This is a genomic window from Rhodococcus sp. BP22, from assembly GCF_014281965.1.
In the GTDB taxonomy this organism is placed as follows: Bacteria; Actinomycetota; Actinomycetes; order Mycobacteriales; family Mycobacteriaceae; genus Rhodococcoides.
The window spans coordinates 115,122-171,587 of the sequence record NZ_JACFTB010000009.1 but is presented as its reverse complement, the minus strand read 5'-3'; the positions used below and the strand labels follow the sequence as shown (position 1 = coordinate 171,587).

The window sequence follows — 56,466 nt, the reverse complement described above, 5'->3', positions numbered from 1 at the left end:
CCGAGAGTGAGAAGCAGCGTCGCACTGTGATGCGTCTGCTACTCGGGAACCAAATCGTCCTCCTTGTCACCGACATCGTCTTCTACGGTGGACTGATCGGCACCGCCAGCGCTGTCGCGGTGCATCTCGGGGCAAGCGGGGAGCTGACCGCCGGTCGCACGATGACGCTGGTCTTGCTCGCGCTCCTGCTCACCGCACCGATCGACTACATCGGTCAGTTCTTCTACATCGGTATGGCCGGGGCCGCGGCCCAGCGTGAGGCGGTCGCCCTCATCGGAGAGACACGCCCTCTGGTCCCGACGACCGGCCCGGTGCCGAAGGCGGTGGCGGGGAAACGCGCCGCGTGTGCTTTGCGCGAGGTGGACTTCACCTATCCGGGGCGTCCACAGTTGTTGTCAGGGAAGACATTCGAGGTAGCTGCCGGGGAGACTGTCGTTCTCACCGGTCCGTCCGGGGGCGGGAAGTCCACCCTGCTGGCACTTCTGTCCGGGGATCTGCAACCGGACACCGGCACAGTCGAATTCGACGGTGCGCCGGCCGACCCACGCGTGTTCGTCGCAGCCGTGCACCAGAACACCTATCTGTTCAGTGGATCCGTCGCCGACAACCTGCGCCTCGCCGCACCCGAGGCGACGGACACCGCACTCTGGGAGGTACTCGAACATGCACATCTCGACGTCGAGATCCGTTCCCTGCCCAACGGTCTCGACACCGAGGTAGGGGAGTTCGGTGCGAGTTTGTCCGGAGGGCAGGCCCAACGGCTCTCGCTCGCCCGTGCCCTGTTGCGCAGCGCGCCGGTGCTGGTCTTGGACGAGGTGACCAGCCACATCGATGCCAAGTCCGAAGCCTTGATCGCGGAGACCCTCGCCTCGATGGCCGGGCACACGACCCTGGTGATCGCGACCCATTCCGCGGGCTTACTTGCTCTCGCGGACCGCACCATCGAGATCGGAGTGAGTGCATGAGCACTGCCACCGCCCGCGTCGCCGGGCACACCACCATGACCGGTTGGCTGCTGGCGTTCGGACGCCCCGTGCGGTGGCCGCTCGCGATCTCCGTGCTGTGCCGCATCGTCGAACTCGCCGCGGGCATTGCCCTTCTCGGATTCGCGGCGCACGCAGTTGTCACCGCGGCCACCACCGGTGTCGGCGCACCCTGGAAGGTCTTCGGGGTACTTCTTGCCCTCGCCGCGATCAAAGGGCTGTTCCAATACCTCGAGCACTACACCGGCCACTGGGTGGCCTTCCGGGCGTTGGCGATGCTGCGGGTGTTCTTCTACGAGCGTTTGGCTGGGCTGGCCCCTGCGGTGACGGTGCGGCACCGCACCGGCGACCTGCTCGCACGCGTGACCCGCGACATCGATCGCCTCGAGGTGTTCTTCGCCCACTCCGTCGTCCCCGCCGTCGCGGCGGTGATCGTGCCGGCCGGCGTGCTCGTCTACCTCGGTGTGGGGGTCGACCCGGCGATCACCCTCGTCGCCGCACCGTTTCTGCTGTTACTCGGCGCCGTGATTCCCTTCGTCGGCCGACGCACTGCGCAGCGGGCCGAGGGGCAGACGGTGCGGATCGGCGGAACGGTGTCGGCGCACCTGGCCGACACCGTTGGCGGGTTGCGCGAGATCACCGCGTACGACGCCGGGGAGGGGCGGCGCGAGAACATGACCCGACTCGACGCCGCGTCCGCTGCACAGCACCGGATCGTCGCCAGGTGGGCGTCGATCCGCGCCGGCGCGACGCGCGCGGCGCAGGCCGGCGTACTGATCGCGATCGTCGGAGCCGGGATGGTCATCGACCTGGACGCGGTCTCGATCGCCGTCGCGGTGGCCGTCGCCGTCGCGACGTTCCCGGCACTCGAGGCAGTCAACGGCTTCGCTGCCCTCCTGGGGAGTACCCGCACGTCCCTCGAACGCGTGCGCGCAATCGCGGAGGAGGAGCCCGCGGCCCCGGAACCAGCCCCGGGCGAGGTGTGGATCCCGGCTGACAACGCACCCGAGATCCGTCTCCAGGGAGTCGATTTCACCTACCCGTCCGATATTTCCCGGCCTGCGGTGCTGACCGGGATCGACCTGACGATCCCGGCCGGGCGCATCCTAGCGCTCGTCGGTTCGACAGGCAGCGGCAAATCCACGATCGGCGCGTTGGTCGCCCGGATCTGGGACCCCACCGCCGGGACCGTGGCATGGGACGGAGTGGATATACGGAGCATCCCGTCGGCCGAGCTGCGCCGCCGCGTCACGGTAGTCGACCAGCAACCCTTCCTGATTCACGGCACCATCGCCGACAACCTGTGCCTGGCCGATCCGGATGCGACCGACGATCAGATGTGGCATGCGCTGCATGTGGCAGATCTCGCCGATACCGTCCGGGAGCTGCCCGGCGGCATGCATACCCGCGTCGGTGAGCGCGGCGCCGAACTGTCCGGCGGTCAGCGTCAGCGCCTCGCGCTCGCCCGCGCCCTGATGCACGGAGGGCGTCTCATCGTGATCGACGAGGGCACGAGCGAACTCGACGCGGCCACCGAGCGTCGTGTCCTGGGCCGACTCGCGGACACGCTTGGCGACCGCACCGTTCTGTGGATCACGCACCGCCGGGCGACGCTCGGGATGTGCGATGCGGTCGTCGAGATCAAGGAAGGGGAGTTATCCGTATGCGGATTCTCGGTGCAGCCAACACTTGAGTTCAGCGAATAGCCCACGAATGCAACGGCGCTCGGGAAGATACAGGTACTGATTCGGTGGTGCCACCTTGTAGTGTCGGCAAGACTCGAAGCACAACGAATTATCCTGTTGGTGAATCTATTTCAGATGCCGGTACAGCGTTGTCCTTCCGACGCCGAGGATTTCGTCGATGTCGATCAGTTGCATTCCGTTCTCCCGCATCCGTTTCGCTTGTTTGATCAGTGCGACAGCTCGACGGCGATCTACACCCACGTCAGTGACGACATTATGAACACAGCACTGCGCCGAGCCCTATCGCCCGCCTTAGAGCCACACACAACAGAGGAAAGGAACCCGTGATAGCCGCGAAACTGGACTACCACTGGCACCTGCGCCACGTCATGGCCGGCCGGGGCATGTTCTCGACCACAGAAATGATCGAGCCGCTGGCCCGGCGCGGGATTCGGCTGTCCTCCTCTCAGGTGTACCGGCTCGTCGTGGACCGGCCGGAACGGTTGAGCCTGAAAGTCCTCATGGCCCTGCTCGATGTGCTCGACTGCGCGATGACCGACCTCATCGAGCCGATCGAGTCCGCCGGTGTTGCGACGACCAGTTGAATGCGCCTTGCGATCCGCGGTCGTTGTGATGGATGAGCCCGGACAGGTCGGTTATTCCTTCTCGGCGGCGGGTCCAGATTGTTTCGCTCGACGAGAACCAGCGTGTGGAATTCGAGGTTGGCCAGGGCCAGAAGGGCCCCAGGCCACCAATGTGCGCACTGTCTAATCGTGCAGGCTTTCCTCCGCGAGGACGAGATCGCTCGCGCTGTCCGCGGCCGCGCGGCGGTGCGGTATCCGGCCTATGTTGAACGTTCCTCGTACCACCGTCTAGGGGTGTCTGAGCAAGCCCCCCGGTGCCATTGGTAGCGGTGACGGCCTCGGATGTTGTTGTAGCGGTGCGAACATCCCGGATCTGTCCCGAGCTGCGGGTACGAGCCGAGCACGAGAATGTGGTTGTTGCTCGGTCGCATTGTCATCAGTGTGAACCTGGGCCGCCGGCGTTCGACGCTGTGTGAGCGGTGTCTGCTGACAGGCCGATCCTCGCCAGCGCTCTCGCGCAGACCGCCCAAAGAGGCGACGGTTTTACGGGTCCGGTGCTGCGGTGACTCACCGCGAGCGGATGGACAGTAGCGCCGGAGTTGCGGTGCCCGGATCACGCCTGAAAGGTTGCGCATCTGTCGTTGCCGCAGCGACCAGGACTCTCTGGCACTGCAACGGACGAGGCATACAACTATGAACTCTACCTGCGGGATGAGCGATTCTCCCGCAGGTGACGGATGCCCCTGATCTTATTCGGATCGGGGCATGGCATTTCTCGGCGGTGGCGGCGTACTCCTCACTCCCCGGCCGGATCACGGACGAAGGCCGCGCGATCGGTGTCCTCGACTCGAGGCGGCCCCTAGTTCCGTAAGTCGGTCGACGTCGGGACTTGTGGAACAGCGCGCCGACGGCGATCGCGTCGTGTTCAGATGCCAAGCCCAAGATCAAATTTCGTTTACAGCAGCCTTGTGCCATTCTGTAATTGACACTCGAATCGTCAAGAAAGGTTCCAGACTGATGGCGCAGACCACTCGCGATCGCCACTACTCCCATTCCGAGTCGATCCACATCGACGCCGCCCCACAGCAGGTATGGGATGTGGTGACCCGGATCGAACGAACAGGTGAGTGGAGTCCAATCTGCCGCGCTGCATGGTGGAAGGCGCCGGCGAACGGCCCCGAGGTCGGCGCCTGGTTCTATGGTCGGAACGAGGCAAACGGCCAGATCTGGGAGACAGAGTCCCTAGTAGTCGCGGCTGAGGAACCGGCCGAGTTCTCCTGGCTTGTTATGGGTAACGCAGTCCGCTGGAGTTATACCCTGATGCCCGAGGGGAATGGCACATCGCTCACCGAGTCCTGGGCGGTCCAGCCCGAGGGCTTCAAGGTATTCGACAAGATGTTCGGGGAGGACGCCGAACATCAACTCGAAGTGCGACGTGACGCGGCCCTGTCCGGGATTCCCACAACCCTGAAAGCTGTCAAGCGGATCGTCGAAGAAGCTGGAGCTTCTGAGCTGATCCGATCCTGAAGTCATGCACATGACAGGTGGAGCGCCGCGACTCTTTGCCTGGAGCTCGGCGTCATGCAGTCGATGGGATCGGTCGGTACGAACGCGGACAATGCCCTGGCCGAGTCGTTCAATGCGGGCGGTATCAACAACATCGTGTCGAGCGGTGAGCCTAAGGCTGACGTCGTTGTCACCACAGGAGGCGCCGGCTCAAATGCAGCGACGGACAGTGCAACTGCGGACGCTGTCGCAGCCTCCATCGCTGCCAAGGGGCCGGATCTCATCTTCACCCAGCTCGATCAGGTTGACGTCGCCCGGACCCAGCGGTGGAACGAATGCACCTGCTTACGCCGAGTCCATCGCATCCGTCGACGTGGAGGTCGGCAAGATCATCGACGCCGTCGACGAGCGAGCGGCCAAGACCGGCGAGAAGTGGACAGTAGTGGTAACTGCCGATCAGGGTCACACGCCGATCGGTGGCCATGATGGCCAAAGCGATGCGGAGGCAACGACGTTCGTGATCGCTCGTGGCGCCGGCTACGCAGCAGGTCAGTCCACGGCCGACTACATGATCGCCGACATTACTCCGACGGTCCTGCAGAGTCTCAACGTTGCACTGCCTGCTGGACGGGACGGCAAGCCGCTGGCCAAGGAGGCTCCTGGTTTCGTCGGCTCGATCGACTTGGGATTCTTCGGCTCCTGATTGCGATAGGCCCTGGTGGGCATCGACGTCTGAAAGTTCCACCTCCGCTGTGTATCTCTCGCACCTGTCGACGGCGGCCTGGGCTAGCGATCTTTGCAACCCCGAATGGCATCGGTGGATCGAGGTGGGTAGGCCGGTGGCCTGTTAGCAATATTCGACGCGCCCAACATTGCCGCCGAAGAACTCGAACGCGCTGGAGCGTGAGCCACGAGACCGAGACCGAGGTAACAGGTGGGGTCGCATTCGTTTGGATGCGCCCCCAACCACACTCTCGTCGTTCAGCTCTACGCGAGCGTCGCCGCGTGCACGGACCAGATCACGAGCTGCCTCCTGTTCGACCGAAAGAGCAGTAACCTGCACGATCTCGTCTCAAAAGTCGGGCAAGGTGCAGTGCGTCACGAGCGTCGGTCTTGATCCGATCTCCCGCCGGTCGCTGTAACTTCGACGGCGCCACCACCACACCCCCCACGCCCGCTTGATTCAGGGCTCGGCACAAACCGAATCCGGTCGGGCCGGCCTGATAAATCACCGTCACCGGCCCCGACAGTGATCGCAACCAGCCGAGGATCTCACCGTGATCCGGTGGATAGGCGGATAGCAAAGGCTGTCGGCGATATCGAAGCAGCGGTCGTCAGTCCGGCAGCTCATTGAGTTGGGTTGTGCGGGATCGGTGTCCGCAGCGAAGGCAAGATCCTCGCCCCGGCCGCCGCGTTCGACAGGTTCCGCTCGGCCGCCGCGTTCGCCAGCTATACCGGTGGCCCATCGAGGTGTCCTCCGGTGACGTTGTCCGTCAAAGGCTCTCGCGGGCGGAGACCGGCAGCTGAATTACGTTCTGTCCACCATGGACATCACCCAAGTCGGTCGAGATACGCCCGGACGCGCCTATTACCAACGGAAACGAGCCGCCGGGGAGACAGAGTTGGCGGCGCCCCCGGAGGACACTCCGGGGGCGGCTCTATCGTCCTGCGCGGCCGGCTGGCACCCCGCACGCCGCCACTTTGGACAAGTCACTTCCCGAACCCGTCACATTCCTCTCTACAACCGGGCCAGAGGTCCGTCTTGACACAGAGAGACGCCGTCTAGTCGACGAGCACGGTGTCCTCGGTTGCAGCGCCCTTGCGATTGACTGAGGTGGCCAGAGGCTTCTCTACGACGAAGCACAGGATTACAGCAGCGATGAGCGCCAGCGGTGTCATGTACAGGAAGATGGGCATCAGCGCGTCGTTGTAGGACGAGACGATCGGCAGTCGGACGTCGTCGGGAAGCTGCGAGACCGCTGCGGGCGTCAGTGAGTGGGTGTCGGTGCCGCCGCCGGGGGCCGCGGGCATCCGGTCCAGCAGAAATGACGCGAGCCGAGAGGTGAACAAGCTGCCGACGACCGCGGTGCCGAGGGTGGCGCCGATCTGGCGGAAGTAGTTGTTCGACGCAGTCGCGGTGCCGACCTGCTCGATGGGGAACGAGTTCTGCACGATCAGCACCAGCAGTTGCATCATTGTGCCGAGCCCGATGCCCATCACCGCAAGGTAGGAGCAGATGACCCAGACCGTAGTGTCCACGGTGACGGTCGAGATCAGGAACAGGCCCAGAGCCACGATCAGGGATCCAGCGATTGGGAGCTTCTTGTACTTGCCCGTGCGGGACACATATTGTCCGGCCACGACGGAGGTTACGAGCATCCCGGCCATCATCGGGATCATGAGCAGTCCGGCGACGGTGGCGCTGTGGCCGGTGACCATCTGCAGGTAGGTGGGCATGTAGGCGATGGCACCGAACATCGCGACACCGGTCAGCAGGCCCGCGCCGGTGGTGAGGTTGAAGTTGCGGTCCTCGAACAGGTGCAGCGGGATGATGGGCTCCTCAGCGCGGCGCTCGATGAGGACGAACACGGCGCCGGCGATGATGGCGGTTGCGGCCAGCGCGAGGATAGTGGGCGAAGTCCAGTCGTACTTCGAGCCACCCCAGGTGGCGAACAGGACGATCGCGGTGGTCGCGATAGTTAGCAGTGCCATACCGGCGGTGTCGATACGGGCTTTGACATGCTCGCGCCTGGGTAGGTGCAGGAAGGCGGCGGCGGCGATCAGTGCCAGCCCGCCAACGGGCACGTTGATCCAGAACACCCAGCGCCAACCGGGACCCTCGGTGAACCAGCCGCCGAGCAGCGGGCCGGCGACGGAGGAGACTGCGAAGACGCCGCCCATGATGCCCATGTACTTACCGCGCTCGCGGGCCGGGATCACGTCCGCGATGGTTGCCTGCGAGAGGATCATCAGCCCGCCGCCGCCGATGCCCTGGATGACGCGAGCGATGATCAGCCACGTCATGTCCGGGGCCAACGCGCCGACGACGGACCCGCCGACGAAGATGCTGATGGCGATGAGCAGCAATGACTTCCGGCCGAAGAGGTCGCCGAGCTTGCCATAGATGGGCATCATGATCGTCGACGCGAGAATGAAGGCGGTGATCACCCACAGCATCTGGTCGATGCCGTGCAGCTCTCCGACGATGGTCGGCAGCGCGGTGCTGAGCACCGTCTGGTTCAGCGACGCGAGCAGCATGGTGAGCATGAGGCCGCCGAAGAGCAGTTTGACGCCGCGGGCCGCCTGCTTGTCTTGCGCGGGGGTGACTTCGTCGAGGTTGGGTGTATTGGTCATGGTTGGGGCCTCGTGGCTTCCTGGAAGAGCGTGCTGACTTGGTGCATGATCGCCGCCTCGGCTATCGGGTCCGGTGCGTTGAGCAGTTTGGGGATCGCTGTGCGCATGACTGCGCTGGCGGAGAGCACGATGAGCTGGGCGGCATCCGCGACATCGGGGCGCGCGTGCCACCGGCTTTGTTGCGCCAACCGTGTCGAGACCAGGTCCTGCACTAGGTGCCGGACATCATCGATGTGGTCGACTCCGCGGTGGACAAGGCCTGGGTGGCGGCGCATCAGGGTTCGGCGCTGCTCTGGGCCGATGCCCGCAGTCGTTTCCCGGAGCACGGACAAGAGCAGGAATGCGACTTTCTCAACGGCGTCGTCCTCGGTCTCGAAAACGAAGCTCGCGGCGACTTCCTCGCTGATGACCGGTGGGCGCTGACCCAAGATCGCGTCCTCTTTCGACGAGAAATAGTTAAAGAAGGTGCGCGGGGAGACGTTTGCCTGCTCGGCGATCATGTCCACCGACACGTCGACGATGTGCTCGTGGGACATTGCGAGGCCAGCGGCGGCCTCGTGAATCGACTGCCATGTCTGGGCCCGCTTGCGTTCGCGCAGCGACGGCACGGCCGCAGCAGGTGCGACTTCGATAGTCGGCGTCGACTTTTCACTCATGGATAATTACATTAACGCAATTATGCAGTGCTGCACTAATTGTAACGAAGAGAACTTGATCACATGCGGACCTGGGAGTGGCAGCGTCGGCGCGATGTCTTTATGTCGCCTATTCAGACCGGTTTCTGCTGATCGAGTCCCGAATATCGATTGCATACGGGAAGGCTGTCGCTGTTCGTGCCGCCCAACGTGACAGCGCCTTCCCTTGTCTCTCAGTGAACCCGAGCGCCTTGTTGCCCCGTCCATGCCTCCCGATCGAGGGTCGGTATGCGAGGCGGATCCACGTACATGAGGAGGCCCGGAGTGCCGAAGATTTCGCGGAGCGGGCGGATGCCATCCTGAACAAGAACGTCGACGCCGGCGCTTGTGTGTGGAGATGCAACAAGAGGTCTCGTGCGAGGCACGAACATGCGCGTGGTCCGGCCGAGATGTCCGAGCCGACAGACGGGCGTTGCACGCACATGCTGATTCCAGCGGAAGACTCAACGGGTATCCGCGGCCGGCTGGCGGGCGAAAAATGTCGGGCAAGGTGCGGTCAGGGGCTGATTCGCGCAAAATTTCAGGCTCCCGCATCGGGCGACCACGGTCGATGGTCGCGTCAGAAAAGTGTGTCTTGCCCTTTTCCTGGATCGGTCTTTGCGCGGATCAACGCTTTCTCGTCGTACCCGAAGCGGAGCGCAATGCGGATCGCGACCGAGCGGTCGTAACGCGGACGCCCGCTGCCGTCGAGGAGAGTACGGGCGGACAGCCGGCCCAGCGCGACCGCAAAGCGGACGTTCTCCGAATACGTCGAACGCACCAGATGACCGGAGCCGACGCGCACGCACGTGTGAAGATGCGCAAGCAGCTCTGACCCCCAACCATCGGCGAGCACGACCGTGAGTAGCCGCAGTCGCTGCCCGCGCGTCCATCGCCATCCGCCAACGCAGCGGACGCGAAGTCCCTCAGTGGACCCGCGACGCCGCAGCAGGACGACCGACCACACCACCGCCTGAACAGTCCCGCTCGCAGGAAAGCCCCCAGGATTGGAATCCTGGGGGCTCTCGATGTGCTGCGTCTCGGCGTCTACCTCAGCTCGAAGGTCATCGATCCGATCTCGTCCTGACCCAGGAATGTAGAGGCGACCAACTTCACGGGGGTTGTAGTGTCGGACAACTCGTACGCGATCGCGTTAGGGACAGTGCCCCCCTGCTTGATCTTGTTCGTCTGCGAATCGAGGAACGCATCGTCCGGCAGTGACCCGACACCAAGCTTGTTCTCCGCGTTGGGATCGTTGTCCTGGTACGCCTCGAAGAGAAACATCCACGCCGTGGTGGGATCGGTCTCTTTCCCGGAAACATTCGTCGTGTCGTACCGAAATGCGATGACGGGCTTCTTGCCGTACTCGTTGCCCTCCTCGCCCACTTGAATCGTCTTCACATCGGTAATCGCGATCACGACGTCCTTCGTCGTGAGGACGCTGTCCACGAACGACGCCTCGGCAGGAGCCGCGGCCGGCGCGTCGACTGTGACTGTCGAGTTCTCGTCGGCTGCGGCAGGCGATCCTGCCGAGCTGCAGCCGACGAGAGCGATTGCCGCGATGCCGACGGTCGCGACGGAGACAGAAAGCTTGCTTATGCGGTGCATATGGTGTCCCTTGGTGAATGTCGAGCGATGATCAAGAAACCGATGCTAGGGATTAGCACGGCGTGCGTCCCACCATCAGGTGCAGCGGGATTCTAGTCACCGACCTCACGCCCGAATCACGCTGCGCTTCGATCCGCACTGCTGTCCCCTGATGGCGACAGTGTCACCGAGTGCGTTCCACGACGCAGGTGTCGACGGCTTGGACGTCAGGATCACCGGCGGAGATACCGAGTTTCGAGCTGGCCTTCGGCCAGGTCGTGGTGTTCCTGGCTCCTCCGGTAGAGGCGTACACAGCCCCGTCCGAGATCACCCAGACATCCGATCGGTTCTCGACACGACCTGCGGCGTCAACAGTGGTTCCGCCGACATAGGTGTACTCGCCTGCATCGATGACCGTGCCGTTTGTCAGTGTCAGACCCGATTCGGAGAAGCCTGCCGTGACCTGGTCCACTAGCGACTGATTCGCCGGGGCACACCGTGGATTGGACGCGTACGTCGCAGGAGCCGCGGCCGGCGCCGGAGTGGTCGTGGTCGGCTGAACAGCCGTGGTGGTGGCCGGCGCGTTCGTCGTTGTGGCCAACGGGGCGGGCGTCGTTACCTTCGGTGCAGCCGAGCTCGAGGTCGGCTGCGGCGCGGCAGCATCGGAGTCATCGGAAGACTCCTCGTCACCGAACACGGCACCGATCACCCCGAGCACAACGAACGCGGCGACGATGCCCCGACGATCTTGACCGCGCTGGGTACGCCGGTGCGGCCGGGCTCGTCTGTTGCCGCGACCTCCGCAGGGTCCGCAGGTATGTTCTCCGCTGCTGTGGGCCCCGCTGCTGTGGGCTCGGCTGCGCTCTGGGTGTGCTCGGTCCACTGGGTTCCGTCCCAATATCTGAGCAGTCCAGGCTCACTCGGGTCCGGGTGCCATCCGGGCGGGGGTGTGTGTGGGGGGGGGGGACTGACGCCCTGGCCCGCTATCTCCTCAGGAGGCACCATGCGCAACGATCCACCCAGCGGGAACGCCCACACCGAGGTGCTTGGTCTAATCGGCGAACTCTGCACCCCGGAGGACACTGGCGCGATCCTCCTTCTCGACGCAGAACAGGCACCGTCGACCATCCAGCGACTCCGTGATGAATCCGCGATTCTCGGTCTCGAAATCGGGAGCGAGTGCGCGTACCCGAGGTTCCGGTTCGACTCTGACGCTCATCAGGTTCTACCTGCGGTTCGTTATGCGAATCAGACCCTGACCTCGTTGACCTGCAGCATCAAAGGTCGTCGGTAAGGGCCGGTACGGTTCGCGTTGACAACGGGATAGGGGAGGCAGCGATGACTGAATACAGCTGGGCGCGGGTGCTCGAGGAGATGCCGGAGTACCTGTTCAACTTCAGCGAGGAGGACGAACCGCGCGACGAAAACCAAAACGGTATTCGGCTGCACGACGCCGCGACCGGTTACGAGGTCTTGTTTTACATCGACTGCGACGAGCCGCAGATCAAGGTTCCCGTCCCTGCCGAGCCCGATGTCCGGGACCGGTTGGTATCGGTGCTTCGATCGCATCGAAGGTCATCGGTGACGACCATTTACTCGGCGGGCTCGCGCACCCGAACCGTATCCGAACTGGCCCGGTGGAACCCTGAGCCGTTGTGGGTCACCCAGGCTGAGGAAGCCACCGAAGAATGGTCAGCCGAAGAGTTGGCGCGGCCTGCCGACCACCGAGCATACGAACGAGTCGTCCGGCGTCCGGAAACAGCGCTGCAATGGGAGACCTATTGGCCGGACGACCACGCCGAACGCTTGAAGATCGCTGCTGCGGTGATCGAGGTTCTGCGTGATGGGCTGGGCGCGACACCGGCGCGGCTGCGCTACAGCACGTTCGACGATGCAGGACCCGTGAAAGCTCTCTATGGAATAGCGCGCCGACTGACCTCGATTGCCCCGGATCGTCCGAGTGACCGGGGTGCCGTCGACAGATGTGTCGATTGGCTCGATTTCGTCGAACGTTTCCAATGGGTTCTCACCACCCTGCCCAAGGGTGGGCTCGTGACGCTCTCAGCGCCAGGTGCCGATCGCGACGAATGCTTCGTCCAGTTTATGAACCACAACTTCGCCATCGTCAATTCATTGGTCATGTGGGAGTCGGCAGGGCTGACACGGGACGAGTTCCATCAGAGGATGACACGGCTGGGCTGGAAGTGGGAACCTGAGCAGGCCAACGGCGTTGAGGTTCCGGGATGGACCGGACCGCGGGTGCGTCATTGGCGAAATGTCTCGTTGGGCGATGTGGCACAGCGGACGGCCGCCACGTTCCGGGATGTTCTCGGTGTCGCCGGTCCGAGCGAAATCACCGTTTCCTCCTGGGAAGCCGAAGCGCTGCCCTATCTCGAGGTCGAGTTGGGGCTTGCCCGCAACGATTCAATGACGGACTGATCTCGAAACCGCACGCCGTAGAACTCAATGACCGGGCCGTGCCACGCCCAACCCCACAGAACCCGCACTCTGCCTTAACGGCAGGTGCGGGTTCTTGCTTTTTCGCCGGCCGCAGTGATGGCTGCTGGGCCACCTCTGAAGCGCTCGCCACCATCGCCGCCGATACCTCGATCTGGCGGATTCACAGTGTCGGCCGTTCACGATCCCAACGCGGCCGACATTTAGCATCGAGTACGTGCCTTCCCACGAAATGCTCGACTCCCGTTACGGTTCGATCAGGCTCCAACGGAACGACGGCGGGCGCAGCTTCGTTACCAGCAGACGACTATCAGTGCAATCGCGCGCAGCGCCGAAGTCAATGCCCCGGTAATCTATCGCCGTTGGCCGACTCGGGCGGCGCTCCTCGAGGAAGCAGTTCACGGTCCGGGCAATCACGAGTTTCCTGAACCGACGAATGACTTGCGCATGGATCTCGTCACCTGGATACGCATTTTTCTTGCCCGCGCAGCGGGTCCCGCGGCGCACGTCGGCATCCCTGGACTCCTCGCTGACGTCTCCACGGAAGAAGATCGGGAACGGCTTGTCGGCATTGCGAGACGGTTCGGGACGTGTTCGCCGCGCGCCTACAGTTGGCTGAGCATCGCGGTGAGAATCTCGGGCGGGTCGACCCGTGGATTCTGTTCGAGATCCTAGTCGGCGCAACGTCGATTCGCGGTCTGCTCCACGGCAGCGCCGACGGTGAGGCGTTCGTCGAGTCGTTAGGCAATGCCTTGTACGTTCTGGCTCGTCACAGCACTGAGATTGCCGCCGAGTAGAAGGAAGAAGACCTGTGAAGATGGACATCCAACTCGACGGTCGCCCAGAGGGCGCGGCGCGGCGTGCACGCGAACTCGTCGAACACGGAGTAGACGGGCTGTTCACTTTCGAAGGTGCACATGATGTATTCCTGCCGTTGGTCGCGGCGGCGGCCACGGTCGAGACCGACTTGATGACGAATGTCGCTATCGCGTTGCCCCGCAGTCCATTGCATCTCGCGCATACCGCTTACGATCTGCAGGCCCTCAGTGGTGGCCGGTTTCGGTTGGGGCTGGGCTCGCAGATCCGTCCGCACATCGAGAAGCGGTACGGGGCGCGCTGGTCTCGCCCGGCGGCCCGCATGCGTGAAACGGTCCTGGCGATCAGGGCGATTTTCGATGCGTGGGAGGGCTATTCGCGCCTGCAGTTCGAAGGGGAGTTTACTTCGCACACGCTGATGCCCCCGACGTTCGATCCAGGGCCCAATCCTTTTGGACCACCGCCGATCTGCTTAGGTGCACTCGGCCCGATCATGACCCGCACGGCGGCCGAGGTGGCAGATGGCTTGCTGGTGATGCCGTTCAACAGCGTTCGGCACTTTCGGGAGCGGACAGTACCGGCAGTGGAGGAGGGGCTCGCACGCAGTGGACGCACCGCTGGGGATCTAGCGATCTACCCGCAAGTGATCGTGGGGGTCGGCCGCACCCCGGAGGAGCTCGAAGCAGCAGCACGGGGCGTGCGAGGTCTGCTTGCCTTCTATGGTTCGACCCCTGCGTACCGGCCTGTCCTCGAAGTGGAGGGGTGGTTGGACCTCCAGCCGAAGCTCAACGCATTTTCCAAACAAGGGGATTTCGCTGCGATGACCGATCTGATCGACGACACAATGCTCACAACCCTCGCGGTGCACGGAACGCCCGAACAGTGCGCAGCCGAAATCGTCACGCGGTTCGGGGATCACGCGGATCGTGTGTGCTGCTATTTCCCCGGTTACGAGGTCGAGGGGCAGCACATCGCGGAATTGGCTGCGGCGATGAAGGTGCTGGCGCCATGAGCGATGTTCTGGTCGAAATCGCCGACAAAATCGCACTTCTGACCCTCAATAGGCCGGAGCGGCGCAATGCCTTCTCGGGCGCGATGGGGCGGATGTTGGGCGACTACTACCGCGAACTCGACGCGGACGACGACGTCCGGGTCATCGTGCTCACCGGTACCCCGCCCGCGTTCTGCGCCGGCGCAGACCTGAGCGCAGGCAGGGAAACGTTCGCCGCGCCCCTCGGCGACGACTTCACCGCGTCCCCGGTTGATCCGCCCGCTTTCGATCTTCGAAAGCCGGTGATCGCCGCTATGAACGGTCACGCGATCGGAATCGGATTCACCATCGCCATGCAAGCAGACATCCGAATCGTTGCCGACGAGGCCAAGTACGCGATCCCACAGGTGCGGCGCGGGGTGGTTCCTGACGCGATGTCGCATTGGACCGTGCCCCGAGCCGTGGGCATGGCCGCGGCAGCTGAAATTCTGCTGACCGGGCGAGCCTTCGATGGCCGCGAAGCGGTGCGATCGGGTCTTGCGAGCCGAAGCCTGCCGGCCGAGGAGGTGCTGCCCGCCGCGTTGGAGGTGGCTCGCGACATTGCGACCAATGTGGCACCGATGTCAGCGGCGCTGAGCAAGCGGTTGCTCTGGGACACGGCCCGGTATGGATTTACGCCGCAGCAGGTCGCCGCATACGAGACCGAACTGCACCACCGCGTCATGGGTACAGCCGACGCGAGTGAAGGAGTGCGCGCATTTCTCGAACATCGCGATCCTGAATGGGTGGCCGGTGTTAGTTCGGATTGGAAGGATTTGCCCTGGAACTAAATGGATTTCGGTCGAAACCTGATCGAGTCGGTTCAGGCACCGTCGTCCGCTGGCAAGTTGCTGACGGTCCTCGGTCCCGCGTTGGATGGACTCGACGTTCGGGTGACTACCGAGGTGCGGTTGTTTCCATCACCGAACGGTGTTTCTTTGCGGAACTGAGTTGAGAGATGATCAGAGAGCGCTCGTATTCCGTTGCTGGCGCTGCTATTCGAGGTAGAAGGACGAATGTCCGCCTCGACAGAAGGAGGAGTGAAGATGGGTATGAATACTGTGAGCGCTAGGCCGAGTGTCGGCGTTCATGTGGTGACGGGTGCTACGGCGGGCCTAGGTCTCGAGACCGCGGCTAGGCTCGCTGAGCAGGGCCTCCACGTCGTGATCGCCGGTAGAGGTTCCGAGCGACTCGCCGCGGCACGGGCCTCGATTCTGGAGCGTTGTCCGGGAGCTTCACTGGACGTAATCGCCGTGGATCTCGCGTCGCTGGACAGTGTCCGAGCGGCAGCCGCACAGCTGCGGGAGCGGTACACCTCGATCGAGGTTCTGGTCAACAACGCGGGGGTGATGTACACCCCGCTGGAGCGAACCGCGGAGGGATTCGAACTTCAGTTCGGAGTGAATTGTCTGGGCCACTTCGAGTGGACCAAACTGTTGATGCCGCTCCTGCTTGCGGACGATGGAGCTCGCGTGGTCAACGTGTCCAGCCACGCACATCGGGCGAACGGTATCGACCTGGCCGATCCCAACTGGGAGCGGCGCCCATACGACAAGTTCGTGGCCTATGCGGCTGCAAAGACAGCCAACATCTTGTTCACCGTGGGTCTCGAGCAACGATTCGCAGGTCGTGGGGTGCATGCATTTGCCGTGCATCCGGGAACTGTGAACACCTCGCTTGGTCGCTACATGAGCAGAGACGATATGCGTCATCTCAAGCGTCTCGTGGCTTCGCGCGCCGGTGTCGAAAGCGGAGCGACTCCGCCGCCGATCGTTTACGCCAGTGTGCGTGACGGTGCACGGACATCGGTGTGGGCGGCCACGACCGCAGATCTTCTTGACCGAGGGGGGTTGTATCTTGCCGATTGTGCCGTTGTGCAGGCGGCGGCGCATGCTACCGACCCAATTGCTGCTGACGCGCTTTGGGCGATGTCCGAGCAGTTGTGTGGTCCATGGGGTGCACAGTGAAGCGGGGATGCCTGAGGTTACCCGAGGAGCACGTGGCTCTGCAGGACTCGATCAATGCGTTTGTGGAGCGGTGGTCGCCAACTGACGTTCTGCCGACGATCGTGGCATCAGGGATGCGCAGTGTCGCCGTCAACGCTCCAGTCGACGCGAGTCGGTGTCTGCGGTCACTGACTCCTTGACGAGATTCGGTGAGGTCGCCTTATCTCAGCACGCTGAAACTCGTTGTCCCGGAGACAGATCCGACCGCAGTTACCGATGAAGACCGAGTCGGAGGCAGAAGATCACGCAGTTTTGAGCGGAATGATCTGTTCGAGTGTGTGGGTCAGTTGGGTACGTTGGGTCTCGATGTCGTACCGGTTTTGGAGGTTGAGCCAGAAGCGTTCGGTGGTGCTGAAGTAGCGGGCGAGGCGTAGTGCGGTGTCGGGGGATATGCGTCTGGTTCCGTGGACTATTTCGTTGATTCGTCTCGGGGGTACGGCGATGGCAACGGCAAGTTTGTGTTGGGTGATGCCGAGTGGGTTGAGGTAGTCCTCGAGGAGGATCTCGCCGGGATGGATGGGCTCCATGATGGTGTCGGTGTCTGGCATGGTGGTTGCTCCTTGTCGTTCTAGTGGTAGTCGACGATTTCTACGTTGATGGGTCCCGCGGGTGTCCAAATGAAGCAGATGCGCCATTGCTGGTTGATGCGGATGCTGTGTTGACCGGTGCGGTCACCGCTGAGTTTTTCGAGTCTGTTGCCGGGTGGGACTCGGAGGTCGTTCACGTCGTCCGCGGCGTCGAGAATCAGCAGTTTGCGCAGTGCTGCGCGTTGGAGTTCGGGAGCGAGTTTTGTGCGGGTGCGGTTCCAGACATGTTCGGCGGTTTTGTTGGCGAAGGACTGCAGCACCCATCCAGGGTATAACGAATGACGTTATTAACGCAAGGCGTTATGCTCGACGGTTCGCGCTGATGGAATTGGGATTGACTGCTTCTCATTGTCACTGTTTGCTCCTAGTGACTTTTGTCGAGTCCGCCATAGGCTGTACAAAAACAGTCCCCAGGTCGTCCATCGATAGGCACAGGTCCCTCGTGTAGAGCCGTCGAACAGTGCGGAGGGAGGCTTGGTTCAGCACGCGTCATGGAATTCGGCTTCGGAGACCACATGCGATGACGCGGTGAGGACATGCCCTGGCGGCAGAGAGTCCACCTCGCTCTGTGTTGCCGATACCTGGGCCGCTTGGGCGTTCTCGTCTTTCAGAGATGCGATGACGATGAACAGTGAATCGGGATCCTCCGTAAGTCGGACTGCACTATCCGCAGCCCACGGGTCGGCGGGTGCAGTCAGCGGCACTTCGATTCGCCCCGATTGGGGGCTCGCTGCTCGAAGTTCGCCGAGGGTCGGATTCACCTCGCTATCGGCCAGTCCTTCGCGGCCGGCGTGGACTCCGATGGAATCGACACTGCCGCGGCATGCATCGACCAGAACCAGCACGGAGCCGTCGGCGTCGCGTGCCAGTGCGGTCCTACCGACGATGTCCGTGTCGATGGCGTTGCCGCATCCGCTCACCGACGCTGCCAGAACGAGGGTTCCGATAATCATTGGTGAGCGCATGACTTAGTTGCCCGTCGTATTGCCCTGAAGGTTGACGAAAGTTGCTCGCCAACGGTTCTCGGCCGTCACCAGTTCGATCTCAGAAGTAGTAAGACCGTGGGAGGAGAAGGATTCGATCTCCGTCCTGGTCAACGGCCACGGAGGTCCGTCGACATCGACACCTTCCTCGCGGATTCCGGACACGACCAGCAATGTCCCGCCCGCCGACACGGTCGAGGCGATCGCGGCGATGGCATCGGATCGCACCCACAGTGGCATCGACTGAACCGTGATCGATTCGATCACCACGTCGAACGTGCCACGCCACTGCGTCGGCATCGCAAGAACATCGGCAACCTCGTAGTTCACCGCAGACTGGGGGAAACGCCTTCGCGCAGCGTCGATGGCGGTCGGGGAGACATCGAATGCTGTTGTCTCGTAACCGAGGGATGCGATGAATTCGGCATCCGTCCCGTATCCACATCCGACCACGAGGGCAGTGCGCCCGCCTCCCGCACGGCTCTGCGCCCATTGCACGATCAGCGGATTGGGTTCCTCGCGATGCCATGGAACGACGGCGTTACCGTCGGCCGCTTCGCGGTAGAGCTTGTCGAACCAGCCCGTCGGGTCGCCTTGGTTGATCGACTCTGTGGCAAGTCGACGGTCGTCTGCACTGTTCATGAAGGGTCTGGCACCTCTCGTCGGGACGCGTTCGATCATTATGCCGGGAATGAGTCCCACCTCAGCTGCACCCGGCTTTCAGGATGCGGGGGAGTGCCACGCCGTGGCACTGTGCAGTCATGACCGAACCGCTTTCGCAGCCGACGACATCGCAGCATGTGACGTTGATGATGGACCACGGCCAGTTCTACATGCGTGGAGGCTTGGGCGACGAGGAGAAAGAGTTCCCGCTTCTCGAATACGCTCTTGCAGCGCAACCGAACTCGGGTGACGGTCTCACGATGGTGGTGCTGAACCCTCATCAGAACAACTTCGAGATGCCTATTGCTGTCGAAGTGTTCGATGCACGTCCTCCCAGCGACGACGATGAATGGCAGCAGATATGCGAGGATCGCCTCGAAGTGGGACCCGAGGGTGTGCTGCAGATCGACTCGACCACCATGAGTCCGGTCGATTGCGCGGTCCAGCAGGGGAAGTATCTGGTGCAGGTGGCAGGCCGCGGATTTGTCAATTACGGATGGCCAGGTGACACCACGCCGGGCGATACTTGGCGAATTCCGCTCTGGCCCGACGACGGCAGCGATACGCGACCAACGATTCAGTGGAACATGCCCGGGTACGGCGTGCCGGAGAACGCCGAGCTCATCTCCGAGCCCGTTCCCTACGGCAACGAGGAGCCGAGTTGGATCACCGTCTTTCATGAGGACGGGAGCACGGAGATGGTGGAGCGAGGTGACCTCGAACAGCGACGTCTGGCTCGGCCGGAGCCGATCGAGCAGGTCGCGGGTTTCAATGGCGGTCAGACGCTCGCCGAGTTCGACCGCGACCTCGTAGTCGGACTCCTCGCTACCGATGCCGTGACCGCGCGCCGCATCGCGGTGTACTGCGCGAACGCAGCATGCGAACACGCCGGACTGGCAGACCTGCCGTGGGTGCGGCCGGCGCTCGACGCACTAGCCGAGAACCGAACTCCTCCGGCACCATTCGCAGACATCACGCAGATCAATGACGCGTTCGCGCCACTTTTCGCGGACCTCGCGGGTGGAGGCGCCACGACGTCTTCGAGCGCGACAGTCGTCAGTGCTCGGCCGAAGACTCCGTTCGATGGCAGAGGCGAGCCCCGGTTCATGACGATTCCTACGTTGTTCAGCGCGCAGGATCCGGATCCGCACAGGGCTGCGATCGAGACAATCGTCCACGCTTCGCATGCGTATGGTTTGCAAACTCCGGTTCTCTACGTGGCACTTCGAGAGGCATTCCCTGAACTGGTGGGATAAGTCGGTCTCGGTTCGAGTCGGGATGCGGCTATGTCGCGGTGGCTGTCTCGCTCAGCTCCTGCTAGACCGCCGGGAGGGCCACGCAGACAAACGCCAGGTTGTTGCCGTCAGGATCTTCCAGGTCGCGGTCGTACATGAAACCGTGATCCTGGGCAGGCCGAGGCTCGGAACCTCCGGCGCGCAGACCCGCCTGGACGACAGTGTCAACGGCGTCCCTCGAGTCGAGGGCCAGCGCAATCTGGACCTGCGCGCTCTTGGCTGGGTCGGCGACAGGTTTCTGGGTGAACTCGGCGAAAAACTCACGAGTCAGGAGCATGAACTGTAGATCGTGGTCCCAGACCAGGCAGGCGACTTTACTGTCGGTGAGGAGCGGATCGATTGTCGCGCCGATAGCGGTGTAGAAAGTCTTGCTCCGTTCGAGGTCGGCGGTCGGGAAACTTACGGAGATCTTGGCGGGCATTGCGGTCACACTTCCTTGGTTGCGGCACCCGGTTCGTCGGGATACAGCGTGTAGACGGCTAGTCGGATCGAAACTCATCGGTCACAAGGAAATGCCGACTACAAGCCCGCACATGATCGACGCGCTGAGCCCGAGCCAACAGCTGCATGGATGTGCCCGATCCCGAGGGTCGGTACGAACAGTCCGAACCGCCGAGAGCGTTGCGGGCCGCAATAAGGGAGTCGGATATCGAGGCGTGATCGCCTCTCGGCGTCTGAGAACCCTTGCGGGCATTGGTGTGTGGGTTGGCGACACAGATTCATTCGAACTAGCGACGTTTGCAGATAGCTTGGCGAGCGCTATTTTCCACCACTCACCGGGGCGGTAAGAACGCCGATAACGCCCGCGCACAACAGTTCCACCAGGCGTCGGTATACGCGGTCGGGGTCTGCACCGGCCGGATAGCCTTCTTGCGCTTCGAGGACACAGAACCCGTGTAAAGCGCTGCGCAGCGACCATGCTGCTTGTTCGGAATCATCCGCGCTCAAGCCGTAGCCGGCGATGACGCGATCGATGACGTCGACAACCTCGCCGACGGCGGCCACGAGGTCGGCGTGCGGGGCGGTGGGGTAGCGGTCGGTAATGGCGTACAGGCCGGGGTGCGAGCGGACGAAGCTACGCCACGCGTCGGCGAGTGCGATGACGGCGTCGTCCTTGGCGAGCCCGACTGCAGCTGCGCGGAGGTCCTCTGCCAGTAACTGTCGCGCGAGCAGGCTGAGTTGATGCTGGACATCGTCGACGCCGGTCACGTGCTTGTACAGAGCTGACTGTCGCACGTCGAGGGTGTCGGCGAGTCGACTGAGGACCAGGGCATCGGGCCCGTGGCTGTCCACGAGTTCGGCGGCGGCGGTGATGATGCGTTCGCGGGTGACCGGGATTCTCATGTGAACATCTTCCCTTGTGGGGACGCGGCGATGCGAAAGTGATAACTTATCACCATGAGTGATGCTCCATCCCTAGGTGTCGTTCGCGATGCAACTCGCGATGCTCGACGTCGTCGAGATCTGCAGGTAGTGGTCACGGGCGCCTGCATCCTGGGGATGACGTCGATCCTGTACGACCTGTCCGGCGTCTCGCCCGCGACCGGTGCATTCTTTCGGTGTCTCTACGCTTTGATCCCGCTCGTGATCGTCGTACTCGTGCAACGACGTCGCCCGCAAGCTCACCAGACTCCCGGTCGGTGGGTAACCAAAGCCGTCGTCGCGGGTGTGTTCCTGGGTATCGACCTGGTTCTTTGGCATGAGGCGATCCACTCGATCGGCGCCGGACTGTCGACGGTTCTGCTGAACCTGCAGGTCGTGTTCGTGGCTGTCCTCGGGTACGTGGTCCTGCGTCAGCGCATCACTCGGGCACTACTGACGAGTATGCCGCTGCTCTTTGTCGGCGTCGCGCTTGTTGCGGGAATGAGTACATCGCTGACGGGGGCCAATCCGACGGTAGGTGCTTCCTTCGCGATCATTGCAGCAGGAGCCTATGCCGTGTACATCTTCATGATGGGCTTGGCGACGCGTGCTGCCGGTAGGACTGGGCTGCCGATGCTGGTCTCCACTGCGGCCACCGGTGTGACGGCCGGATTGTTCGGCGTGGTCACCGGAACACTTGATCTTGCACCACCTTTGGCGGCGCAAGGTTGGCTCATTCTGTTGGCCTTGGTATCTCAGGTAGTGGGCTGGCTTTTGGTAGCGAGTGCCAGCCAACGGTTGCCGGCGGGAAATATCGCAGCCAGCCTGGTGCTGCAATCAGCGTCGGCGCTGCTGTTCGGTGCCGTCCTGCTATCTCAAATCCCCAGCATCGTACAAATTCTGGGCGCGGTGCTGATTCTTGCCGGAGTGGTTGTCGCGACGCGCCAGCCTGTAGCGAAATTACCGACGCGTGTTGTCGGCAGACGAATGGAGATCAAAGCATGACCGTCGCGGCCGACCGTATCTACATCAATGGTGACATCAAGACAATGGACGGTGCTTCTGTCGCCGCGCCGACGGCATTGATCATCAAGGGCGGCAGGTTTGTCGCGGTCGGATCCGACGCCGAGATCACAGCGTTGGCGGGTCCCGACGTTGAGGTAGTGGATTTGGCTGGGGCAGTGGTTGTTCCGGGATTCATCGAGACGCATCTGCACCCGATCATGTGGGGCATGTGGCTCAGTAACGTCAATGCGACGACCGGTGCATGCCCCACGATCGAGGAGGTCATCGCCGCGCTGAGTGAGCGGGCGGCGACAACACCGGCCGGCGAGCTTGTCCAGGCCTGGGGATTCGACGACAGCCTGGTGGCCGAAGATCGGGGATTGACGACGGCTGATCTCGACCGGGCATCGGTGCAGCATCCGATCATGGTGCGTCATTTGTCCGGCCACGGCGTCTATGTCAACTCTGTGGCTCTGCAGATGTGCGGTATCGATGGTACGACGGTCGATCCGGAGGGCGGAGTCATCGTTCGTGGGGCTGACGGTGTTCCGACCGGCGAGTTGTGTGAAGTGCCGGCAATGTCCCTGGTGTACAAGCTGACTCCCGCCGTCGACCCCAAAGCTTCGAGTCTCGCTCTCTTGCGCGCTCAGGAAGTGATGGCCTCGGTAGGTGTGACTAGCTTCCACGACATGTTCGTGACGAAAGAGATGTACAGCACCTACCGTGAACTCGAAGAGACCGGCGAACTGCGACTGCGGGCGCGCCTGTACCTCGGGCACGGTGTCCACAATCAGCTGGGCGATATTCCCGAACCGACCGCCTTGGTGAATGTGGGAGGGGTCAAGCTGATTTCGGATGGTTCGATTCAGCTGCATACCGCAGCATTGACCGAGCCCTACCACGATTTGGGTGGATGCCATTGCGGCGGAATGGCAATTCCGTCGGGCTCGCTCGACGCACTGGTGAACGAACATCATGCCGCAGGGCGTCAGCTTGCAATTCACACCAACGGCGATCAGGCCATCGATTTTGCGCTCGACGCTGTTGCGGCGGCTCAGGCTGCGCACCCTGCAACCGGCATCATGCATCGCCTCGAACACGTGCAGACTTTGCGCGACGATCAGATAGAACGAATGGTCGAGCTAGGCGTTGTCGCTTCTATTTTCGTCAATCATGTTTATTACTGGGGTGATCGACACCGCGATCGGTTCTTGGGACAGCGGCGCGGTGAGCGGATCAGCCCGGTTGCGTCGGTAGTTGCTGCCGGCCTTCCTTTTGCTTTGCATTGTGATTGCCCGGTGACCCCGGTCGATCCGCTCTTCACCATGAATACCGCCGTACATCGTGTGACCCGTGAGGGTCACGTTCTGGGCGCTGAGCAACGGGTGAGCGCGCACGTTGCGTTGTCCGGCTACACAAGTGCTGCTGCGCAAATTACCGGAGAAGCCGCTGACAAGGGCCGGATAGCCGTTGGTCTGTTGGCAGATTTTGTCGTGCTCGACGGCGATCCACTGGAGAAAGGCCCAGTCGATCTGTCGGCACTGAAGGTTCTTCGCACCGTTGTCGGCGGTGAGACGGTCTTCGAGGATGTGTAGGCCCATTGCACAGTGATCCTGTGTCGATCGAATGCTCAGGGGATGGGTGTTGGAGTCAGATCGTTTCCTGGTCCGATCACGGCGCAGTTATTCGTGGGTGCGGCGCCGGCGAAGCGTTCAGTGAGAAACTGGGCTGCTTGGCCCTGGAACGGTACGAAGGCTTCGGTATGGTCCAAGCCGGTGTATTGGGCGTAGGTCACCGCGACGCCACGGTTGCAGTACTCGTGTGCGAGCCCTTCCACATCACCGGTGACCATTACCGTATCGCCGATGCCGTCGGAATTGCCGACGCCGAGAAAGATTGGGACGGTTGGTGTTCCCGTGCTTCCCATGATGTTGTCGTTGACGACCTCGACTGCCGCAGGCACCTGGAGGAGGGACGTGTACGGCGCTGCGAGCATTTCGGTGTCGGTCAACCCAGGGTAGCTGGAGGCGAAACCGCTGATGCAGTTCGATTGGACGGCGTCGACGATGTTCTTGCCCTTGTCCGACAGAAATGCGTCGGTATCGATGCCGTACGCCCGTTGGTAGGCGACGATCAGGGCGGGGATCACGCCGGCCCAATCCTTGGACCCACTGACGTATGGCAGGTTTCGGGCGAAATCGACCGGCGGGCCGCCTGCTGCGGCACCGACGATGTTCAGCTCGGGTGAGTATTGGGGGGCCACTTCGGCGCCCCACTGCGTGGGCACAGATCCACCCGAGTAACCGATGAGCCCGACCGGCGTCGACGCAGGCAGTGCGAGAACCGATTCCGTGGCTCGGATCCCGTCGAGTGCTGCATACCCCGACTGGCGTCCGATGGTCCACTCGAGATCCTCGCCCTCGTAGTCAGGGACGACGACGGTGTACCCGGCGGCCATGTACACGGCGATGGCGGTCTGCTCGATCGTCGCGGTACGGCTGTCGCCGTGTCCGCTCAGGGTGTACGACGGGTCGCATTCGGTGCCGAGTCCGTCGTAAGCGGTGTGGAACGAGATCAGTTTGGTCGGTCCTGGGACGAGTGGTCGCAGAACCGTCGCGACAGTCGTCACTGGGCTGCCCTGTTGATCGGTCGTCCGGTAGAGCACCTGCGTGGACGTGATCGGTGTGGCAATTCCAGGCGCGCCGAACGCCGCTGGCCGGGTCCGTAGGACAGCACCAGGTGCCGCAGTGTCGAGCGAGTCGGTCCAGTCGTAGAACGGATCGGCCGAGGGCAATGGTTGAACCGCTGGCGGTGAAGCCGGTTCGGCGGCAGCCAATCCGGTCGCAGAACTCACTACAGCGAGCGCCACGGCGGTCAGGACGGCGAGACGGCTGCTCGCTTCGATGGTGCGGCGAGTCATGGGATTTACTACCCCTCTGTAAGTCGGATCTGCGTCCGGACGGTGCCGGCTCGTCGGTTCTTCCGCAGGTCCTCCTCTCGCATGCGAGTGCTTATTGCTTCGGAGTAAAAAATTTACCGGTGGTGGGAGCGAAAACGGCCGACTCCGCGAGAATTGCGCGGCTGCGTTGGTGGTGGCTGGTAGCGGGGGAGATGGTGTCGGGCCAGTCTGCGATTTCACCGAGGGCCCACTCGGCCCACTCGACGATGTGGCTGAAGTGCCCCATCATGAAGTTGTTGGCGAGCGCCATGAGGTGTTCGCGCTCCGGGAAGGATCCACCGTCTGTCTCTCTGATCAGGACGGCGTTCATTCCGAACAGGCTGCGGCTGTGGGCCGCTTGATCGCGCATGATCACGAGGTTGTTCCTCAGATCGTCGATGTTTCCTTGTTCCGCCACCAGCACGCGGATCATGCCCTCGAACTCGAAAGCGGAAGGACGCGATTCTGTCGACAGCCACGACGCCAATGCATCGCGTCCTTCCGTTGTAATCGAGTAGACAGTCCTGTTTCGAGCACCTACCGCCTGGTTGGTAGCAGTAACCAGACCGAGGTTCAGTAACTTCTTGGGGGCGTTGTACCGCTGCCTGTCCGCGCGTGGCCACAGTTCGCCGATGCCCTTGCCGAAGTGTTCTGCGATCTCATAGGCCGACCAATCTCGCGACACCAGCAATCCGAGGATCACATACGACGTCGTATTCAAATCCTCACGAGCCACGCTGACATTCCTCCGGGTGCTTACCGATGCAAAGCACCGAGCCTAGTGAATGGTTCAGTTGCCTTCCGTCTCACCTACCTCGCCGATGTCGTCGGCAGTATTTTCGTTGTCGTTCCCACCGGACGTCGCGTAGACATAGCCGATCAGTTTCTCCGCTAGTCGTGCTGCAGGGGCTTTGCCTTCTGCTGTGGGAGCAAGATTCCCCCAGATGACCATCGTCACGTCGTTGACGGGGTCGTATCCCATGAACGAGTTGTAGCCGGGCAGCTCACCTGTGTGGCCGTACAGAGGGCCCATCTGTGCGATGCCGTACCCGTAATTGGCGGCTTTCGGTGATTCAGGGTCCGTGGAAGCGACGCTATCCATGCGCAGCTTCTGTGTCTTTTCGTCGAGAAGATCACCCTTCACCATCGCCTGTACCCACGTCGCGAGATCGTTGACCGTCGAGATCCCCTGTCCCGCCGACCAAGTCCATGAAGGATTGTCGCCAGTCGTATCGCGCGGTGATACGGACCCGGACTCGATCTCGGCCAGTCTCTCCGGCGACAGCGAATCCTTGCCCTCACCGAGAGTCTCGATGTTGCCGCTGTAGGAGTATCCCCGCGCGAACGGCGCAGGGATTGCGGTGTCGGTGTTTGCGGGAAACGACGTCCCGGTCATGTTCAGTTTCGAGAAGAACCGATCTTGAAAAATCTGGTCGATCGGCTTTCCATCGAGTTGTTCGGCGATCAAGCCCAGGAGCACCGTGTTGGTGTTGGAGTAATGCCACCCCTCACCAGGTGGAAAGTACGGCGGATTGGAAAGTCCGAGTGCGACCAGTTCCTCCGGAGTAAATACCCGTCCAGGATCGTCGTCCAAGGCCTGATTGAGCTCCACTGTTTCGGTGTAATTGTAGAGTCCGCTGCGCATGTCGAGCATTTGTCCGATGGTGATGTTCTCCCCATTCGGCACATCGGGTCGGTACTTGCTCACCGGGTCGTCTACCGACAACTTTCCTTCTTGGACCATCTGCAGAATGGCGGTACCCGTCCACGTCTTCGTGTTGGATCCGATACGGATGCTGGTATCGAGCGTCGGTGTCTCGGTTCCGCCCAGTTCTGTTGCACCCCAGCTGTTTGTGTACTTTCCATCGGGGGTCTCGATGAGGACGACCATACCGATTTCGCGTAATTCCTGTGCAGTTTCGTCGACGACTGCATCCATCGCGGCGGTGTCGAACGGCACCAACGCGCTATCGCCGGACGGCGTGCTCGTAGCCGACGACGCGGTAGCTGCCGAGTCGGTAGCCGGAGGACTCGTGTCCGACGAGCACGAGGCGGTGAATGTGATCACCGTGAGCATGGCGGCAACTGCAGCGTGCCGACGTCTGGGAGAGAGGGTCATCGATGGAGGCATCGTGAGCTCCTGGGTGGGCGAAGGGGGTGATAAAGGCTCCTCCTTGAATTATGCATCTTGCATGGTGCACATTGCAGTATTATTCAGCTACGTTTTGAAACCGGGAGTTCGAGCGAAAGCCAGCTGCACGATGACTGCCGGACAGCTCCTCGCGGTTACCGCGGCATGCACGCTGCTCTTGGTGGTCTGCGCGAACGACGCGACCACATCGGAAAACGACGAGTCACACTGCGGATAGCGAGCCGCGAAGCGTCTGGCCCGTTCAGCTGGAAACTGATTCGTCCGACAGGCCTGCATTGCGACGATGAAGTGACCGCATCTCGTCGCGGACGTCCTCGACGGGTCCTCGGACCGTGACCGATGGTGCCACCTGGCTGATGGGCAACGGTGTGACCGGTCCAGGATCGACGTTCCACTCCTGCTGCCATGCAGCGAGTTGGGCACTCGTCACCGCGATGACGATGTCGCCGAGACCTACCCAGGCGTGAGCGGCAGAGCACATCGGGCAGTGTTCGCCCGAGGTGTAGACCGTTGTCCGTGCACGATCTTCACTACTCAAGTTCTTTACGGCCCATTCCACGATGGTGAATTCGGGATGGCGGGTGGAGTCACCGCCACTCACCCGATTGCGATCCTCGAACAGGACCCGGCCCTCGGCGTCGACGAGCACGGAGCCGAACGGTTTATCACCTGCGTCCAGCGCCTCGCGAGCGAGCTCGACGCATCGATGGATATGGGCCAAATCGCCGGAATCGGGAAACGTCATATCCCGAGTGTGCCCTGTCAGGACCCGAGATCAGCAGCGAGAGCGCTTCAGCTTGCTCATGTCTATTGAAGTAGCCGTCGCTTCGTGCCCGGCCCGCGGAGGGATACAGGCTGTCTGACCACGATTGACCAACGCGCCTGAGTCTCCGGCAATCAGGCCGAGATGCCTGCCCGTACCGCGGATGCTTTTTACACGCATTCGATGAAAGTGCTTGGGCGGTATCGCGCACGGTACGAATTGCCGTGTCGAGTTGCCCCCAACTCCGTATTGGGTTCTATCGTCGGATTTATGACACCACCAATGCCCATGCAGCCACCGAACCGCCAGCCCATCGGATTCTGGACCGTGCGAGCTGGCGAGGCAATTCGCGCTCGTACCCGCAGTGCACTGCACGAGGTAGGGCTCTCACAACCCGAATGGTGGCTTCTTCACCAACTTTCGTTGTATCCCGACGGTGTCGACCGGGAAGAGACGATCGAGAAGCTCGGCCACAACGACACGCCGGAAGCCATCATCGAGGCGATCGAATCGTCGGTCGCGAAAGGCTTCGTTCATCTGTCCGGTTCGGTTATCGAGCAGACCGAGCACGGTGCCGAACAGTTTCGGGTTGGATCGGAGGTCCAGCGCAGGCTCCAAGAAGAACGGATGCAGGGCATCAGCGAAGCAGACTTTGTAACAACCATCGAAGTGCTGCAACGGACTATCGAGAACGTCGGCGGCAGTGCCTGGCATTGGTAGTTTGTCCAGCACTGGCAGAGGATTCCGATGTCCTACACTCCACAGCAGGAGTAGACGATTCAGTCGACGCGACATTTCTCATGCGTAAACTTCTCGGCCGTCCCGGGGCTCGAATTGCAGTCGGCATCGCTGCTGTCATATGTGTCGTTCCGTCCTGATCAACGCTGCCCCGCCTCTTTCTGACTATTGTTCTGGCGTGACGACTGCGGAATCGGACTTACCTATGTTCTCGACAATGTCGCGGACACTGGACGGTCGCCGGAACGACCGGGCCGATCAGCATTTCCTGATCTGCTTGGATTCGTCGCGTTCATTGTGGCACTGCGGCGGATAGACTTCGGTGATGCCGCACTCCGCTGATGCGGTCTCACATCCGATCGGATTGTGGGGCGTTGTGGCTATCGGCGTCGGAGGCATGGTCGGTGGCGGGATCTTCGCCGTCCTCGGACTATCGGTGCAAATCACCAAGGGCGCCGCCCCGGTCGCGTTTCTCCTGGCCGGACTGGTGGCGTTGTTGACCGCGAGATCGTATGCGCTGCTCTCGAAGTCGTATCCGAGCCGCGGCGGCACGGTGACGTTCGTCAATCGTGCGTTCGGCACGGGATTGTTCTCCGGTGGAATCAATGTTCTGCTGTGGATGAGCTACATCGTCATGTTGGCGCTGTATTCACAAGCGTTCGGGAGCTACGCGTCCAGTTTCCTGCCACCGGAAATTCGCAGCCTTGGCAAGCATCTCCTTCTTACAGCGGCGATCGTCCTCATCACCGTTCTCAACATCGCCGGTGCATCTACGATCGCTCGCACCGAGCGCTATGTCGTGGCGATCAAGATCGCGATCTTGGTGTTGTTCGTGGTGGTCGGGCTGGCGGGGGTGTCCGCAGAACGGCTCGAACCGTCACAATGGAGCTCCCCGATCTCCATCGTTGCAGGCGGCATGATCATCTTCTTGGCCTACGAAGGATTCGAACTCATCGCCAACACCGCCGAGGATGTCGACGATCCCGGGCGCACCCTCACGAGGGCCTACTACATTTCGGTGCTCTTCGTGATCGTGTTGTACGTGCTCGTCGCTGTTGTCTCTGTGGGAGCCGTGCCGTTAGCGAGCCTGATCGACGCGCGTGACTACGCGCTGGCCGAGGCCGCCCGCCCCGCCCTCGGAGCAGTCGGGTTCACGATGATCGGCATCGCGGCGATGCTGTCGACCGCTTCAGCGATCAACGCCACTCTGTATGGATCGACTCGGATGATCTACGTCATCGCGAAGTCGAGAGAACTACCTGCCCAGCTCCAACGGCCCATCTGGAACCACCCGATCGAAGGGCTGCTGATCACCTCCGGATCGACCATCGTGCTTGCGAACGCACTAGACCTGAACAGCATCTCCACCATGGGTAGCGCAGGCTTTCTCATCATCTTTGCCGTAGTGAACGCCGCTGAAGCTCGCACCGCGCGCCAGCGTGGATCGACGCCGTGGATCTCCATCCTGGCAGCTACGGCATGTGCCGGCGCACTGGCAGCACTACTCGCGGAGAGCACCGTCGGCCCCGCTACCGTCCTGGCAGTTATGGTGGCGCTGTCCTTCGGTATCGAAGCGGCCTTTCGGCACTTTCGTGGCCCGGCACCCCAGCTGTAGGAATTCCTGGCCGATCAGGCCAAGTCGCTGCCAGATAGCTGTCGGACGCGGGTTGGGCCGAGCTCTTCTGGAATAGTTTTACGTATGGAATCTGTTGTGACCTTGTCGCCGAAGGACGCGGGTGAGCTGTTCACGCTCCAGCGTGCCGCTTACGTAACCGAGGCCCAGGCCCATGAGGATCTATATCTGCCTCCGTTGATCGAATCGTTGACCGACGTGACGACTGAACTCGACAAGGCCGAGGTGGACTCGTTCGGGTTGCGTGACGGTGCACAACGCCTCGTCGGGGCGGTACGAGTGTGTGTCCTTCCTGCGAATGTGCGGTGTGCAGAGGTGGGCAGGCTGGTCGTAGCCCCGGACATGCAGGGTCGTGGATTGGGAAGTCGGTTGCTCGAACTCGTGGAAGAGCGAATTTCTGAGGACATCACCGAGCTGAAGCTGTTCACCGGAGAACACAGTGTCGGTAATCTTCGGCTCTACTCCAGGTTCGGGTTTCAGGAAACGCATCGAGTACCGACTGCAGGCGGCTATGCACTTGTCCATCTCAGCAAGCGAGTGCGATAAAAATTGCCATCGATATCGCCGGTGCGGTTCAGACTGGAACGAAATCGATAGTCGCTCATAACAATTCGCTTCTTCTCCGCTACGGTGAAAGGGTAGTACTCGCCTGAAGCTGCCCGCGCGTGTGCGCTCAGGGCTCTGAATCCGATTTCTTCGACCGTGTCTCACTTATTCTGGAGCGAGCTCCTGGGGTTCGTCGTCGCGTAGTTGGATGGCCAGGTGTACTCGACCGCGCACTGCTCCTGTCGTGATGGTGACGATGCCCGGCGCCGCGGTGAGTAGATCGAAGCCTTCGGGCGGGTCCGGTGGGGGAAGGTAGTCGTCGATGTCCTCATCGGCTGTGGCTTCCGGACACTCGTGACATGGCGCCGGCGAGGTGTGCCCTTGCTGTGATCGTGAGCCGGGCGGAGGATAGGCCCCACGGCTGTTCGGGCCTGCACTGGAGGTTGCTGTGATGAAAGTTGTTCGTACCCTGCTCGTCTGCGCATCCGTTGTGATCGGTTCGACGCTGGCGACGGTTGGAACTGCATCCGCAGTCGTGAGCGTTCCGTTCCAAGTCGACCCGGCACCGTTCGGAAATCCGAACGGCAGCTTCGACGCTCCCGCTGTGCGCTGTGTGGCGGTGCTCGGCGAACAGCCTGGCACGGTGACCATCACCGGTGGCAAAGAAGGCAGGTGGGGATGCCTACTTTCGTCCGACGTGCATTGGTTGAATCTGTCGACCGGAGCGTCTGGCTCGGCGCGAACCTCGGACGGATTATACGGATTTCCGGCCGAGGCGACATTACTGAGTGGGTCTGGGCACATTGTTTTGACCGTCGTATCCACCCTTGGGACGATCACTCCGGGACTCGCAAGCTTCTTTGTTCCATAGAAGCCGTGGGACGAGAATCGGTGTGGAGTCATTCGGACGGTTGAATTTTCAGACCGACTTTTGCATTTCAGCTGTTCAGGGCCAATCGGTCTAGTAGTTGATTCCGCTGGAGCCCGGAGCAGGTGGTATCAATTTGAAGTACATAACCATTCTGCGACCCAATGGGACGAAGCAGAAGAAGATCTGTGCTGATGGTCTCGAAGAATTCTGAAGTGACAGTGCAGCCGTGGGGGAAACATGCACGGCTGCACACTCAGCGGATCTGAATGACAAGCAGTAACGGGCGACCACCCGACGAGTAAGGAACAACCATGACGACACCTCCTGGATGGCACGCAGACCCGGAAGGCTCTGCACAGCTACGGTGGTGGGACGGCCAACAGTGGACGTCCGCTCTTCAACCAGATCCGATGAAACCGACTGCGTCCGAACACTTGTCAGGTGCTCCCGCCGATCCAGCGTCCGGTGGATCCAATCACAAGAAGTGGCCATGGGTCGTGGCCGCCGGCGTGGTGCTTCTCGTCGTTATCGGTGTGGTGAATTCAGCGGACAAGTCATCGGACGACGTAGCAAGCGGGCAGGCGACCACAACGGCACAATCGAGTGCGGTCGAAAAGGCTCCGGTCATTCCGAAAGCCACGACTACGACTGTCCTCCCGCCCCCGCCCCCGCCCCCGGCACCAGTCCTACCGGTGGAAACTACCGAACCTGAGGCGCCGGCACCTATCGCTCCTGCCGCCCCGAAGACGACCGAGCCGGCCAGCGGGCAGACGGGGATGACCGGCGGACAGCGCAATGCTGTGCGTGCGGCCAACAGCTATCTGGACTATTCGTCGTTTTCCCGTCAGGGTCTGATCGATCAACTGACGTACGAGGACTACTCGACCGAGGATGCGACCTTCGCTGTGGACAATGTCGCGGCTGATTGGAACGAACAGGCCGCGCTCTCTGCTCAGGACTACCTCGACTACACGGCCTTCTCGCGTCAAGGCCTCGTCGATCAGTTGATATACGAAGGGTTCACCCCTGAACAGGCTCAGTACGGAGTGGATCAGACAGGGCTCTAGCCTCCCGGAGGTAACCTGCGCCAGGGATGTCGGGATCCAACGGTCACTCCGCCCCGGGCGTTGCGTCGACAACACTCACCGGGTTCATCGCCGAGCAACCAGGACCCAGTTGGCCAGCCCGTATCAGTACCTGCAGCCAGGCAGTTCACGCGACTCGGTCGGATAGTCTGACTCCGTGAATCTGGGAGTGGTACTCGAACGGGTGTTTGCGGGAGAAGCCAGCGACGTGCCGGATGACCCGACGGCGACCAAAATCCTGGATGCAGCGGTAGGGGCATGTGCCGCTAGCGGCATCGGTGCACTGACGATCGACGGTGTTGCACGTCGGGCCGGGGTCAACAGGACCACCATCTACCGCCGCTTCGGTGACCGCGATGCTGTGCTGCAAGCGATGACTCTGCGCGAAGGTGAACGCATGGCGCAGGGGATCATGAAGTCTCTCGAGGGGGTCGAGGATCCGGCCGAACAGCTCGTCGAAGGCTTCGCGGCTGCGGTGCGCCTCACCGAAGCGCATCCGGTCATCCGACGCACCGCCGAGTTCGAGCCGCAGGATCTCATCGCGGCCGGGATGGCCGACGAAGCCGCGTTGCTTCGGTTGGCCAGCTCCTTCGCTGCCGCTGGTGTACGAAAGTTGCAGTTGGACGGCCGGGCGACTCACCTCGATGCCGATGCGATCGGGGAGACCATGGCACGGCTGTTCGCCTCGTTCGTGCTGATCCCCGCGCAGTATTCGATAGATGTTCGTTCCGAGGCGGGAGCGCGAAGCTATGCGAGACGAACTCTGGTTCCGCTACTACTCGGATCGTCCGAAAACCATTGACGGCGTGCAACACATGCGACAGTATGTGTTGCATGACACGCATCGTGAATGCACCGCTCGATTACGGCATCTTCGGCCCGGAATCGGTGACCTGGAAGGTGTACCGCTATCCGACCTCGATGACGGTGGGCTTCACGCGCACCGCGCTCACCGAGATGTTCGACCCACTGGTGGTGGCTTCGGTCGCCGGCACCGGCTCTTTGCGACAGCGCGCCGCCGACCGGTACGACCGCACCCTGGAATACGCGGGTGCACTGGTGCTGGCGGACAGCGCTACAGCCGCGCACGCCGCCGACACCCTGATGCGCATCCATTCGAGCATCACCGGTCTGGATCCAGAAACCGGTCGAACTTACGACCCCAACGATCCTGCGGGGCAGCTCTGGATACACCTCACTCAGTGGCAGTCGGTCCTTCACGTCTACGAGCTATTCGGGCCGGGGCGGTTGAGCGAGGAGGACGAACGCCAATACTGGGAAGAATGCGCCATCGCCGCGCAGTTTCAGACAATCGACCCCGCTGAAGTCCCAAGGAGCCGTGCCGAAATGCGGGCGTACTACCAGCGCGTTCTTCCCGATATGGTGGTCAGCGAGACGGCAGTCGAGCATGCGCAGCTCATTCTGAACGGCGCCAATCCTGTGCTCACCGAGCTCCCCGGTCCGTTGAGCATCATGAGCCCGCTTGTCCAGTGGGTGCTGCGGCGGGCCACGATCGCCACTCTGCCTCGCTGGATGCGCGCAGCGATCGGGTCGCGCCAAGGACCGATCGTCGACGCACTGGTCACCGCAATGTTGCGCCCGACAATGCGCCTGGCCGCACGTCAGCCGAAGATGCTGGCGAAGAAGCTCGAAAGTGCCTCACCCCGGGCCTATGCAGTGCTCGCACCTGCAATCCTTGACATAGCACCCACGACACCCGAGACCGTTTCGGTGGGGGAAGCCTTCCGGCGCGCCGGCCGGCCCCTGCCGCGTGAGCAGTATCTGGCTCTCGTGGGCGACTCGGTCACCTCAGCCCTCTGATCGCCGAACTCGAATTTCGTGGTTGATCGACTATTACTGTCGAGTTATGACTCCTGTGAGATGGACATTCGACGCATCAGACGGCGGCCAACTGACGATCAAGACGGACGTCACCGGCAAGGCGTCCAAATTGGGCCACCGTCTCACCATTGCAATCAAGTCGTGGATGGCCGCGGTCGACTGGTCTGGGGACATTCCCACCTCGGTCACCCTCACCGCCGAAGTCGATTCACTCGACGTGGTCGACGGTGAAGGTGGTGTCACGCCGCTGATCGGGCCGGAGAAGATCCTCGCAAAATCTAACGCGCTGAAGACCTTCGACGCGAAACGGTACCCCCAGATTCGTTACCGATCAGACGATATCGCCGCGATCGAGAACGGATTCAGCCTGCGCGGCACGATGGAGATCCACGGCGTCACCCTGGAGAAGACTGTGATCGTAACCGTCGCCGACGATGGTACGAGATGGCACTGTGCATCCGAAAACACAGTGCGCCAGTCGGATTACGGAATCAAGCCGTACTCACAGATGCTTGGTGCTATGAAGGTGGTCGACGAGGTGACCGTGTCCTTCGAGGCCGAGCGCACGAAGTCAAGCCTGAATCCCTCGAGTCGGTAATCGACGAAAGATCTCAGGTGCGACGGGTACTTCGTTGTCGCTGAGTGGACCAACCATGATTCGTCGTTTGTGGTCTTTCGAGTTCGACCGAAACCGTGCACACTACGTCGATGATTCGAAAACGATGGGTACAGAAGGCGATCGGTTCAGCAGCACTACTCGTGGCGCTCGGTCTGACCGCGGGGTGCGGGAACAATACAGCGTCCGCCGATGGGCCGCCCGGAGTCAGCGTCAACGGCGTCGGTGAAGTCGAAGGCACACCCGACACCCTGACGGCGCAGATCGGCGTCGAGACGATGGCCAACGACGTCACGACCGCGATTGATCAGGCAAATGCTGCGGTCGGCAAAGTAACCGATGCGATATCGAACGCGGGCGTCGATCGCGAAGACATTCAGACTCAACAGGTGTCCATCAACCCCCAGTACTCGGGCGGGATGCTCGGCGGAACCTCGGAGATTTCCGGCTACCAGGCAACCAACACCTTGCGGATCACGGTCCGGGACCTGTCGAAGGCGTCGACGGTCCTCGGCGACGCCACGTCCGCCGGTGGCAACGCAACCCGGATCTCCGGAGTGTCGTTCCGCATCGACGACGATTCGGAACTGATATCCGACGCGCGGGCCCGGGCATTCGCCGACGCCCGCGATCGCGCTGAGCAGTACGCGACGCTCTCGGGTAGCGACCTCGGGCAAGTTCTGTCCATTACCGAAAACATCACCGGGCAGGACCAACTGTCGAGATTCCCAGAGGGCGCGAGTATGGCCGACTCATCGGTCCCCATCGAACCCGGGCAGCAGACTGTCAGCGTGTCCGTGGCCGTCAAATGGGCTTTGGACTGATCGGCACCATATTTCTTCGGTGTCTAGACCAAGTTGTGGTCTCGGTTGTCCCAGTACGGTTTGCGGAGGTCGCGTTTGAGGATTTTTCCGGTGGGGTTGCGGGGGAGGACTTCGACGACGTCGATACTCGTGGGGCATTTGAACTTTGCGAGACGGCCGCGGGTGTAGGTGATCAATTCGGATTCATCGACGATTGCGTCGGGCACGAGAACGACAACGGCTTTGATCGTTTCGCCCCAACGGTCATCGGGGACGCCGATGACCGCGACCTCGGCGATTGCGGGATGCTCCACCAGGATCCGTTCGATCTCAGGGGAGTAGACGTTCTCACCACCGGTAATGATCATGTCCTTGAGGCGGTCTTCGATAAATATGAAGCCGCCATTATCGGCTCGTCCCATGTCCCCGCTGCGCAACCACCCGTCGGAGGTGATGGTTTCGGCTGTAGCCTCGGGTTTGCCCAGATAGCCCGGGGTGCATTGTTCCGACCGCCACCACAGTTCACCAGTGATGCCGGTTGGTGCATCCTCGAGTGTCACGGGATCGACGATCCGGACTTCCATACCGGGGATCGGCGTCCCAGCCGAGGCCATGCGTTCGGTCTGGGCCTCATCGCGATGAACATCGGGCATCAACGCGGTGACCACCCCAGCCAACTCGGTCATGCCGTAGACCTGTACGAACTCGGTGTCCGGCCAGGCAGCAAGCGCAGCGCGTAACAGTGGCAGCGGCATCGGTGCAGCGCCGTAGATGATGCGCTTGAATGCCTTGAACGCATTGATCGCTTGTTCTCCTGCAGCCAACACCGCGGCGATCACCGGGGGAACAAGAAAGGCGATGTTGGCGCCGGCCGCGAGTCCGGCAAAGATAGACGGGCCGTCGGCTTCCCTGGTGAAGTAGCAGTGCTTACCAGCATGAATCCCCATGATGGCGTAGCAGGTTCCACCGACGTGGAACATAGGCATGGCGATCAAGAATCGGTGGTCTTCTTCCACCGGCATGATCTCGAGCATGCTGTCGCTGTGTGCGAAAAGGTTTCGATGTGTCAGCCGAATGCCTTTGGGACGACCGGTAGTTCCTGAGCTGTAGAGAATCAGGGCAGTCGCATCGGGGCTTACATGTGGACGGGTGTGTAGCGGCGAGACTGCGTCGATCCAAAGCTCGAACTCATCGTGTTCACCGCCTATCGAGAAGATCATTTCGACGGCGCTCAGACGGTCGCGGATGGCAAGAATCTGTGGGTGGAGTTCGCTCCCGACGAACAGGATGCGGGCACCTGAGTCGGCGAGCACGTAATCGAGTTCTTCACCTGCGAGCCGCCAGTTGGGGACGACGTTCGCCGCACCGAGAAGTGAAGCGGCATAGGTTACTTCGATACACGACAGATGATTTTTGTCGACAAACGCCACCGTATCGCCGGCTACGATACCTGCATCTGCGAGGGCGGCCGCGACGCGGAGGATGCGCTCGTACCACTGTGACCAGGTGTATTCCGACCCTTGGAAGGCCATCGCAAGCTCGTCCGGTTTGACCGTCGACCAATGCTCAACGCGATCAGAGATGATTCCTACGGTGGGAGCGGACATTGAACCATCCTCATATCGTATTGGCGCACCGATTACGCAAGTCCGGTTGCCTCGCAATCGTGACGCGAATATTAACTTGGGACTCGGTCCGGCGGACGACTTCCGTCCAAATCGAAGTCTCCGAGTTTGCGACGGCAGCAGAGCAACGCCTGCCGCCGTCGAGTGGGACTGAGGTCCCACGTGGGGGATTCATGTCACTGGCCTCCATCGGCGTCAGGTCGGTGTCGCATCGGCTCATCAGTAGGGACCGGCACCCCTGGTCCTCGCTGGATGCCGATCAGTCGGACGGTGCGCGCGACGCTGCCCGCTCCAGGCAGTACTCCGAGAAGCACCTCGGGCAGTCCGATCTGACTTCGCGGTACGTCGGCAGTGTGATGAGTCCGTAGCGGCCCTGGGTGCGCTTCGAGTTCGTCGAGGACCGTACCGAGCAGCATTGCCGGTCGCACCCAGCGGATGGCCCATCCGAACAGAAACCACACCTGACGCGACGGGTGTAAACGAATCCGGTGTCTCCTGTCGGACACCGGATTCGTGGTCCTCGTCCCACGCTCTGCCATCACTGGCGTGTATCGAGTTGCCTTCGGAACGACCGACTCGTTTCTGTGTACTGAAACAGGAGAGCTATTCGGACGCTGGCTCTCGTTGTCCGTTGAGTGAATGACCGCACTGGTTCACATGAAGTAGTCGGCGCGGCTGACGTAGGTTTCCGACACGAAAAGCACTCCCGGTGAGGCGTCGAGAAATGGCCTTAGGCCGGCGAGGAGCACCTCGACCTTGGTCTCTGGAACCACCGTGATCAGTAACTCCAGTGCTGCTTGCTGATTGAACAACAATCGGCCCTGGCGATAGCCGTGATGGCCAAGGCCCGAAACCCCGGACACGCTGGTGAAGCCGGTGGCGTCGGCGTTGCGAAAGAGTTCGCGTACTGCTGGTGCGTCGTCTCCGGTGACGACGATTTCGATCTTGGTCATCTTTGTCAGGCCTGTGTATGTCATCGGGTTGTCTCCTGCTCGTGGGGGATAGGTGTTGTCGAATGTTCGTCCCAGCGCTGCCACCCCATGCGGGTGTGTCGCTGCCAAGGTTGTTGGGGGTGTTCGCGTGCCGCCAGTGCTATCCACTCGTTGTCGACGAGATCCTGGAGCATGGGGTTTCGGGCGATGATCGTGGTGATGTTTGCCAGGGGTGCCTCGACTATGGCCAGCAGTCGCATGGGTTCATGAACGAGCAGACCATCGTGAGTAACGGATTGTTGTGGCAGCCCGAGTTGTAGATCTCCGCCATGTCCGGCAAGTACTCCAACACCGGCAATGACGTTGTGGATGGTCTTTGTACCGGCTCCGAATGCGCGGGGGGCGACAGTCGAAAAATAATATTGGCAGTTGATCCACTGCGCTACCACCAGGGGAGCGGTGAGGATCGTCTCGAGGGCGGTGCCGTCGGGATCGGTTGCAGCATCATAGGAGTGGAGGAATGCGCGACGGTTCAGGTCGATACCCCTGGTGGTCGTGCGTGGCCCGATGATGAAGGCAGCATTGGATGCGAGACCCCATTCGGGGTAGACCTGTGCCCAGTCGGCGGCTCGGGCTCTGACATGGCGGGCTGCTCGGGTTGGCGACGGAGTCTTCGGTGCGCCTGGAAGGACCGTGCACCGCTCGACGGCCAGCGCACTGCTGACGATGTCGAGGTCTGCGGTCAGCCGTGCAAGGTCGTCCCTGTGACTGTTGGGCACCACATGGGTATCGAGAAGCACGACGCGGTCAGTGGTGGTGTTGTGTTGTGCCGCAATGAAATAGGTACCATCTCCGATGTCGATTCCGTTGCTGCGAAGTTCCCTGCGGACGGCATACGAGTTAAGTATGGCGGTAGCAGTGCGGGCCGTCGGGGCGCCGGGTTGTCCGCCACAGGCACCACAGTCGAGCGATGCTTGATAGGGGTTGTTTTCGGTCTGGCCGGCGTGTGCACACATCACGACCAAGCGCGCAAACCCGTCGGTGAAGCCCATCGTTGCCAACGCTGCTTGCGCGATACCTACTTGCTGATCCAGTGCGATCGTGTCGTCGACGCTGATCACAGTGGGTGCCGGTGGTGCAATGAGGTGGCGCACTCGCCGCCTGACCGCGGCGCTGGCGGCGGGTGCCAGCGTCTTGGCCGCGGCCCAGGGACCCGCCACCCATCCGGCTACCTCTGCGAGGGTGAACGGTGCAACAGCAGAGTCTTTCGCACTATGGAACGATGCGTCGGCGGCCGCGAGCGTCGAGAGCCCCGCCACACGGCGGGTGGCCGCGGAAAGCGCGTGCGTCGCGGGATGTTCGCCGACATCGTGGTTCGGAGAAATCAGCACCGGGCAGAGGTCGCTGCTGGCTCCACCAGCAAGATCGGTGAAACGGATTGCGGCGGCGAAGAATCCCGCGAAACCGAGAGTTCGATACCCTTCGAGTGCTTCGAGGTGGCGCCGCAGGCCTTCGGATCGGGTGTCGATGCAGCACACCATCTGTACATGGACAGGATCGGAAGCATGGGTTGGAGGAATGCGCTGCAAGTCGCTGAGTAGCGCGTCGCGGTAGTGCGCTTCATAGGCTTCCTGCCATATGGCGGTACGCGCGATGTCCGGTAGGACAGCAAGAATCCGAGCTGCGGCGGTTAATTCAGGTTCCGTAACCTTGGCGATACCCCAAGCCTTCACGAGAGCTTCCGACCGTTGCCGGGCTGAGGGGACCTCCGATGCCGTTGTGATTTCCGAGTTGTGTGTGACGCCCTGTCCGCTACTGGCTAGCATTATTGCCTCGTAGGACAGGCGCATCGCCAAATAGTCCACTAAGTCGATTCCAACTCCTCGTTCGGAGCACCACCGCACGTGGGCGGCCCATCCAGGCAGACGAGTCAAGTGTGCTTGCACGTAGGCGGCTCGCGAATCATCATCGATATCAAGCATGTCCAGTGCCGACAGCACAGCTTCGTCGGCTCGGACAGGCAGCTTGCGCAACTCTGCCCTGACCTGGCGAGGCAGAGTGTGGTCGCGATGTGCGAGCCCGTGCCAGGCCGAGAAGAATCCATTCTCACGTCCAGGCATCGGCCAACCGGTTGCGGTGGAACCCAGGAAGGCAGAGCACCATTTGGCTGTTTGAGCGTCCACGGTGTCAGCGATGACGGGTATGGACACCTCACTGCGAGTACGGTTACTGCGCAGCAAATCAGCGGATGTAGTGCCGTACAAAAGGTCACCTCTCAGGAGCTGCCCCGGTGTCGAGAACTCAGTGCCGAGTTCCACCCGGGGACCGTTCATCACACCGGGAAAGCGTCGCTGCAAAACGCTGTCGATGTCGGCATCGGTGATTCGACCGTCCCGATACAGCACCCGAAATGTCTGCTCGGGCAGGGTTGCCTGCGCACCGTAGAGATCACCGGCGCGGTGAGTGGCTTGCTCGAACGGCATCCTCTCGAGGCCTGCCAAGGGATTGACGGCGATGAATGTTTCGACGGGGTAGTGCGTCGGCAGTACCCGGGCAGCCAAGGCCACCTCTGCACGCAACTTGGCTCGACGGATTCGGTTCGATGAGTGATCGACTGCCGCGGTCATCGGTGTGCTCCTGTCATAGGTGAAGTCGTGGCTGGTTTTGCGCGATTCGACAGCGGGTCAGGCATGCTGACATGCCCTGCACTGAGCGCTCGCACGTAGAGCGTTCGATGCAGAAACTCCCAAGGTCCTGCGGCATCCGCATACCGCACCACCGTGATGCCAACGAGGACGCCGGCGATCGCTGTGAGGAGCCAATTGGCCGCAACAGGGGGCGTGTAATCGGGCAAGTCCGTGGTCATCCATCCGGCGACGGCACCGACGAGCCATACATAGCCCGCCGACGCCACCGCGAGCGTCGCCACTGCTGTCAGAGCGCGGCCGACGTCGAATCGTCGTTCGAGCCACCCCATGGTGGCCGCGGTTGCCGTGGCCCACGCAAAGATCAACAGTGCGTACCCGGACTGGTGTTCGCCCGCGGGGAGAGGGAACACCCGCACTGCGATAGCCAACGTCAGGGCCGGTACCGCTACTGAAGCGAGCGCAACTATCGCGTGCCGAGTCCGAGTGCTCCGCATTTTGGGCGGTGCGAAGGCAATTCGGCGGTGGTGATCGACAGCAGACCCAGAGGAGAGGAACAAAGTCGCTTTGTACAGACCGTGGGCCACCAGATGGAATACCGCAGCAGCGTAGAGACCAAGACCGCAGGTCAAGGTCATGAAACCCATCTGCGCCATGGTCGAATGGGTCAGGGCACCCTTGATGTCGGGTTTGGTCAGCATCAGTAGCGTCCCGTAGACCATGGTGACTGCACCCGCGAGCACCACCAGCCCCATTGCGACACCAGAGCCGTTGACCAGGGTTCCCAATCGGATCAGTAGTATTCCGCCCGCATTGACCACCCCCGCGTGCAGCAACGCAGACACAGGTGTCGGCGCAGCCAGTGTGGTGGGTAGCCAGCGATGAAACGGAATCTGTGCGGACCGCGACAGCGCCGCCAGTGCGAAGAGGCAGGCGATCGCGCCTGCGGTCAGGGTCGAAGCGTCGAAGTCCATTCCGTTTGCCGTCCCCAGTTCGAGGTTGCCCGCGTGGACGGTCACCAATACGACCGCAAGCCAGAGTGCGAGGTCCCCGACCAAAAAGGTGAGTGTCGTTCGTCTTACCCCGTCTCGTGCCGCGCTCAGGTGGGAGTAGGTAGCGAGCAGGAGACATAAGGCCACCCCTGCCATCGTCCAGAACACTGCGAGGCCTATCAGAGTCGCCGAGATCATCAAACCGATCGAAGCAGTGGTGAGCAGACCTGCCGATGCCGAAAACCACCGTGCACGAGAATCACCCGCCAGATAACGAACAGCGAAACTCTGCGCGACGGCGCTCACTCCGAATACCAACAGCATCAAGAGCACGCCCAGCCGGTTTGCCGCCACCCCGGCAAGAACGTTTCCGTCCTCACCTCTGATCAACATCGACACCTCGCGATGCGTGATGACGGCAATGCCCAATCCGCCTGTGACGAGGAAACACCCGGACGCGACCCAACCGCCCAGTTGCCGGGCCACGCGAGGTCGACGAGCATTCAAGCCCAGGGCTGCCGCAGCAGCGAGGAGGGGTAACACCAACACCCCGATGAGCGCAGCTGCGAACACATTCTCAGTACTCATAGGTAAATTGATACATGCATTGCAATTCAGGTGTCAAATCACCTGTAATGCAGTTGGGGTGATTCGAAGAACTTGTGTCCAGAGACCGAAGCTGAGATGCGTTTCCGGTGACAGAGTTCCTGTGAGCTGCAGACCCGGCTAGGCTCCGGATATGGCGGAATGGACGTTTTTTACCAACCACGCCCACGCGCTGTTCTGTATCGCTCGTGACCCGGACATTCGGGTACGCGATGTGGCCCAGAACGTCGGCATCACCGAGCGAGCAGCCCAGGGCATAGTCAGTGACTTGGTGGATGCCGGCTACCTCGACCGGATCCGGGACGGTAGGCGCAACTCCTACCGTGTCCGTGATGATCGTCCGATGCGACATCCCGTCGAACGCGGACACAACATCGGAGAGATATTGAACGTGCTCCTCAGCCCGTCGGGAACCGATGTGCCTGCCACGGCCGAGTCCCCGTCTTCATGACACGCAGCGGGGTGCCACCGCGAGGTCAGCGCGCGTAGTACTCCCGCATCGGTTCTTCCGCCAGCACTTCGCCGTCGGAGACGATGGTCAGCGAGGACCCATCGAGTCGATACTGGGTTCCGTCGGCGGGATTGGTGGCGACGAATCCACCGGCAGAGGGCCTCGGGTCGTCGAGTTCGATCCCGGCGGCGTCGGTGATTCGAACGCCCTTGTAGTAGTACCGTCCGACGCCGGTTTCGCACACCACGATTTTGGAATCGGTGGTGCGTCCGATGGCGACGGCGAGGTTGTCGGCGTTGCATCGGGGGCCGGAAGAACCGAGGAAGCCTTGGCTGTCCGCGCCGGATACAGGGATCGACCGAGCGCGGGTGGGTACGGCCGGAGCGGACGTCGGGACGACCGCTGTCGGCGGCTCTGCCGCCACGTTCGGTGCGCTCTGGAAAATCGGAGCCGACGCCGATGGTACTGCAGCCGTGTTGGATTCGGTATTCGGCGCGAGTGTCAGCCAAGCAACAGCTGCGCCGAGTCCGAGTACCAGGACGACGAGGAGGGTGATCGCCACGGGGAGAAACGTCGAGCGGTGCGGCCCCGGTTGAGCGACCGGGTACGGGGCTGCATTCGGTCGAGGTGGTGGGGGAAGAGGTGCCGCTGTGTCCCAGGCCTGCGGTCGGGGATGGACGGCATCGCCAACTTTGGTCTGTCGATATTCACCGACGCTGCCAACTGCCGTGCCGTCGAGCGTGCGATCTACGATCGCGGTGGCCTCGGCGCGGTCCGGCGGAGTAAGGGCAAGATGGGCGGCGCGCGCGAAATCGCCCGTACTGGAGAACCGTTCATCAGGGTCTTTCGCCAGACCGCGGACGACTACCGCATCGAGTGCGCGGGGAAGCCCCGGCCGAGTGAGGCTGGCTCGGGGCGGCGCGGTCATGAGATGCGCTTTGATCAGTTGGCTGACGCTGGTCGAGGGATAAGGCGCTGTTCCGGTGAGGCATTCGTACAGCACGCAGGCCAGTGAGTACGTGTCGGCCTGATGGGTGACCGTATCGGCGTCGAATCGTTCGGGTGCCATGTAGGCGTACGAGCCGATCGCGGTGCCCTGGGTGGTGAGCTGTACGTCCGAACCTGACCGGGCAATACCGAAGTCCACGAGATAAGCGAAGTCGTCCCGAGCAAGGAGAATATTCTCCGGCTTGATGTCGCGGTGAATCAAATTGTCGGCGTGTGCGGCGTCCAACGCTGAGGCGACCTGTGCGACGATCGCGACGGCGCGGCTCGGTGACATCGGACCCTGCGCCCGGAGCGTCGTACGAAGATCGTCACCGGCGACCAACCGCATGTCGATGAAGAGGACGCCGTCGATCTCGCCCCAGTCGTGAATGGGAATGATATGTGGCTCTCGAAGACGCGCTGCAGCTCGCGATTCGCGGCGGAACCGTTCCTGATAAGTCGGATCGTGCGCAAGGTCGGGTGAGAGTAGTTTGAGGGCCACAGTGCGGTCCTTGACCGTGTCGTACGCCTCGTACACCTCACCCATGCCGCCCTTGCCGAGCAACGATTTCAGCTTGTAGGGGCCGAACTGGCTTCCCTCTCGGGATACTGACGCGATCTGATTCATCGAACCTGCTTCGTGTGTGCCGAGAAGAATACAAACGATGATCCAGTCAGGTTTCGCTCGGTAGCGTGGATTCGTTACGTAATAGCCCCTGACGGCTTCCGCGGTGTGCAGTTCTACGAGATGGGTGACCCGAGCTTTCGCTTCATGGTCAACCGGCCAGGTCGCGTCGGAGATAGATAGGAAATGCCAAGGCGCACAGCATGATCGCGGTGACAAGAAGAATTGATAGATCAGCGTAGTTGGCCCCGTTGACGAGGGGGTTGCTACCTGCGAAGTAGTACCAGGGACTGACCTTCGTGAAGCCGGCAAGTGAGTCCGACAGCGGTAGGAAAGCGTTGAGCGCGAAGGCAAGCACGGCAAGCGCCGCCGGGATGGTCGAGGCGAGCCGGCCGTCACCGGTAAGCGCAGCGATCAGTACCGCGACCGCGCCGAACAACATCGCCAACAGTGCGCTGTGCGCGCACGTGCCGAACACGCCGGATGCGTCGATTCCGAGACCGCCGATCACATCCCCGATTATCAATCCGGCTGCGACGCCTAGTGTCGCGAGCAGCACGTGGACTATCATGGCGGCGGTCTTGGCGGCCAGAAAAGCGCTGCGACTCAACGGAAGCGACAAAAGTACCCCAACGGTCTTGGACTGCTCCTCCCCACAGATCGCTTTGGATGCGGAGAGAATCGCAACCGCGATCAATCCTCCGGGCACGACCAGCGAGACCATCTCGGCATTCATCCACCCCGCTGGAGTGGTCATGTCCGCACCAGCGAGTAGCTTGCCGATCGAGTCCGTGAAATTGGCAGGCAGGGCGACCAATGTGTCCTGCAACGGTGGCCACAGCGCCCCCGTGAGGGCACCCATCGCGACCATCGCTGCAGCCACGACACCCACCAGCGTCAACCGGTCTCGTAGGGCGAGCGCCGTCACCGCTCGGATCTGGCGGAGACCGCGCAGTCGTGCTGAACCCGCGGCACCGTGGTCTGAGGTCGTTGTCATCGTGCTCATCCCTTCAGGTCACGGCGGTCGAACGCGACGGCCGCGATCGTCGCCGCAGCGAGGGTAAGTACGGCAAGGACCAGGACGTGCCGTAGATCGACGCCATGACTCAGCGGCTCGCCGGAGACGTAGTAATACCACGGGCTGATTCGCGCCCACGCGTCGAGATGTGCGATCGGAAGCATCGAGTTCGACACCCACGCCGCCACAGCGAGACCGCCTCCGACGCCGGCGGCTATACCGGGATCGCCCGCTACTGCGCCCGCGGCCAGTGTGATCGCCCCGAACAGCAATGCGAGCAGGTACAGATGCAAACACGCCGCCGCAATGTGGCGGGGAGTGAGCTCGTCGACACCGAACAACATTGCCGACAGAACCGCAGCGCCCCCGAACACGATCGTCACCGCAGCAAGCGCGGCGCCCACTCCCAGAGCTTTCTGTGCCAGGATCGACCGTCTGGTGACCGGCTGGGCGGAGAGCAACGCCATCGTCCCGACCTTTTCCTCCCCGGCGGTTGCCGCCGCCGAGGTGATCACCGCATACGCGATCAGGGCCAGCGGGGCGATGAGGTTGAACAGCTCACCGATCGCATAGCCGCCCGGACCAGCCGGGATGAACGCAGTGACTGCATCGGGCATCGCGTTGGTCAGGTCGGTCATCACGTCCTCGAGCCCGGAGCTGATACCGGTCACGAAGAATGCGAAGAGTGCCAGCACGACCCCCAGTGCGGCGACGGGCATCCGGCGGTCGGTCAGTTCGCGAGTGAGGATGTCAGCGGACATCAGAGGGATCCTCCTTCGCGCTGTCTTGCTGTTCGGAGTTGCCCCGGTAGTAGGCCAGGAAAATCTCCTCGAGGTCGGCATCACGGGTGTGTAGATCGACCAGTTCGTGCGCCATCGCCGCCGCCAAGATGCCGTTGATCGGGCCGTCGAATGCCACGGTGGCATGGGTGCCGTCGACGGTGACCTCACGGACGGTGCCTACCTGCGCGAACAGCTCTGGTGACACCGGCTCCGCGAACTCGATGTCGAGTCGCCGGATCGCTTTGGCTTGGAGGTCTGCAATGCGCTCGACTGCTACAAGTCGGCCCTCCCGGATGATGCCGACACGTCCAGCGACGCGTTCGACCTCGGACAGGGTGTGCGAGGACAGGAACACGGTGCGCCCTTCTTCGCGCACCTCGTGCAGCATCGTGTTGAACTCGCGCTGCACCAGGGGGTCCAGTCCTGCGGTCGGCTCGTCGAGAATCAGTAGATCCGGTTTGTGCATGAACGCCTGAATCAACCCGATTTTCTGCCGATTGCCGGTGGAGTAGTCACCGACCTTCTTCGACAGGTCCGCTTGCAGCCGCTCCGCGAGCTGATCGACATACTTCTGGTCGACCCCGCCTCGAAGGCGCGCGAAGTACCGTAGCGTTTCCGCTCCGGTCAGTTTGGGGTAGAGGGCAAGGTCCCCAGGCACGTACCCGATTGCGGACCGGATTTTCAACGAGTCCCGGTGCGAGTCCATCCCGAGGATGTGTGCGCGGCCCGAGGTGGGCCGGATCTGGTCCAGAAGTGTCCGGATCGTGGTCGACTTGCCTGCACCGTTGGGGCCGAGGAATCCGAAAACCTCACCGCGTTCGACCTCGAGGTCGAGATCGCGCACCGCAGTGAATGCGCCGAACTGCTTCGTAAGTCGATCGGTTCTGATCGCAGGCTGCTCGGACATCATTGGCATCGTGTCCCTCGCGGTAGCGGTGGGTGATCGTCGTAATCAACGTCGAGAGCTGCACATCGTCAGTCCGCCGGCGCGGCCGTTCCTTCAGATAGACAGTGTACGAAGAATTCAGTGCCGGGTCGCCGATTCCGATCTTGCTCGTGCGTGAGGTGCCCAGGTGTTTTTCGCTTCCATATCGGGACCAGCCGCCTCGGTCCGCGGCGCATGTAGCCTGAAACTACTCACCATGTAGTAGTTCGGTGCTGATGCGGGAGGATGCCGTGCTCGAAGATGCATTGCCCTTGAGTTCGACTCAAGCCGATATTTGGTATGCGCAACAGCTCATGCCGGACATCCCCTTCACCATCGCCTATTACGTGGACATCACAGGTGAGGTCGATGTGGATGCGTTACTCGACAGTGGATTGCGGGCACACCTCGAATTCTCGTCGTCGAGCATGCGCGTCGTCGACATCGAGGGACGGCCCGCTCAGGTATTCACGACACAGATCCATGACGTCGCGGAGATTGTCGACCTCAGGGCGCACCCGAGCGCATTGAGTTCTGCGCTCCAATGGATAGACGACGATTGTCGATCCCCGCTGCCGATGGATGGGCCACTTGTCCGGTTGCGGCTCTTCCGTCTCACCGATGACCATGTGCTCTGGTACACCCGAGCCCACCACATCGCGCTCGACGGCTTTGCATCGATGAAAGTGCTCGAGCGAGCGGCCGCGATCTACTCTGCCTCCCGAGCCGGGACCGAACCGGAACCCCTCGACCTTTCATCCCCGGCCGCCCTTGTCGAGGAGGACGAACGATATCGAACGTCCTCGCGATTCGAGCGTGATGGACTGTTTTGGGAAACCACGAATGCTGATGCATCAGAATCCATTCCGGTCACTCTGGGCCGGGCGGTGCAGCCCGAACCGTTGTCCATGACGATCGGCGCGGACACCGACGCGCACCGGACGTCCGCGGCCGTTTCATGGTCGGTCGGCGATCGCGCAACATCGAGTGTGGTGATCGCTGCGTTCGCCGCTTTCCTTGCGCGCATGACCGGTTCCGACGACGTCCACTTGTCGTTGCCGGTGTCGGCGAGGACCACGGCATTGCTACGACGTGCCGGATCCTCGGTGTCGAATGTGGTCCCTCTGCGATTGTCCGGAGTCGGATCGGCAACGGTCGACAGCGTCGTCAAATCGACAGAAGTGGCATTGAGCGGAGTATTGCGGCACCAGCGCAGCAGACCCACCGCATCCGTGAGCGGATCTCCGCTTCGCGTCGGCCAATTCGGGCCCACCATCAACGTGATGATGTTCGCCAACAACATTACCGTCGGTGATCTGGACGGACAGATCCACATCGTGACGACGGGTCCGGTCGCCGATCTTGCGGTCAATATCTATCCGAGTAGAACTGCCACGCAACCGCGTATCGACTTCGAGGCGAACCCGGCCGTGTACACAACCGGTGATCTGTCCCGGTATCACTGCCGCTTCTTACATTTTCTCGACGGCTTCACCGAACCTGGTTGCGGAGACACCGCTGTGGCGGATCTCGAGCTCTTCTTTCCCGAAGAAACGCGAAGCTCGCCCGCGTCCGTCGGCGTAGACGCCGAGGGTTCGACTTCGGTGATCGAAGTGTTCGACGAGGCGGTCCGTCGCTACGGCGATCGGATTGCCGTCCGCGACAACGGCGTCGTCACGTATGCCGAATTGTCCATGCAGGTCGATCGCCTCACCAGCGCATTGATCGAATGCGGGGTCGGCCCCGAGGACATGGTTGTGGTGCGGGCGTCTCGGTCGATTGCCGCAGTCGCGGCGTTCTGGGCAGTAGCGCGAGTGGGCGCGGTGTACGTCCCCATCGACCCGAACTATCCGCAGCAACGCGCTGAGTTCATCCTCCGCGACTGCTCTGCAAGGGTTGGCCTGTGCACATCGGAGCACCTAGGAAGCGAACTGGGGGAGGTGCAATGGATAGACATCGACAACCCCTCCCAACCGACACACTCCGACGCTGTTGTCGTATCGGCCGAGTACAGGGCACATAGCGCCGCATATCTCATCTACACTTCTGGCTCGACCGGCAAGCCGAAGGGAGTGATTGTCACTCACGACGGAATCGGTGCACTCACACAACACATTCGAGCCAATTACCACCTCGACTTCTCATCGCGCATCTGTCATCTGGCCTCACCGGGGTTCGACACTGCAATCGTCGAAATGCTGGCGGGCGCGATCTCCGGCGCGACGGTCGTGATCGCGCCGTCCGGTGTGTATGGCGGACTCGAACTCGCTGAACTACTTTCACGCGAATCGATCACCCATTTGTTGATCACCCCTTCGGCTCTGACCACACTCGATTCATCAGAACTGAACGGCATCGAGACCATCATCATCGGTGGTGAGGCTGCCCAGCGAGACATCGTCGACCGCTGGTCCCAGAACCGTCGCTTGCTCAATGCCTACGGGCCGACCGAAACGACATGCAGTGTCACCATGACCGACCCGCTGCATGCAGACGAGTCGATCGGGATCGGCGCGGCCATGACGGGAGCGAAGATCTACCTCCTCGATCGCGCCCTGCACCCGGTGCCTGGCGGTGCCACCGGAGAGATCTACATCGAGACACGTGGGCTGGCCCGCGGATACCTCGGCCGCAGTGCCGACACCGCGACGCGGTTCCTCGCAAACCCGTTCGGCAGTAATGGTTCACGCCTCTTCCGTAGCGGCGACCTGGCACGCCACCTGGCGGACGGAAACCTCGAATTTCTCGGCAGAACAGACGATCAGATCAAGATCAGAGGAAACAGGGTCGAACTCGGAGAAATCGATGCGGTGCTGCGCGCGCATCCACAGGTCACCGCAGCTTCCTCGACCGTGCGTTACGGTCCCGATGGTGGGCTACGGATCGACGGATACATCGTGCCCATCGAGCAGGCCGTCGATATACAGCAGATTCGACTGGATATATCGCAGCGGTTGCCCGCCCACATGATTCCGTCGACAATCACGATTCTCGACGCGATCCCGCTGACGGTCAACAAGAAACTCGACCGCGCAGCACTCCCCGTGCCGGCGCCGAAGATTCAGCCGAAGGTACGCGGCGTCGAACCATCGGGTTCCACCGAAGTTGCGATCGCAGCAGCGTATTCGCGCATTCTCGGCGCCGACTACGTCGATGTCGAGACGTCCTTCTTCGACCTGGGTGGCGATTCGCTGGCGGCCACCAGAGTTCTCGCGCTGGTTCGTGCTGATACCACCGTGGAAGTCGGCGTGCGAGACCTCACCGATGCCCCTTCGGTCCGTGCTCTGTCTGCGCTGGTGGAAGCCCGGTCCACCGACCAGGGTTCGGCCTACCCATCCGGTCCTGAGCGGGGCCTGGCGGACACTGCGGCGTACATCCCTCTCGCTCCGCAGCAGCGCCACATCGATCGAGGCGCACGCCTTCCGTTGTACAACTTGCCGTTCACCATCGAAATCACGGGCTCGTTCGACGCCGATGCGGCGCAAGCAGCGCTCGCAGATCTGGCGGTCCGCCATCGAAGCCTGAGGACGGTGTATCCGGATTCGACTTGGGGCCCAGCACAAGTCATCGAACGGACTTCTCTTCTCGACGGACCGGTGTTCGGTAAGACTGCATTCGATGCTGGCGCAATAGATGCGCTATTGGCAGAACCATTTGATGTTCGGTCCGAGCGTCCCATCCGGGCGCAGCTGTTCTCGGTCTCTTCCGATCATCATCTGCTCGCGTGCGTGGTGCATCATATTGCCGCAGATGGATGGTCACTGGGTGTGTTGGCGTCGGACTTCGTTCGCGCATACAACGCGCGGGCCGCCGGCAAGACCGCTGAATGGACAGAACTGCCGCTGGAGTACTCCGACTTCAGCGTATGGGCCGCAGCTCGGTCCACCGCCGCCGATATGGAGTTCTGGCGCAAGGAGTTGCGTGGAGCACCACTCGATATCGGCTTGCCCCTGGACCGGCCGAGGCCACACCAGTGGGACTTCTCCGGTGCTCGAGTTTCGCTGGAACTCGACTCAGCTGTCGTGGACGGGCTGGACGGTATCGGTCACCGCGCCCGGACAGGGCGATTCACCGTACTTCGGTCAGCACTGCTGGTCCTTCTGGCGCGGCTCAGCACGACTGCCGATATCGTCATCGGCACTCCTGTTGCAGCTCGAGACGATCCGAGGTTCGAGCAACTCGTGGGCATGTTCACCAATACGGTTGCCATCCGCACGAATATCGCGTCCGCGCGAACGTTCGACGATGTCCTTGCCCTGGCACGTACCAGCGAACTGAGAGCACTCGACCACGCAACTGCCCCGTTCGTCGACGTCGCGGGTGATCTCGTCGAGGACCCCGTCGATTCTCTGCATCCACTCTTTCAAGTCGCCTTGTCCCTGGATGTCTTCACCACCTCGAAGTTCGACGTCGGCGACGCCCATTTCGAGGTAACTCCACGTCCGCTGGATATCGCCAAATGCGATATGCACGTCCATATCACCGAACGCCGGGACGAAGCGGGGCTTGTTATCGCGGTCGGGGTGGACATCGTCTATCCGACGGCATTGTTCGACGGGACGACGGTCGCCGAGTTCGGCCAGTCGTACGAGCAGATCGTGCGGGATATCGTCGCCGATCCGACTACGAGTTGGAACGGCGTACCCGACTGAAGCACAAAGCCATTCGTGAAACGTCCGCACCGGTCCGAAATCGATCCGCAGTGCGGTGGGAACTACTACATAACGTGTAGTATAAACGTGGTGGGGCAAGCACACCCGTGACCGGAAGTAGGAAAAAAGTGTCGACGATCAACGGCCTACCAGCCCACATTCTGTTGATTCATCTCATCGTTGTCCTCGCGCCACTGACTGCACTTCTTGCCGTCGCGGCCAGTGTGTGGGCAGGAGTGCGTCGAAGATTTGTGTGGCTCATCGCGGCTTTGTCGGTGTTGATTCTGGTGATGACACCACTCACCACAGATGCTGGGGAATGGCTGGAAAAGCGCGTTCCGAGTTCGGCATCCGTAGAGACGCATGCCGAACTCGGCGATACCATGCTCTACTTCGCAATCGCTGCTGTCGTGGTTGCAGCACTGCTGGTACTCCTGCAACTCCGTGAACGTAGCGAGAAGCCGCCGGTGCGGTGGCTATCGGTTGCCGTCGCGATTGTGGCCGTCCTCGTCGGGGTGGCAACGATCGTCCAGGTGTATCGCATCGGGGACTCCGGTGCGCGTGCGGCGTGGGATGACACCGTCACTTCCGCCCCCGCGGAGGACGGCCCGAGCAGGTGACGGGAAGCCGACGGCGAGAACTAAGATCCCGCCTCCGGCCAAAGCTATTGGAAGACAGACGAAGGCGTTTCTCCGGCCTCCGGCACGATGACGTCCTGCGCCACGTCGAACAGCGCTATCGAGATCGACGCGCATGCGGCTATCACCACAAGGCCTGCGATGAGGACGGCGTAACGCTGGCGCTCCGGCGGGGGCTCGGTCAAAGCGCGCACTCGCCGGACGACATCGCCACCGGTACTTGCAAGTTTCCGAGACTGCGCATCCCTCTCGAGATGCGTGCGTAGCAAAGCCGTTCGCGCGAGCGCAGACACAGTCACATTCCGGCCGAAGGTTGCAGAGTACTCATCTGCTTGACGTTCCGCAGCATGTCTTACCCGAACTACCAACGGGCGCAGCACCGGATCGAATTGGGCCGCGATCTCGCACATCTGAATCCATAGCGCATGGCGAAATCGCAGATGCGCACGTTCATGTTCGATGACCGCACGCAACTCGGCATCGGACAGTACTTCGGCGAGCCCCGTCGTAACGACGACGGCACCGCCACCCGATGGCACGGCAAAAGCGTCGGGCTCAGCGGAGTCGACGAGAACTGTTCCCCCTGGCGTGCTCGCTTCGACTCCGAAACGCGACGCCATGGAAGAACTGACTGCAACCCGTCGAAGATGGCGTGACACCTCGATGGATCGCCAGAGTATCCACCCGAGGAGTGCGACACCCAGCACGATCATGAAGGGATTGGGCGAAGAAACCAGGACTGCAGCCACTGCCACCATCGAGGCGACAATCGAGAACGCGATGACAACGGCGAGAATTGGAAACAGCACTACTGCAGTCGACGGAGTGAATCGGTGATCGATGCGTTCGATGTTCTTGCGCATCATCAGCGACACCACCCAGGGGAGTGCGGCGACGAAAACGAGTAGCGTCACTGCCCGCGCTCATCCAGATCGTCTGCACCCGGTGAGAGCAGACTGCGCAGCGTTGCTTCGTCCTCGGGGTCCAAGGCTGCAACGAAACTTGCCAGCACATCCGCACGCTTGTCCCGCTCACCGAGTTCGGTTCTCATACGCATCGCGGCACGAAGCGCGGGAATCTCGTCAACCGGCGCTGTGAGGGTGTAGACGAAGGATCGTCCTCGGCGTTCCCGCTCGACCAGCCCTTTTCCATGGAGCCGAACCAGCGCAGTCATCACGGTGGTGTGGGCGAGTTCGGCGTCCAGATGTGCGCGGGCCTCTGACACGGACAGCTCTCGATGCTCACCGAGTAACTGCACGATGGACTCTTCCAGCTGACCGGACGCTCGACGCACAGGTTCCACCTCACTCACTGATATGCCTCAAGGATAGGCCACTATCGCGCCACCGGACTGATGTGCCGGGGCAGGGTGGGTTCGTCCGCGGTCGCAGTGTCGAGTCGGTGTAGCGCGTAGCCGCCGAGGGTGACCGTTGCGTGCACGGCGGACGTCGATGATGAGAGGAGCACGGTTTCAGCGTGCAGAAGTGCTCCTGAAGAATCGCTGAAAGCGAATCTCCGGGCACCTCTTGGTTCTGGTGTAATTCATCGGACGTACAGAGATGGAGTTGTCGATGCGGGTACTGGTGGTCGAGGACGAAGTGCGTTTGGCGGAGATGGTGCGGCGCGGTCTGGTGGCCGAGGGGTTCACTGTCGAGGTCGAGCACGACGGTGACGACGGGTTCCACACCGCGGTCTCCGGCGAATTCGACGCTCTCGTGCTCGACATCATGTTGCCGGGCAAGCATGGCTACGACATCGTGCGGGATCTGCGGGCGCAGGGTGTGTGGACGCCGATCCTGATGCTTTCGGCGAAGGACGGTGAATACGATCTGGCCGATGCGTTCGATCTCGGTGCCGATGACTATCTGATCAAACCGTTTTCGTTCGTGGTGTTGGTGGCCAGGTTGCGGGCTCTGGTGCGGCGAGGTGCTCCGGAGCGTCCTGCAGTGTTGACCGTCGGCGATTTGGAGTTGGATCCGGCGCGGCACCGCGTCATGCGGGCGGGATCGGAACTATCGCTCACCCCACGCGAGTACAGCGTGCTCGAGTTTCTGATGCGGCGCAGTGGGGTTGTGGTCACCAAGTCCGAGATCGTCCGGTCGGTGTGGGATGCGCACTACGACGGGGACGAGAACATCGTCGAGGTTTATATCGGCTACCTCCGTAAGAAGGTGGATCAGCCGTTCGGACGCAAGAGTATCGAGACGATACGCGGGGTCGGATACCGACTCGCAACAGGTTCCAGCGACTGAGAGATGTGCTCCGCGGGTCAGCGCACGCTCGACGTGATCGACGCAGTCTGCACATCTGCTCGGGTCGTTATGGAGAAGTCGGCGGAGGCCCAGCGCTCAACTCCGGCCACAGCACTGCGATGAGCCGGATCCGGCTGAAACACTGAGGTATAGGCGAGTGGTACTCCGTCGGCTCCAGCGTGTCCAGATATCCAGGTCGGAGCAGGTGCGCCGGCAGAACCGGCAGTGTCCCGATCGACGTGACACTGCCGTCCGATTGTGCTGTCGCCGAGTCGTGTCGGGTCAGATCGGGTTGGGTGTCCGGGGGTGGGCTCGCGTAACGCCAGTTCTCGTAGAGGTTCAGGGCCGGGGCACCGCCGTGGTCACCGATCCACGACGAGGTCTTGTCGCTCCACGTCGCGTGGCCCGGTGCCATCAGCGCCCGTACATACGACACCGACACAAGCGAGAGTACGACCAACGCAGAGACCGCGAGCATCTTCCAGATCGTCACCTCACGCCGCTCGTTTCGAGATCAGACTCCCCGGACACTCGTCAGTCGATCCGGCTGAGTTCCGTGGGTGTCGAGAAACGGACATATTCGGCCTTCGCAACATTAAGCTGACGAAACGCAGATCATGAGGAGGTCCCATGACGCAGCTTGGTCCAGATGAACAGACCGGTCGCCAGTCCGATGTGGACGGGTTCGAAGAGGTCGATCAGCAGTCGGCCGGTGAACGCGCCGAAGAGGTGAAGCCGGGCCGGCGGAAGCGTCAATGGATCGGACTCGCGG

Annotated in this window: 58 protein-coding genes and 2 pseudogenes (2 of these 60 running past the window's edge); 29 read left to right on the top strand and 31 right to left on the bottom strand. The window is 61.9% G+C overall.

Annotated elements, in window-relative coordinates; all coding sequences use genetic code 11:
* Nucleotides 1-965 carry the 3' portion of an ABC transporter ATP-binding protein gene (locus H2510_RS19090; protein WP_186629842.1) on the top strand. Its footprint begins 649 nt before the window's first position, so 965 of the gene's 1,614 nt are visible here — the last part of the coding sequence; the start codon falls outside the window, past its left edge; the stop codon is at nt 963-965.
* Entirely contained in the window at nt 962-2,689 is a 1,728-nt protein-coding gene (cydC, locus tag H2510_RS19085; RefSeq protein WP_186629841.1) for a thiol reductant ABC exporter subunit CydC, read from the top strand. The genes H2510_RS19090 and cydC overlap by 4 nt, the downstream gene beginning before the upstream one ends.
* Nucleotides 2,690-2,794: 105 nt before the next feature.
* Here the strand turns inward: cydC and H2510_RS21140 are convergent, their stop codons facing one another.
* A complete protein-coding gene (locus H2510_RS21140) occupies nt 2,795-2,929 on the bottom strand; it encodes a helix-turn-helix domain-containing protein (RefSeq protein WP_315901441.1) in 135 nt (44 codons plus the stop codon).
* An 83-nt stretch (nt 2,930-3,012) separates the two neighbouring features.
* Here H2510_RS21140 and H2510_RS19075 point away from each other — a divergent pair, with 83 nt between their 5' ends.
* The 4 genes and pseudogenes from H2510_RS19075 (at nt 3,013) to H2510_RS19060 (ending at nt 5,461) form a co-directional block, all read left to right on the top strand.
* Nucleotides 3,013-3,273, top strand: a complete 261-nt coding sequence (locus tag H2510_RS19075; protein ID WP_315901440.1) for a helix-turn-helix transcriptional regulator — start codon at nt 3,013-3,015, stop codon at nt 3,271-3,273.
* Between the two features lie 83 nt (nt 3,274-3,356).
* Nucleotides 3,357-3,439: pseudogene (locus H2510_RS21135) on the top strand (cold-shock protein); the annotation flags it as partial.
* Nucleotides 3,440-4,269: 830 nt separating this feature from the next.
* Nucleotides 4,270-4,779 (top strand): SRPBCC family protein, encoded by a 510-nt coding sequence (locus H2510_RS19070; protein WP_186629840.1) that lies wholly within the window; start codon nt 4,270-4,272, stop codon nt 4,777-4,779.
* A gap of 283 nt (nt 4,780-5,062) precedes the next feature.
* Nucleotides 5,063-5,461 (top strand): hypothetical protein, encoded by a 399-nt coding sequence (locus tag H2510_RS19060; protein ID WP_186629839.1) that lies wholly within the window; start codon nt 5,063-5,065, stop codon nt 5,459-5,461.
* A gap of 279 nt (nt 5,462-5,740) precedes the next feature.
* On the opposite strand, the pseudogene H2510_RS20985 reads toward H2510_RS19060, so the two are convergent.
* The 8 genes and pseudogenes from H2510_RS20985 to H2510_RS19030 all read right to left on the bottom strand — a co-directional run.
* Nucleotides 5,741-6,086 (bottom strand): annotated as a pseudogene (locus H2510_RS20985) (transposase); the annotation flags it as partial.
* Between the two features lie 454 nt (nt 6,087-6,540).
* The gene (locus H2510_RS19055) at nt 6,541-8,112 is read right to left on the bottom strand and encodes an MDR family MFS transporter (protein WP_186629838.1); all 1,572 of its coding nucleotides are present in this window, start codon (nt 8,110-8,112) and stop codon (nt 6,541-6,543) included.
* On the bottom strand, nt 8,109-8,768 hold the full coding sequence (locus tag H2510_RS19050) for a TetR/AcrR family transcriptional regulator (RefSeq protein WP_186629837.1): 660 nt from the start codon (nt 8,766-8,768) through the stop codon (nt 8,109-8,111). Before H2510_RS19050 ends, H2510_RS19055 begins: the two co-directional genes overlap by 4 nt.
* Nucleotides 8,769-9,366: 598 nt before the next feature.
* A complete protein-coding gene (locus H2510_RS20980) occupies nt 9,367-9,756 on the bottom strand; it encodes a hypothetical protein (RefSeq protein WP_261393054.1) in 390 nt (129 codons plus the stop codon).
* A gap of 77 nt (nt 9,757-9,833) precedes the next feature.
* Entirely contained in the window at nt 9,834-10,394 is a 561-nt protein-coding gene (locus H2510_RS19040) for a DUF5067 domain-containing protein (RefSeq protein WP_186629836.1), read from the bottom strand.
* Nucleotides 10,395-10,557: 163 nt separating this feature from the next.
* On the bottom strand, nt 10,558-11,082 hold the full coding sequence (locus H2510_RS20975) for a DUF2510 domain-containing protein (RefSeq protein ID WP_261393053.1): 525 nt from the start codon (nt 11,080-11,082) through the stop codon (nt 10,558-10,560).
* Nucleotides 11,079-11,378, bottom strand: a complete 300-nt coding sequence (locus tag H2510_RS20970; RefSeq protein ID WP_261393052.1) for a DUF2510 domain-containing protein — start codon at nt 11,376-11,378, stop codon at nt 11,079-11,081. The genes H2510_RS20975 and H2510_RS20970 overlap by 4 nt, the downstream gene beginning before the upstream one ends.
* Nucleotides 11,379-11,424: 46 nt before the next feature.
* The gene (locus H2510_RS19030) at nt 11,425-11,592 is read right to left on the bottom strand and encodes a hypothetical protein (protein WP_186629835.1); all 168 of its coding nucleotides are present in this window, start codon (nt 11,590-11,592) and stop codon (nt 11,425-11,427) included.
* 119 nt (nt 11,593-11,711) lie between these two features.
* Between H2510_RS19030 and H2510_RS19025 the strand changes: the two genes are divergently transcribed.
* The 6 genes from H2510_RS19025 (at nt 11,712) to H2510_RS19005 (ending at nt 16,643) form a co-directional block, all read left to right on the top strand.
* On the top strand, nt 11,712-12,812 hold the full coding sequence (locus H2510_RS19025) for a TY-Chap domain-containing protein (RefSeq protein ID WP_186629834.1): 1,101 nt from the start codon (nt 11,712-11,714) through the stop codon (nt 12,810-12,812).
* A 327-nt stretch (nt 12,813-13,139) separates the two neighbouring features.
* Nucleotides 13,140-13,505 carry a TetR family transcriptional regulator gene (locus H2510_RS20965; protein ID WP_315901444.1) on the top strand — a complete coding sequence of 122 codons (366 nt, stop codon included), beginning with the start codon at nt 13,140-13,142 and terminating at the stop codon, nt 13,503-13,505.
* The gene (locus H2510_RS20960; protein WP_261393051.1) at nt 13,421-13,627 is read left to right on the top strand and encodes a hypothetical protein; all 207 of its coding nucleotides are present in this window, start codon (nt 13,421-13,423) and stop codon (nt 13,625-13,627) included. The genes H2510_RS20965 and H2510_RS20960 overlap by 85 nt, the downstream gene beginning before the upstream one ends.
* A gap of 14 nt (nt 13,628-13,641) precedes the next feature.
* The gene (locus H2510_RS19015) at nt 13,642-14,658 is read left to right on the top strand and encodes a TIGR03617 family F420-dependent LLM class oxidoreductase (RefSeq protein WP_186629833.1); all 1,017 of its coding nucleotides are present in this window, start codon (nt 13,642-13,644) and stop codon (nt 14,656-14,658) included.
* Entirely contained in the window at nt 14,655-15,467 is an 813-nt protein-coding gene (locus H2510_RS19010; protein WP_186629832.1) for an enoyl-CoA hydratase/isomerase family protein, read from the top strand. The genes H2510_RS19015 and H2510_RS19010 overlap by 4 nt, the downstream gene beginning before the upstream one ends.
* Before the next feature lie 261 nt (nt 15,468-15,728).
* A complete protein-coding gene (locus tag H2510_RS19005; RefSeq protein ID WP_261393050.1) occupies nt 15,729-16,643 on the top strand; it encodes an SDR family oxidoreductase in 915 nt (304 codons plus the stop codon).
* A 281-nt stretch (nt 16,644-16,924) separates the two neighbouring features.
* Here H2510_RS19005 and H2510_RS19000 read toward each other — a convergent pair whose 3' ends face one another.
* From H2510_RS19000 to H2510_RS18985, 4 genes are all read right to left on the bottom strand, one after another.
* Nucleotides 16,925-17,230: a HigA family addiction module antitoxin gene (locus H2510_RS19000; RefSeq protein WP_217808534.1), complete on the bottom strand. Its 306-nt coding sequence runs from the start codon at nt 17,228-17,230 to the stop codon at nt 16,925-16,927.
* Between the two features lie 20 nt (nt 17,231-17,250).
* Nucleotides 17,251-17,529: a type II toxin-antitoxin system RelE/ParE family toxin gene (locus H2510_RS18995; RefSeq protein ID WP_084345262.1), complete on the bottom strand. Its 279-nt coding sequence runs from the start codon at nt 17,527-17,529 to the stop codon at nt 17,251-17,253.
* A gap of 219 nt (nt 17,530-17,748) precedes the next feature.
* Nucleotides 17,749-18,222, bottom strand: coding sequence for a hypothetical protein (locus tag H2510_RS18990; protein ID WP_186629830.1), 474 nt, complete (start codon nt 18,220-18,222; stop codon nt 17,749-17,751).
* A gap of 15 nt (nt 18,223-18,237) precedes the next feature.
* Nucleotides 18,238-18,894 carry a bifunctional 2-polyprenyl-6-hydroxyphenol methylase/3-demethylubiquinol 3-O-methyltransferase UbiG gene (locus H2510_RS18985; RefSeq protein ID WP_186629829.1) on the bottom strand — a complete coding sequence of 219 codons (657 nt, stop codon included), beginning with the start codon at nt 18,892-18,894 and terminating at the stop codon, nt 18,238-18,240.
* A 119-nt stretch (nt 18,895-19,013) separates the two neighbouring features.
* Between H2510_RS18985 and H2510_RS18980 the strand changes: the two genes are divergently transcribed.
* Entirely contained in the window at nt 19,014-20,171 is a 1,158-nt protein-coding gene (locus tag H2510_RS18980; protein ID WP_186629828.1) for a hypothetical protein, read from the top strand.
* 61 nt (nt 20,172-20,232) lie between these two features.
* Here H2510_RS18980 and H2510_RS18975 read toward each other — a convergent pair whose 3' ends face one another.
* Nucleotides 20,233-20,631 carry a VOC family protein gene (locus H2510_RS18975; RefSeq protein ID WP_186629875.1) on the bottom strand — a complete coding sequence of 133 codons (399 nt, stop codon included), beginning with the start codon at nt 20,629-20,631 and terminating at the stop codon, nt 20,233-20,235.
* Between the two features lie 338 nt (nt 20,632-20,969).
* Nucleotides 20,970-21,554, bottom strand: coding sequence for a TetR/AcrR family transcriptional regulator (locus H2510_RS18970; protein WP_186629827.1), 585 nt, complete (start codon nt 21,552-21,554; stop codon nt 20,970-20,972).
* Nucleotides 21,555-21,608: 54 nt separating this feature from the next.
* Here H2510_RS18970 and H2510_RS18965 point away from each other — a divergent pair, with 54 nt between their 5' ends.
* Together H2510_RS18965 and H2510_RS18960 are read left to right on the top strand one after the other, a co-directional pair.
* Complete coding sequence (locus H2510_RS18965) at nt 21,609-22,577, top strand: DMT family transporter (RefSeq protein WP_186629826.1); 969 nt, start codon at nt 21,609-21,611, stop codon at nt 22,575-22,577.
* Entirely contained in the window at nt 22,574-24,172 is a 1,599-nt protein-coding gene (locus tag H2510_RS18960; protein WP_186629825.1) for an amidohydrolase, read from the top strand. The genes H2510_RS18965 and H2510_RS18960 overlap by 4 nt, the downstream gene beginning before the upstream one ends.
* A 35-nt stretch (nt 24,173-24,207) precedes the next feature.
* On the opposite strand, the gene H2510_RS18955 is transcribed toward H2510_RS18960, so the two are convergent.
* From H2510_RS18955 to H2510_RS18940, 4 genes are all read right to left on the bottom strand, one after another.
* Nucleotides 24,208-25,497 (bottom strand): lipase family protein, encoded by a 1,290-nt coding sequence (locus tag H2510_RS18955; RefSeq protein WP_186629824.1) that lies wholly within the window; start codon nt 25,495-25,497, stop codon nt 24,208-24,210.
* Between the two features lie 91 nt (nt 25,498-25,588).
* A complete protein-coding gene (locus H2510_RS18950) occupies nt 25,589-26,251 on the bottom strand; it encodes a PadR family transcriptional regulator (RefSeq protein WP_186629823.1) in 663 nt (220 codons plus the stop codon).
* A gap of 54 nt (nt 26,252-26,305) precedes the next feature.
* Nucleotides 26,306-27,646, bottom strand: coding sequence for a serine hydrolase (locus H2510_RS18945; protein ID WP_261393049.1), 1,341 nt, complete (start codon nt 27,644-27,646; stop codon nt 26,306-26,308).
* Nucleotides 27,647-27,908: 262 nt separating this feature from the next.
* On the bottom strand, nt 27,909-28,412 hold the full coding sequence (locus tag H2510_RS18940) for a nucleoside deaminase (protein ID WP_186629822.1): 504 nt from the start codon (nt 28,410-28,412) through the stop codon (nt 27,909-27,911).
* Between the two features lie 288 nt (nt 28,413-28,700).
* Here H2510_RS18940 and H2510_RS18935 point away from each other — a divergent pair, with 288 nt between their 5' ends.
* The 9 genes from H2510_RS18935 to H2510_RS18895 all read left to right on the top strand — a co-directional run bounded on the left by H2510_RS18935 (nt 28,701) and on the right by H2510_RS18895 (nt 36,585).
* A complete protein-coding gene (locus H2510_RS18935) occupies nt 28,701-29,150 on the top strand; it encodes a hypothetical protein (protein WP_261393048.1) in 450 nt (149 codons plus the stop codon).
* A gap of 343 nt (nt 29,151-29,493) precedes the next feature.
* Nucleotides 29,494-30,783, top strand: a complete 1,290-nt coding sequence (locus tag H2510_RS18930; RefSeq protein WP_186629821.1) for an APC family permease — start codon at nt 29,494-29,496, stop codon at nt 30,781-30,783.
* A gap of 84 nt (nt 30,784-30,867) precedes the next feature.
* Nucleotides 30,868-31,347: an N-acetyltransferase gene (locus H2510_RS18925; RefSeq protein WP_186629820.1), complete on the top strand. Its 480-nt coding sequence runs from the start codon at nt 30,868-30,870 to the stop codon at nt 31,345-31,347.
* A 451-nt stretch (nt 31,348-31,798) separates the two neighbouring features.
* Nucleotides 31,799-32,218: a hypothetical protein gene (locus tag H2510_RS18920; protein ID WP_186629819.1), complete on the top strand. Its 420-nt coding sequence runs from the start codon at nt 31,799-31,801 to the stop codon at nt 32,216-32,218.
* A 311-nt stretch (nt 32,219-32,529) separates the two neighbouring features.
* The gene (locus tag H2510_RS18915; protein ID WP_186629818.1) at nt 32,530-33,285 is read left to right on the top strand and encodes an Ltp family lipoprotein; all 756 of its coding nucleotides are present in this window, start codon (nt 32,530-32,532) and stop codon (nt 33,283-33,285) included.
* Between the two features lie 175 nt (nt 33,286-33,460).
* The gene (locus H2510_RS18910; RefSeq protein ID WP_186629817.1) at nt 33,461-34,105 is read left to right on the top strand and encodes a TetR/AcrR family transcriptional regulator; all 645 of its coding nucleotides are present in this window, start codon (nt 33,461-33,463) and stop codon (nt 34,103-34,105) included.
* Between the two features lie 32 nt (nt 34,106-34,137).
* The gene (locus tag H2510_RS18905; protein ID WP_186629816.1) at nt 34,138-35,124 is read left to right on the top strand and encodes an oxygenase MpaB family protein; all 987 of its coding nucleotides are present in this window, start codon (nt 34,138-34,140) and stop codon (nt 35,122-35,124) included.
* Nucleotides 35,125-35,170: 46 nt separating this feature from the next.
* A complete protein-coding gene (locus tag H2510_RS18900; protein WP_186629815.1) occupies nt 35,171-35,743 on the top strand; it encodes a YceI family protein in 573 nt (190 codons plus the stop codon).
* 110 nt (nt 35,744-35,853) lie between these two features.
* A complete protein-coding gene (locus H2510_RS18895) occupies nt 35,854-36,585 on the top strand; it encodes an SIMPL domain-containing protein (protein WP_186629814.1) in 732 nt (243 codons plus the stop codon).
* 23 nt (nt 36,586-36,608) lie between these two features.
* Here the strand turns inward: H2510_RS18895 and H2510_RS18890 are convergent, their stop codons facing one another.
* The 5 genes from H2510_RS18890 to H2510_RS18870 all read right to left on the bottom strand — a co-directional run bounded on the left by H2510_RS18890 (nt 36,609) and on the right by H2510_RS18870 (nt 43,346).
* The gene (locus H2510_RS18890; RefSeq protein WP_186629813.1) at nt 36,609-38,171 is read right to left on the bottom strand and encodes a long-chain-fatty-acid--CoA ligase; all 1,563 of its coding nucleotides are present in this window, start codon (nt 38,169-38,171) and stop codon (nt 36,609-36,611) included.
* 194 nt (nt 38,172-38,365) lie between these two features.
* Complete coding sequence (locus H2510_RS18885) at nt 38,366-38,695, bottom strand: hypothetical protein (RefSeq protein WP_186629879.1); 330 nt, start codon at nt 38,693-38,695, stop codon at nt 38,366-38,368.
* Nucleotides 38,696-38,842: 147 nt separating this feature from the next.
* Nucleotides 38,843-39,166 carry a P-II family nitrogen regulator gene (locus H2510_RS18880; RefSeq protein WP_136172217.1) on the bottom strand — a complete coding sequence of 108 codons (324 nt, stop codon included), beginning with the start codon at nt 39,164-39,166 and terminating at the stop codon, nt 38,843-38,845.
* A complete protein-coding gene (locus tag H2510_RS18875; RefSeq protein WP_186629812.1) occupies nt 39,163-41,748 on the bottom strand; it encodes a DUF2309 domain-containing protein in 2,586 nt (861 codons plus the stop codon). Before H2510_RS18875 ends, H2510_RS18880 begins: the two co-directional genes overlap by 4 nt.
* Nucleotides 41,745-43,346 (bottom strand): proton-conducting transporter membrane subunit, encoded by a 1,602-nt coding sequence (locus H2510_RS18870; protein WP_186629811.1) that lies wholly within the window; start codon nt 43,344-43,346, stop codon nt 41,745-41,747. Before H2510_RS18870 ends, H2510_RS18875 begins: the two co-directional genes overlap by 4 nt.
* Nucleotides 43,347-43,497: 151 nt before the next feature.
* On the opposite strand from H2510_RS18870, the gene H2510_RS18865 reads away from it, so the two are divergent.
* The gene (locus H2510_RS18865) at nt 43,498-43,815 is read left to right on the top strand and encodes a winged helix-turn-helix domain-containing protein (RefSeq protein ID WP_186629810.1); all 318 of its coding nucleotides are present in this window, start codon (nt 43,498-43,500) and stop codon (nt 43,813-43,815) included.
* A 25-nt stretch (nt 43,816-43,840) separates the two neighbouring features.
* Here H2510_RS18865 and H2510_RS18860 read toward each other — a convergent pair whose 3' ends face one another.
* The 4 genes from H2510_RS18860 to H2510_RS18845 all read right to left on the bottom strand — a co-directional run bounded on the left by H2510_RS18860 (nt 43,841) and on the right by H2510_RS18845 (nt 48,137).
* A complete protein-coding gene (locus H2510_RS18860) occupies nt 43,841-45,430 on the bottom strand; it encodes a serine/threonine-protein kinase (RefSeq protein ID WP_222438915.1) in 1,590 nt (529 codons plus the stop codon).
* 148 nt (nt 45,431-45,578) lie between these two features.
* The gene (locus H2510_RS18855; RefSeq protein WP_186629809.1) at nt 45,579-46,424 is read right to left on the bottom strand and encodes an ABC transporter permease subunit; all 846 of its coding nucleotides are present in this window, start codon (nt 46,422-46,424) and stop codon (nt 45,579-45,581) included.
* 5 nt (nt 46,425-46,429) lie between these two features.
* Nucleotides 46,430-47,206 (bottom strand): ABC transporter permease subunit, encoded by a 777-nt coding sequence (locus H2510_RS18850; RefSeq protein WP_186629808.1) that lies wholly within the window; start codon nt 47,204-47,206, stop codon nt 46,430-46,432.
* Nucleotides 47,196-48,137, bottom strand: coding sequence for an ABC transporter ATP-binding protein (locus H2510_RS18845; RefSeq protein ID WP_261393047.1), 942 nt, complete (start codon nt 48,135-48,137; stop codon nt 47,196-47,198). The genes H2510_RS18850 and H2510_RS18845 overlap by 11 nt, the downstream gene beginning before the upstream one ends.
* Before the next feature lie 266 nt (nt 48,138-48,403).
* Between H2510_RS18845 and H2510_RS18840 the strand changes: the two genes are divergently transcribed.
* Both H2510_RS18840 and H2510_RS18835 read left to right on the top strand, forming a co-directional pair.
* A complete protein-coding gene (locus H2510_RS18840) occupies nt 48,404-52,804 on the top strand; it encodes a non-ribosomal peptide synthetase (protein WP_186629807.1) in 4,401 nt (1,466 codons plus the stop codon).
* A 128-nt stretch (nt 52,805-52,932) separates the two neighbouring features.
* On the top strand, nt 52,933-53,424 hold the full coding sequence (locus H2510_RS18835) for a DUF2231 domain-containing protein (protein WP_186629806.1): 492 nt from the start codon (nt 52,933-52,935) through the stop codon (nt 53,422-53,424).
* Between the two features lie 44 nt (nt 53,425-53,468).
* On the opposite strand, the gene H2510_RS18830 is transcribed toward H2510_RS18835, so the two are convergent.
* Both H2510_RS18830 and H2510_RS18825 read right to left on the bottom strand, forming a co-directional pair.
* Nucleotides 53,469-54,356, bottom strand: coding sequence for a M56 family metallopeptidase (locus H2510_RS18830; protein ID WP_186629805.1), 888 nt, complete (start codon nt 54,354-54,356; stop codon nt 53,469-53,471).
* On the bottom strand, nt 54,353-54,754 hold the full coding sequence (locus H2510_RS18825; RefSeq protein WP_315901438.1) for a BlaI/MecI/CopY family transcriptional regulator: 402 nt from the start codon (nt 54,752-54,754) through the stop codon (nt 54,353-54,355). The genes H2510_RS18830 and H2510_RS18825 overlap by 4 nt, the downstream gene beginning before the upstream one ends.
* Nucleotides 54,755-55,013: 259 nt before the next feature.
* On the opposite strand from H2510_RS18825, the gene H2510_RS18820 reads away from it, so the two are divergent.
* Nucleotides 55,014-55,694 carry a response regulator transcription factor gene (locus H2510_RS18820; protein WP_186629804.1) on the top strand — a complete coding sequence of 227 codons (681 nt, stop codon included), beginning with the start codon at nt 55,014-55,016 and terminating at the stop codon, nt 55,692-55,694.
* Between the two features lie 67 nt (nt 55,695-55,761).
* On the opposite strand, the gene H2510_RS18815 is transcribed toward H2510_RS18820, so the two are convergent.
* Nucleotides 55,762-56,187 (bottom strand): hypothetical protein, encoded by a 426-nt coding sequence (locus H2510_RS18815; protein WP_186629803.1) that lies wholly within the window; start codon nt 56,185-56,187, stop codon nt 55,762-55,764.
* 137 nt (nt 56,188-56,324) lie between these two features.
* Between H2510_RS18815 and H2510_RS18810 the strand changes: the two genes are divergently transcribed.
* A protein-coding gene (locus H2510_RS18810) for a DASS family sodium-coupled anion symporter (RefSeq protein WP_186629802.1) crosses the window boundary here: on the top strand, nt 56,325-56,466 show its 5' end (the start). It continues 1,505 nt past the right edge of the window; only the first 142 of its 1,647 coding nucleotides appear in the window; it begins with the start codon at nt 56,325-56,327; its stop codon lies beyond the right edge, outside the window.

Excerpts from the sequence above, each read along its gene's own strand:
- H2510_RS18980 (WP_186629828.1), top strand. The coding sequence starts at position 19,014 with ATGACCGAACCGCTTTCGCAGCCGACGACATCGCAGCATGTGACGTTG.
- H2510_RS18865 (WP_186629810.1), top strand. The coding sequence starts at position 43,498 with ATGGCGGAATGGACGTTTTTTACCAACCACGCCCACGCGCTGTTCTGT.
- H2510_RS19000 (WP_217808534.1), bottom strand. The coding sequence starts at position 17,230 with ATGCCAGACACCGACACCATCATGGAGCCCATCCATCCCGGCGAGATC.
- H2510_RS18920 (WP_186629819.1), top strand. The coding sequence starts at position 31,799 with ATGAAAGTTGTTCGTACCCTGCTCGTCTGCGCATCCGTTGTGATCGGT.
- H2510_RS18875 (WP_186629812.1), bottom strand. The coding sequence starts at position 41,748 with ATGACCGCGGCAGTCGATCACTCATCGAACCGAATCCGTCGAGCCAAG.
- H2510_RS18845 (WP_261393047.1), bottom strand. The coding sequence starts at position 48,137 with ATGATGTCCGAGCAGCCTGCGATCAGAACCGATCGACTTACGAAGCAG.
- H2510_RS18955 (WP_186629824.1), bottom strand. The coding sequence starts at position 25,497 with ATGACTCGCCGCACCATCGAAGCGAGCAGCCGTCTCGCCGTCCTGACC.
- H2510_RS18870 (WP_186629811.1), bottom strand. The coding sequence starts at position 43,346 with ATGAGTACTGAGAATGTGTTCGCAGCTGCGCTCATCGGGGTGTTGGTG.
- H2510_RS18895 (WP_186629814.1), top strand. The coding sequence starts at position 35,854 with ATGATTCGAAAACGATGGGTACAGAAGGCGATCGGTTCAGCAGCACTA.
- H2510_RS19050 (WP_186629837.1), bottom strand. The coding sequence starts at position 8,768 with ATGAGTGAAAAGTCGACGCCGACTATCGAAGTCGCACCTGCTGCGGCC.
- H2510_RS18985 (WP_186629829.1), bottom strand. The coding sequence starts at position 18,894 with ATGAACAGTGCAGACGACCGTCGACTTGCCACAGAGTCGATCAACCAA.
- H2510_RS18990 (WP_186629830.1), bottom strand. The coding sequence starts at position 18,222 with ATGATTATCGGAACCCTCGTTCTGGCAGCGTCGGTGAGCGGATGCGGC.
- H2510_RS18940 (WP_186629822.1), bottom strand. The coding sequence starts at position 28,412 with ATGACGTTTCCCGATTCCGGCGATTTGGCCCATATCCATCGATGCGTC.
- H2510_RS18860 (WP_222438915.1), bottom strand. The coding sequence starts at position 45,430 with ATGAATCAGATCGCGTCAGTATCCCGAGAGGGAAGCCAGTTCGGCCCC.
- H2510_RS18850 (WP_186629808.1), bottom strand. The coding sequence starts at position 47,206 with ATGTCCGCTGACATCCTCACTCGCGAACTGACCGACCGCCGGATGCCC.
- H2510_RS18890 (WP_186629813.1), bottom strand. The coding sequence starts at position 38,171 with ATGTCCGCTCCCACCGTAGGAATCATCTCTGATCGCGTTGAGCATTGG.
- H2510_RS19005 (WP_261393050.1), top strand. The coding sequence starts at position 15,729 with ATGAATACTGTGAGCGCTAGGCCGAGTGTCGGCGTTCATGTGGTGACG.
- H2510_RS18905 (WP_186629816.1), top strand. The coding sequence starts at position 34,138 with ATGACACGCATCGTGAATGCACCGCTCGATTACGGCATCTTCGGCCCG.
- H2510_RS18930 (WP_186629821.1), top strand. The coding sequence starts at position 29,494 with ATGCCGCACTCCGCTGATGCGGTCTCACATCCGATCGGATTGTGGGGC.
- H2510_RS18915 (WP_186629818.1), top strand. The coding sequence starts at position 32,530 with ATGACGACACCTCCTGGATGGCACGCAGACCCGGAAGGCTCTGCACAG.
- H2510_RS19010 (WP_186629832.1), top strand. The coding sequence starts at position 14,655 with ATGAGCGATGTTCTGGTCGAAATCGCCGACAAAATCGCACTTCTGACC.
- H2510_RS20970 (WP_261393052.1), bottom strand. The coding sequence starts at position 11,378 with ATGGTGCCTCCTGAGGAGATAGCGGGCCAGGGCGTCAGTCCCCCCCCC.
- H2510_RS18965 (WP_186629826.1), top strand. The coding sequence starts at position 21,609 with ATGAGTGATGCTCCATCCCTAGGTGTCGTTCGCGATGCAACTCGCGAT.
- H2510_RS19030 (WP_186629835.1), bottom strand. The coding sequence starts at position 11,592 with ATGAGCGTCAGAGTCGAACCGGAACCTCGGGTACGCGCACTCGCTCCC.
- H2510_RS19070 (WP_186629840.1), top strand. The coding sequence starts at position 4,270 with ATGGCGCAGACCACTCGCGATCGCCACTACTCCCATTCCGAGTCGATC.
- H2510_RS18820 (WP_186629804.1), top strand. The coding sequence starts at position 55,014 with ATGCGGGTACTGGTGGTCGAGGACGAAGTGCGTTTGGCGGAGATGGTG.
- H2510_RS18855 (WP_186629809.1), bottom strand. The coding sequence starts at position 46,424 with ATGACAACGACCTCAGACCACGGTGCCGCGGGTTCAGCACGACTGCGC.
- H2510_RS18880 (WP_136172217.1), bottom strand. The coding sequence starts at position 39,166 with ATGACATACACAGGCCTGACAAAGATGACCAAGATCGAAATCGTCGTC.
- H2510_RS19040 (WP_186629836.1), bottom strand. The coding sequence starts at position 10,394 with ATGCACCGCATAAGCAAGCTTTCTGTCTCCGTCGCGACCGTCGGCATC.
- H2510_RS18900 (WP_186629815.1), top strand. The coding sequence starts at position 35,171 with ATGACTCCTGTGAGATGGACATTCGACGCATCAGACGGCGGCCAACTG.
- H2510_RS18960 (WP_186629825.1), top strand. The coding sequence starts at position 22,574 with ATGACCGTCGCGGCCGACCGTATCTACATCAATGGTGACATCAAGACA.
- H2510_RS19025 (WP_186629834.1), top strand. The coding sequence starts at position 11,712 with ATGACTGAATACAGCTGGGCGCGGGTGCTCGAGGAGATGCCGGAGTAC.
- H2510_RS18945 (WP_261393049.1), bottom strand. The coding sequence starts at position 27,646 with ATGCCTCCATCGATGACCCTCTCTCCCAGACGTCGGCACGCTGCAGTT.
- H2510_RS18970 (WP_186629827.1), bottom strand. The coding sequence starts at position 21,554 with ATGAGAATCCCGGTCACCCGCGAACGCATCATCACCGCCGCCGCCGAA.
- H2510_RS19055 (WP_186629838.1), bottom strand. The coding sequence starts at position 8,112 with ATGACCAATACACCCAACCTCGACGAAGTCACCCCCGCGCAAGACAAG.
- cydC (WP_186629841.1), top strand. The coding sequence starts at position 962 with ATGAGCACTGCCACCGCCCGCGTCGCCGGGCACACCACCATGACCGGT.
- H2510_RS18925 (WP_186629820.1), top strand. The coding sequence starts at position 30,868 with ATGGAATCTGTTGTGACCTTGTCGCCGAAGGACGCGGGTGAGCTGTTC.
- H2510_RS18975 (WP_186629875.1), bottom strand. The coding sequence starts at position 20,631 with ATGCCCGCCAAGATCTCCGTAAGTTTCCCGACCGCCGACCTCGAACGG.
- H2510_RS18935 (WP_261393048.1), top strand. The coding sequence starts at position 28,701 with ATGACACCACCAATGCCCATGCAGCCACCGAACCGCCAGCCCATCGGA.